A 56,421-nucleotide genomic window follows, 5' to 3' on the forward strand; every position below is an offset into this window, starting at 1 on the left:
CGACGATGTTGATCAGCAGGATGGCGATACCGGCCACCGAATCGCCGCGCACAAATTTGCTCGCACCGTCCATGGAGCCGAAGAATTCGGCTTCCTGCGCGATGGCCGTGCGGCGCTTGCGGGCTTCGTCCTCACGGATCAGGCCGGCGTTCAGGTCGGCGTCGATCGCCATCTGCTTGCCGGGCATCGCATCGAGCGTGAAGCGCGCGCTGACCTCGGCGATGCGGCCCGCGCCCTTGCTGATCACCATGAAGTTGATGATCACCAGGATGACGAACAGCACGATGCCGACGGTGTAGTTGCCGCCCACCAGGAAGTGGCCGAAGGCCTCGATCACCTTGCCGGCGGCGTCGGGGCCGGTGTGGCCTTCCATCAGCACCACACGCGTGGACGCCACGTTCAATGACAGCCGCATCAGCGTGGTAATCAGCAGGATGCTCGGGAACGACGAGAAATCCAGCGGCTTGAGCGTGTGCATGCTGATCAGCAGCACGATGATCGACAGCGCGATGTTGAAGGTGAACAGTAGATCGAGGATGAACGGCGGCAATGGCAGCACCATCATCGCCAGGATCAGGATGATGAGCACCGGGCCCGCGGCGGAGCGGTAGTCGCCCTTGCGCAGGATGTCGGTGACTCGGAGCAGTGCGGCGTTCATTGGCGGGTCGTGCAGCGGGGGGCTTTTCGATGGGTGCCATCTTGCCGTGGGGGCTGCCAAATCGAAGACGTGAGAAAGCCGCCCAAAAGGCGGCTTTTCTCTGAAATACCCTCCCACCGGGGGGGGGGCGCTTCTACCCCTTCATGCCGCCAAGGGGGTCTGGGGGTGCGTCGTACCAGACTTTCATACAGAATCGCGTACGCAAATGGGCTGTACCCATCCCGTCCCTCAACCGCACCCCTTTCGACACCCTTGCGCTGCCGCAGCGGCCTGGTCGTATGCGCCATGCCGCCAGGGATGCTGGGTATGGGACTTGCAAATCATCTTGAAACGCCGCCCACAAGACCCGGATCCAGGCACCGTCGCACGAAGGCGGTGCATTGTCCGGTGCGTGGATGCACCAACCCGATCATAGGCAACGTTCAATGAAGCACCCCACCTCTGGATTACCGGACATCCATGGTTGTTTGCCGGACCGGCCGTTCATCCGATGAGCGGCGCCATGGACCATCAGCTTCATCACGCAAGCAGCTCCGTAGCATCAAGCCCTCCCCATGCCGCCCGGCACACGATGCTCGAAGACGTCTACGGCATGGCCGTCGGCATGATGTTCATCGTGACGGGGGTGGTGCTGCTCAGCGCAGCCGGACTCGTGACCGGTGGCATTGCAGGGATCGCGTTGCTCGTGTCGTACGTGGCGCCGCTGTCGGTCGGCACCATTTTCACGTTGGTCAACGTGCCGTTTTTCGTGTTCGCCTATTTCGTCATGGGCCCGCGTTTTGCCATCAAGTCGACGCTGGCCAGTTGTGGCATCACCCTCCTGCTTGCAGTGACGCGGCAGGCGTTACACATCGATTTTGAGAGCCCGCTGTTTGCGGCGGTGGTGGGCGGAACGCTCAACGGCATGGGGGTGTTGGCGCTCGCCCGGCATGGCTCCGGCGTGGGCGGCACGGGCGTTCTGACGCTCTGGCTGCAGCGCACGCGGGGAATCAATGCGGGGATCGTGCAGGTGGCCATCGACTCGATGATTCTGCTGACATCGCTTTTGGTGATTCCGACCGGCCGTGTGGGCTGGTCGGCGCTGAGTGCAGTTGCCATGAGCGCGATGGTGATCGCGTGGCACCGCCCGGGTCGATATAACGTCGTGGTGCGATAGCGCCAGTCGGGGTCTCGGCGGCGAAAACATCACCGTTGGGGATCGCCGATCCCCTAAGCGTTGCCGGTGACGTCGTCATCGGCGCCGTCCGGGCCGGGCTGCGGCCCCGGGTCCATATCGGCGGGTACCGGCAGGTCGGTCGGGCGCACCGGCACACGGCCGCCCACCTGGTGCAGGCGGCGCAGCTGGTAGACATAGGCAAGCACTTCGGCCACGGCGGCGTACAGCGCTTCGGGAATCTGGTGGCCGATTTCGGTATGGCGGTACAGCGCACGGGCCAGCGGGGGCGCTTCCAGAATGGGAATCTTGTGCTCCGTCCCCAGCTCCCGAATCTTGGCCGCCACCATGTCGGCGCCCTTGGCCAGCACGCGCGGCGCGCCGCCTTCCTTCTCGGAATAGCGCAGCGCCACGGCGTAGTGCGTCGGGTTGGTGACGATCACATCGGCCTTGGGCACGTCGGCCATCATGCGGCGCTGCGCGGCCTGGCGCTGCAGGTTGCGGATGCGGCCCTTGACGTGCGGATCGCCTTCGGACTCGCGGTGCTCCTTGCGCACTTCTTCCTTGGTCATGCGGTGCTTGCGCGCGTATTGCCACAACGACAGCGGCACATCCACGGCCGCCACCAGCATCATCACCGCCGCCATGCAGAGGAAGGCCACGCCGGCCACGTGCAGGGTGTCGCGCATGGCCACGCCCAGGTCCTGCTGCGGCAGTTCGATCAGGTCGCCCCGGTAATACCGGACCAGCAGCCAACCCACGCCGGCAATCAGGAACAGCTTGATCAGCAGGCGGGGCAGCTCCATCAGCCCCTCCATCGAAAACATGCGCGTCAGCCCCTGCAGCTTGAACAGGCGCGAAATATCGGGGGCCAGCGGCTTGAACGAAATGGCCCCGCGCGTGAGCGCCAGCGGCGACAGCGCGGCAATCACCAGCATCAGCATCAGCCCGCCCAGCGCCAGGGCCAGCGGCATGAACTGACCCGTGACGTAGTTCCACTGGTCCTGCCCGCTCGTGTAGTTGTACCGGTGGAATTCCAGGCAGCGCGCCAGAAACGACGATGCAGCCCGCACGATCGAGTCGCCCATCACCCACAAACCGCCCGCGGACACCGCCGTGAGGGCGAACGAAGCCAGTTCCCGTGATCTGGGAACGTCGCCTTCCTCGCGCGCCTGCTCGAGGCGCCTCGGAGAGGCTGGTTCGGTTTTTTCGAGATCGCTTTCTTCGGACATGCCGGGCGTGCGAGGGGTGGATGGAACAGGCCGGCAGGTTGGCCGACCGTCGCATTATCCAAGGCACCCCCGCCCATTGAAGCGCCGAAAAAGCGGCCTCTGGGGCGGCTTATCGACAGAAAGCCTCGGGAACCACGCCAACATGGGCCCTCCGGTGCAATCAAGCCTGCTCGGCCCACCAGCCTGCGTGCGCTAGGTGTGCTGACCGGCCGGATGGGGCTGCGTGGGCTCCAACGCCCGCAGGCGTTCTGCGGTAATGCCGGCGGAACCCATGACCGATCCGCCATGGCGCGCAATGAAAGCGCGCGCATCGGTGTGATTCTGGAAGGCCGGCAGATTGCCCCTGCGCATCGGCCCGGGCACATCGGAGCCCCATACGTAGACGGCCTGCAGCGCGGCGATCCAGCGCCCGTCGCCCACCGCGCGCACATAGGCCGCGGCAATGTCAGTGGCCTGCCGGCCGGCGGCGTAGCGCGGCAGGTTGCGCAAGTAGATGAACAGGCTCAAGGGCGAGTCGAAGAAGTACGCATCGCCATCGGCAAAGATCACCTGGGCTGCCCAGTCCGGCACGCGCGACGGAAATGCGCCGCAGACCGGGCAACGTGCGTGGGGCGGGATGGCGCGCGGCGCATCGGGCGCGACGCCGGAGCGCGGGTCATAGGGCGTGGGCGCTGCGACAAAGCAGATCTCGGTGGGGATCTCGGGCTCGACGCGGCGGCTCGCATGCACGCCATACCACCAGAGCGAGGCCGCCAGCAGAACCATTGCCGTCAAGCCTGATCGACGCAGCCGCATGGCTACATGCGCCCGTCGTGCAACGCGCCGCCGCTGAGGTCCACCATGTCGGGCGTCACTTCGGCGTAGCGCAGCAGCTTGCCGCCGTCGCGTGCCATGAACGCGCGGGCATCGGCTTCCAGCCGGAAGCTGGCGACCGTCGGCCCCATCGAGCCGCGGCGCCGGCTGCCGAACACGTAATAGCCGGTCCTGGCATCAAACCAGTGGCCACGAGGATGGTCCCAGTCGGCCTGGCCCATGTCCTGCACAAGCGCCGCCCGGATCGGCCGCGCCTGCTCCGGCTTGAGCAGCGTGTTGAACATTTCCACGGTATCGCAGCACCAGTGCGGCGTTGCGTCGCCCTGGTAATAGAGCTGCGCCTTGGGCCCGGGATACTCCGCCACAAGCATGCCGTCCAGGTCGCAGGTGGTGGCCGCGTCGGCTTCAGCGGGGACAAGGGTGGCTTCGGCCTGCCGGCCACAGGCAGCCAGGCCGACGAGGGTGGCCGATCCGGCCAGGGCAGCCGCCAGCAGGCGGCGACGATCCGGGTTCATGTGCGGAATCTCCAGGCGGCCAGCGCCAGCGGCGCGGCAATCCACGCCAGCATCGCCCCGCCCATTGCCCATGGGTTGCCCAGGGCAGGCGGCACGATGCTGACGAGGCCATGCAGGCCGCGCAGCTGGTCCAGCGAAAACACGTTGAGGATGCGGAAAATGTCGGTGGGGTTGAGCAACAGCAGATACGCCAGCACCTGGCCGCCAAAGCTGCCGCCGGTGGCCACCAACAGGCCGAGCAGCAACAGGTCGAACACCAGCACGAAGCCAAACCACAGCGCGATGGCGGCGCCTGAAGCCCGCGTGCGTTCACGGCTGACGACGGAAACGCACAGCGCCAGGCTCAGAAAGACGAGCCCAAGCAGCACTGAACTCAGCACGAAGCCGGCCGCCTGATACAGCCCCGCCCCGCCGAACTGGTGCCACAGGAGCACCGCCATCAGCGCGAACCCGCCCAGCGTGGACAGCGTGAGCGCCGCGGCGAGCCCGAGGTACTTGCCCAGCAGCAGTTCCACGCGTGTGAGCGGCAGTGCCAGCAGCAGATCGAGCGAGCCGCGCTCGCGCTCGCCGACAACCGCGTCGAACCCGAGCAACAGGGCAATCAGCGGGATCAGGTAGATCACGAGGCTGACCAGGCTGGTGATGACGAACTCGATGGAGCGCGGGCCGAGCGTGCCCTGCTCGGCGCCGCCAAAGTAGCTGATCACGAGCGAGAACACCGCAAACACGACGGCCACCGCAAGCACCCACCGGTTGCGCAGACGATCGCGCAGCTCCTTGGCGGCGACGGCGGCCACCTGCCGATATTCGATGCCGATCATGCGGCCTCCGTTTGCCTGAGGCCGAAGAACACGTCTTCGAGCGACGGTTCGTGGATCTGCAGATCGAGCAGGCGCCCGCCCAGCGGCTGCAGTGCCTGAAGGGCGTCCATCTTGAGCGAGCGGCTGCAGCGCAGCAGCATCTCGTGCTCGGCCTGCCCGTCGACGATCTCTGCGCCGTGTGCGCACAAGGGCGAGAGTTGCGCCCACAGTGCGCTGCGCGCGCCGGCCTCGACCCGCACGGCCAGCGTCAGGGGCAGATCGGCGCGAGCGCGCAGTGCAGCGACACTGCCAAGTGCAAGGACGCGGCCGTCAGCCAGGATGGCAAGGCGGTCGATGCGCTGCTGCAGCTCGGCCAGGATGTGCGATGTGATCAGGATCGTGACGCCCTGCTCGCGCAATCCTTGCAGCGTGGCGTAAAAGTCGTGAATGGCCGCCGGGTCCAGACCATTCGTCGGCTCATCGAGGAAAAGAACGCGTGGCGTACCCAACAGCGCCTGCGCAAATCCGAGGCGCTGCCGCATCCCCTTGGAGTAGGCACGCACCGGTTTGTCGGCCGCACCCGCAAGCCCCACGCGGGCAAGCAGCGGCGCGCAATCGGCCGCCGGTGCGCCCTTGAGCCGGGCGAAAAACCGCAAGGTCTCCAGCCCGCTCAGGTTGTCGTACAGGACGAGGTTCTCGGGCAGGTAACCGATCTGCCGCCGGGCCGCCCGGAACGCGGCGCCGCGCACCGATGCGCCGGCCACGCGGATGCTGCCGGTGGTGGCGGGAATCAGCCCCAGCATCATCTTGAAGAGCGTGCTCTTGCCGGCACCGTTGTGCCCGATCAGGCCGAACAGCTCGCCGTAGCCGACGTCCAGGTCAACGCCGTCGACCGCGCGCACGGCGCCATAGTGTTTGCTGACGCCGCGCAGTGAAATGGCGGCAGTCTCGTCAACGTGAAAGGGATCTGTCACGCCAGGTGCTCCAATGGGGGTTCGCGGGTTGCATGCGCGGATAGGCGTCGACCACGCTCGGCACACGCAGGATCGGAAACTGCCGGCTGACGAACCTGAGTGCCTGCACCGCCGGGCTCGCCAGCAGCAGTTGCACACCGGGGTGGCGCCAGATCAGCCGGTCTACGACGTCGTTGGCCTCGTAAGGCAAATCGCCAATGCCATCGCCGTCGCGGTCCCAGCCGAGGTAGTCGCTCCAGAAGTTGCCCTGCCTGCGCTCGGCCGCCGTACGGGCACCCCATGCCTCGTCACGCGCGCCCACGTAGCGGACTTGCTCGCGGTTGCCGATGAAGTCGTTGCCTTGGACCACGTTGCGTGTGGAACCCGCCGACAGGTGCACGCCCACCTGGTTGCCGACGATGAGGTTGCCGCGCAGTTGCGTGTATTCAACGTCGTAGATGAAGAAGCCGCGATCGTTGTCGGCCACCACGTTGTTCTCCACCACCGAATCCTGCAGCGTGCGCAGCATGATCCCGTGGTCCGCATTGCCCCAGGTGCGGTTGTTGCGCACGATCTGGTCGCGCACTTCCATCAAGGCCAGGCCGCCCCGGTTGGCATAGCTGTCGTTGTCCTCCCACAGGTTGTAGTAGGAGTTCATGTAGTGCGTGCCATAGCGGCTGTGGTGAAGCCGGTTGCCTTTGAACACGGCGTGATGCGATACGTCCACGTAAAGCGCATCGCGCACGAAGCTGATGTTGTTGCCGATGATGCGTGCGCCTTGCGTGTTGTACAGCTCCACTCCGTTGCCGCGCTGCGCAGAGTTGTAGTCGCGCTTGCCGGTGATGGTGTTGGCCTCGATGCGCACGTCGTTGGCTTTCTCGATCCACAAGCCAAACAGGTTGTAGGTCAGCTCGCACTGGCGCACCACGGCCCGATGCGCACCGGGCAGGATGTTGATGCCTGCGTTCTGGTCTTTCAGGCTGTCGCCCGAATCACGAACGATCAGGCCCTCGATGACGACGTCCGGTGCGCTGATGCGGATCGTGTCGCCGCGCTGGCCGCCACTGAGCGTCGGGCGATCGAGGCCGCGCAGCGTCAGAGGCTTGTTGATGACGAGGTTGCCGGTGTACATGCCGCGCTCGATCTCGAGCACGTCGCGCGGATGTGCTGCGTCGATGGCCGCCTGCAGCGACTGCCCTGCCGCCACGCGCACCGTTGCCCCCGCGAATGCCTGGGCGCACCGAGCGCCCTGGGCAACCGCGAGCCAGCCGCAGACCACGAGCAACACCGGCAGCCATCTCATACCTGCAGCCACCCCAGCGCCTTCAGGGCCAGGAACAACGCGGCGCCGATCAGCAGGTTCTTGAAGCCGACGTAGCTCAGCATGTCCATGACGGTTGCACGCCGATAGTTGGCTTGCCACCACGGGCCGTCCTTGACGTAGCGTCGACCTGCCAGGCGGATCAGCACCTCATACACGCTCCAGCCGAACCACCATGCGATGACGGCGCCCGACGACAGCTGGCCCATCGCGGCCAGGACCCACGCCACGCTTGCCGCCAGCGCAAGCGAAGCGCCCGCGATCTGCAGGCCGCGCGCAGACGCCCAGCCCTTGCTGCTCCACGGCCACAGGTGATCGCGCACTTCCAGCATCAGCCAACGCAGGCCACGCGCGCCTTCGCGTCCGGATGGCACCATGCGATCGGTCGGCATGCGCGGGTCGGGGCCTTGTGCCACGCGCGGGCTCATCGGCACCGGCTGGATGGGAATGAAGTAGCCGTCCTTGCCGATGGGGGTGATCTCCAGCCCGTCGCGCTCGCGGCGCTTGCGCTCCTTGGCCAGCGGCGGGCATCCCTTGACGTCGGTGTACAGCACCATGCAGTCGAGGCAGTGCAGGCATTCGCGGTGGTCGATGCGGCCATCCGCGTCGATCGCCAATGAGCCGCAACCCACGGCACACGCCTTGCAACTGTTGCAGTCCTGCTTGCGGCGCAGGCCAAACCAGCGGAAGGTGCTCGGCATGGCAAGCGCGGCGCCCAGCGGGCAGATGTACTTGCAGTACGGGCGCTCCACAAACAACGAGATCCCGAGCAGCGTGCAGACAAACAGGCCGTAGGGCCACGCGCGGTGGCTGATGCCGACAAGGAATGTCGTCTTGAACGGTTCCACCTCGGCAAGCTTCTCGGCCAGCCCCATCGAGAACACCGACACCGTCAGCAGGCCGAAGAAGATGGCGTACTTGAGCCACTTCAGCTTGTCGTGCCAGGCACGCGGCAGATGACGCTGCCAGCGCTTGAGGCCGAGCCTTCCGCCGATCTTGTACAGCGCTTCCGACAGCGAGCCGAACGGGCACAGCCATCCGCAGAACAGCCCCCGCCCAAACAGGAACACCGTCAGGATGATGAAGATCCAGAAGCAGAAGATGAACGGATCGGTCAGGAACAACGACCACGTCCACTGGAACAGCAGCGAGTGGAACCAGGTCAGCACTTGCGTGATCGACGGCTGCGCCATCGCACCAAAGCCCACGAAGCCGATGCTCAGTGCCCACGCGGTGTACTTGAAGGCATTCACCGGCCATTTGTTCTTGTGCGTGGAGCGGCGCGTCAGGCGCTCGCGCAGCGCGTACACCACGCCCACCGAAACGAGCAGCGCGATGAACAGTGCGATCTGCGGCGCGCGTGTACGCCAGACCCGTCGCCAGGGTGCCTCCGGCTCGTCGATATGCGGGTGGCCGCCCTGCAGCAGCGCTTCGGGCATCCAGTACGGGGCATCGAACGTGACGAAGCTGCGCGTGCCGGTGGCCCGATCGACGCGGTTGCCCAGGAAGGAAAGCTTCCACGGATATGCCGCCGAGAACGCTGGCGAGCGCACCACGAAGATGGCCGACTCGGTGTAGGCCGGCGCGCCTGGGGCTGCCAGGCCATAGAGGTTCAGGTAGTCCGAATCGCGGAAGGTGAAGGACTCCGCGCCTTGCTTGATCTGGATGCGGTCATAGATGCCGCCGCGCACGAAGCCCGATCCTTTGAACGACGCGGCGCCCGCGGTGCGGATGACGAAGATTGCATGCTCGTTCGGCTTGAGCTGCGCGTGCAGATCGTTCCACGCGGACTGGCCGAGCAGGCTCGCACCCAGATCCGGATGATTGAGATCACCAAACCACAGTTCAATGAACGGTTCCGGCGCGCGTTCCAGACCAAGCTGCTCAGGCCGGATCAGCAAGCGCCGCACGCTGCCCTGCTTGACCAGCTCCGCCCAGGCAGCGCGCTGCCCGGTCTGCGCATAGCGCGCGGGCTCGTGGCGCGTGGGCGCAAGAATGCCGACTTGCCGCGCCACCGAAGACGTGGCTGTCGCCAGCACCTGGTTCTGCGCAATCACGGTCACGGTGGCGCCCGAGATCGCATCGACGCCCAGCACACCTTCGTCAGGCCGCGACTGGCCGACTTCGATCTTGTCCTTGACCGACTTGCCGATGTACTGCTTGTTGAAGTTCAGCAGCGCAGACTCGGGAATCCCGAGCAGCAGGATCGGCTCGGAGTGTTTCAGGACCTTGATGCCGACATAGCGGCCTTGCCGGTCCATGCCGATCAGCGTCACCACGGGCTTGCCTGAATAGGCCGGAATGTCCGTGATGTCGGTGGACAGCATCACGTAGCCCAGCAGGGGCGCCTTGCCGCCTTGCGCTGCGCCGTACGCTTCTACATACGGTGGTTGCCCCATCCGTTCGGAGAAACGCACCGCGCCGGGAAACACGTCGGCGCACGGTACAAGCGAGCACAGGTCCTTGGCCTCGGCCAGGTTGGCAGGCAACTCGGCTTCATAGGCGCCGCGGCCCGCTTGCGCCGGCTGCACGCCCATGAACAGCATCAGGAGGAACGCAGCGACCCACGCCGCGAACCCTTGTTTTGGGGATGGCATCTTGGAGTTCGTGGGGCGCGCGGGCCCGCACCCGGGCACGCGCGCCTGCCCTCGGGATCAGGCCTCAACAATCATGCGGCTGCGCATTTCAAGATGCAGTGCATGGCAGAAATGCGTGCAGTAGCACCAGAACACGCCGGGCTTATCGGCAATGAACGTGACCGATGCGGTTTCCTGCGGGTTGACGATGAAGTTGATGTTGTATTTCGGAATGGCGAAGCCGTGCGTCAAGTCCTCGACCTTGTCGAGGTTGGTGAGGATCAGCGTGACCTCGTCGCCCTTCTTCAGCTTGAACTCGCGCAGGCTGTACGCCGGTGCCTGCGACGTCAGGCGCACCGTCACCTTCTTGCCATTGCGCACCACGCCGGATTGCTTCGGATCCTTGGTGGCGAGCGGGAAATCGTCCAGCGAGTAGACCTGCTTCGGGTGCAGCAGCTCGCGCTTGAAGATGATGAAGTCGTGCGGCTCGCTGCGGATCGGGTGGTCCTGCAGCAGCACCATCTTCTCGCCCGAGATGTCGATGAACTGTTCGTTTTCCGGGTGCAGTGGGCCAACGGGCAGGAAGCGGTCCTTGGAGAACTTACAGCCCACGGCAAGGAATTTGCCATCGGCGGCCACCGTTTCGGATTGCGATGCGTTCAGGTGGCCCGGCTGGTAGTGCACGTCGAGGCGGTCGACCACGTACTTCGCGTTCTTGTCACCGTTGTGGAACTTGATCGCGGCATCGATGTTCCACTTCACGATCTGGCTGTCGAGGAACAGCGTCGTGTATGCATTGCCGCGCCCGTCGAACGCGGTATGCAACGGCCCGAGCCCAAGTTCCACCTCCGCCACGATGGCGTCGTCGATCTTGGCGAGCTTGCCGTCGAACCAGTCCAGCACGCGGGACAGCTCGATCACGGTACCGGTGGGCGAGAGCTTGCCGGCACAGACGAAGTACTTCTGGTCTGGGCTGGCATTGACGCCGTGCGGATTCTTCGGCACCGACACATAGGCGGTCAGCGCCGTCTTCGGATCCTGGTTGGCCGCGTGCGTGCCGTCCACCACCGGCACCTTGGAGTCGCCGATGGTCTTGAACTTGCCGGCCTTGACCGCCGCTTCAATGCGCGCAATGTTGAAGAACAGGCAGGCGTCGCGCTCGGCAGACATCATGTCTTCGTAGTGCACGCCCATCTCGGTGTTGTACTGGTTGGTTGCGGCCAGCTTGCCGTCGTACGACGTTGCGACGAGATCGCAATTGCCGTCGATCAGCACCTGCCAGCGCACCTCCATGCTTTCGGCATCTACGCAGGTGAACAGCGAGCGGTACTTGGACGGGTCGTCGATGCCTGCGGTGTTCGGTAGCGGGATCGCAAATTCGCCGCCGCAGAACACGCGCGTCGTGTAGTTGATCTTCGGGTCGAGCGGGTCGCGCTTGTCCGGGAAGATGCCGTGGAAGCCCTGCACGTTGGGCAGTTCGGTGATCTTGTCGCAGATGAAATAGTCGAGCCGCACACGCCCCAGGCGCGAGTTGATCTTGTCGTTGATCCACGCATAGCGGCCGTCGTAATTGCCATCCTTGTACGAGGCATGCACGTGGTGGGTATCGCCCACCGTGTACTTCAGACTGCGTCGGGCTTGGTGCCCATCACCTTCTTCGATTCGTTCGTGATGCCCCAGCCGACCAGCGCATCCGGCACGAACATCGGAATGCGGTGGATTTCGCGGCCCGAGGGCATGCCCATGACGCGCATGTCGCCGGTATGTCCGCCGCTCCACAGGCCGTAATAGGTGTCGAGTTCACCCGGCTTCGGATGCAAGCCCGCAATGACGTGTTCCCCGGCGGCCGCGGCGGCGGGCGCACTGGCAGATGCGGCGGGTGCTGCAGCGGGCGTGCCCTTGTCTGTGCATGCCACCACCGTTGCCAACCCGGCGAGCGCTGCGCTGTTCATGAAGCGACGCCGCCCCGGTACGCTCAGCGCTTCTTCCTGCTGCGTGGATGGCGATTGTTGGTGCTTGGTCATCATCGATCCCTGTATCGATTCCTCTATCGGTTTTCACAAAGCCGGGCGGAAAGATGCCGGCTCACATCTGCGCTCTGACCTTCTCGGCAAGTGGCATCTTCAGGGTGCAGGCAGCCGAAGCAATTGACTTTCGTCACAGATTCTTGAAAAACGCATTTTTTATACATCTTTATGGGAAGGGAGCGTACAGAATGCGATTCGTGTTCATTTCGGAACCCGCGCCGACTCAAGGAGATTTCCATGCGCACGAAAACCACCCTAGGCCTGATGCTGATTTGCGCTGCCGTTCTTGCAGCGTGCGGTCAGAAGGAACCCGCCGCGCCGTCGGCTTCCGCCCCTGCGGCACCCGCACCGGCGCAAACCAGTGCACCCCCTGCTGCAGCGACGGTTGCTGCAGCGGCGGAGCCCGAGAATGTGCTGGGCAAGCGCACGTTCGGCAACGTCTGTTCGATGTGCCACGCCGCAGGGGTGGCCGGGGCGCCAAAGCCCGGTGACAAGGCCGACTGGGGCCCGCGCATCGCACAAGGCAAGGACACCCTTTACAAGCACGCGCTGGAGGGGTTCAACGGCAGCAAAGGGTCCATGCCCGCCCGCGGCGGATCGACCTTGCCGGACGATGCCATCAAGGCTGCGGTTGACTACATGGTGGCGAAGTCGCAGTAATGCCATGCATCCCCTGCCTCCTTCCAACCTAGCCCGGCGGCGCTGCCTAGCCGGGGTGCCGCTGCTGGCGGTCGGCATGTTCGTACGGCCCGCGCTGGCAGACCCTTTGGTCGAGCGTGCATCCACGCGCTTGCTCGGCACGCAAGTCGATATCGTTGCGCAAGGCGCGACACCGGGCGCCGCCGCTGCCGCCATCCCCGCTGCCTTTGCGGAGATGGCGCGGCTCGAATGCTTGATGAGCCGCTACCGGCCCGACAGCCAGGTCAGCGCACTGGCACGCGCCGCGGGGCGGAACCCCGTGCCGGTGGCGCGGGAAGTCATGACGGTGCTCAAGCGCGCCAGACAGGTCTCGGAGCAAAGTGGCGGGGCCTTCGATATCACCGTCGGCGCGTACTCGGGCTGGAACTTTGAGCCCGAGCACGGCCGCATCCCGAGCCCCACGGAGTTGGCGCGTGAGCGGCGCTTCGTCAACTATCGGGACGTTGTTGTGGACGAGCACAACGGCAGCGCTTACTTGCGGCGCCAAGGCATGAAGCTGGATCTGGGTGGCATTGCCAAGCTGCCCATCCTCCAGGCAGGCATGCGCGTACTACGGGAACACGGCATACGCGACGCCATGATCAACGGTGGCGGTGATGTGGTGGCCAGCGGAAAGCTGCAAGGACATGCATGGCGCATCGGCCTGCGCGATCCACTTGCGCCGCAGCGGCTGCTGGGCGTCGTCGGCCTCAGCGACGGGGTTGTGGCGTCATCCGGAGACTACGAGCGTTACTTCATGCGCAACGGTCGGCGGTTCCATCACGTGCTCGATCCGCAAACGGGTCTGCCTGCGCATGGGCCGCATGGCGTGACCCTGATCGCTCGCGACGTAGACGACGTCAACGGCCTTGGCGCGGCGATCATGGCCGCAGGCCACGCCGCCGGGCAACGGATGCTTGCACCGGTGCTCTCGCGGGTGGATGCGCTGATCGTGGGCGCTGGAGGTCGGCCTTGGATGTCGGCCGGAATGGCAACGCGCTTGCGGCAGTTCTCTGCAAGCAGTTGACGTTGATGCCGCCCGCTCGGGGTTCGGCAGAAGACGTGCCGGCCCTCGCGGCTGCGAGGGCCAGGCAATGCGGGTTCAGAACCCGAGGCTTTCCAGCAGGTCGTCGACCTGTTCCTGGTTGGCGACCACGTCCGGATGGTCCGGATTGATCTGCGGGCCGTTGAGCAGCGTCGTCGCAACCTGCGCGGCTTCCACACGCAGGTGTTCCGGCGCGTTGTCGAGCAGGATCCCGACGAGCTGGCTTTCGATGAGCTGGACAACGTCCAGCACCTTCTTGATCACCTGGCCGGTCAGGTCCTGGAAGTCCTGGGCCATCAGGATTTCCATGAGCTGCTGGTTCGTGTCGCGCGTCTTTTCCGGGACGCTGCGCAGGAAGCCGTTGGTCTGGCCGACGAGCGCGCGAATCTCTTCGTCGCCCAGTTGGCGGTCCATCCACGACTGCCAGCGGTTGACCAGCGCCTCGGCGTCGGACTCCAGCGCGTCTTGCACGGGCCGCGCGGCGTCGATGGCGTTGAGCACGCGGGTGGCCGCCTGCTCGGTCATGTTGGCGATGTAGTTCAGGCGGTCGCGTGCGTCGGGAATGGCCGAGGCGGCCTTCTCAACGCCCTTGTCCAGGCCCAGCTCGCGCATGCTTTCACGCAGCATGCGCGTGAGATGGCCGATGCGCTGGAGCATTTCGGGCATGTCGCCGTGGTCTGCACCTTCGGCCGCCGGCGCCGGGGCGCCATCGTGCATCTCGCTCATCACGCCCCCTTTTCGAGCTTCTCGAAAATCTTGCCCAGCTTTTCGTCCAGCGTGGCAGCCGTGAAGGGCTTGACCACGTAGCCGTTGGCTCCGGCCTGGGCGGCGGCGATGATGTTTTCCTTCTTGGCCTCGGCCGTCACCATCAGCACCGGCAGCTTGCTGATGGCGGTGTTGGCGTCGGCACGGATGCTCTGCAGCATCTGCAGGCCATCCATGTTGGGCATGTTCCAGTCCGAGATCACGAAATCGAACCGGCCTTCCTTGACCTTGGCCAGGCCGGCGGCGCCGTCTTCGGCCTCGTCGACGTTGGCAAAACCGAGTTCCTTGAGCAGGTTACGCACGATCCGGCGCATCGTCGGGAAATCGTCGACGACGAGGAATCGGTACTGGCTCTTGTCCATGGACACAATCTCCGCAAACTTACTGAATTGGGGGGTTTTCGGGCTTCCTTGGCAATCTTATCGGCGCCTGTGGCCGATTCTTGAGCGCTGGAACGGTGCGGGGCGCCCGACTGCTGCGCCCCGCAACCAATGTACCCGCAAAGTGACGTGTTATACGCGCGTCACACGACCATGCGCCGACAGCTTGGCCAGCACGTGCGGGCCGATCTGCGACAACGGCAGGACTTCGTGCACGCCGCCATGGGCCACGGCCTCCTTGGGCATGCCGTAGACCACGCAGGAAGCCTCGTCCTGGGCCACGTTGTAGGCGCCGGCGTTGCGCATTTCCAGCATGCCCACCGCACCATCCTTGCCCATGCCGGTGAGGATGACGCCCAGGGCGTTGGCCCCGGCGTTGCGCGCGGCGGAGCGGAACAGCACGTCCACCGCCGGGCGATGGCGGTTGACCGGCGGTCCCTGGTCCAGCTCGGTGACGTAGTTGGCGCCGCTGCGGCCGAGCGACAGGTGCATGTCGCCCGGGGCAATGTAGGCGTGGCCGGGCAGCACACGCTCGCCGTGCACGGCTTCTTTCACACGGATGCGGCACAGGCCGTCCAGCCGCTTGGCGAACGACGTGGTGAAACCCGCCGGCATGTGCTGCACGATCAGGATGCCGGGGCAGTCGGGCGGCATTTCCAGCAAGAAATCCTTGATGGCCTCGGTGCCGCCGGTGGAAGCGCCCACGATGATGAGCTTTTCCGTCGACGAGAAATGGGTACGCGCAGGTGCCGGGGATACCGCTGCGTGGTCCGCGCGAACGTGTGCGCCGGGCGCCGCTGCCGTTGCCGAGGCGGTCGCCGCAACCGGTGTTGCAGTGCGCGGACGCAGCCGTGCCCGGGCCGCTGCCCGGATCTTGTCGGCAATCTGGTCGGCGTATTCGTTCATGCCGTCGCGCATGCCCAGCTTGGGCTTGGCGACAAAATCGACTGCACCCAGCTCCAGCGCGCGCAGCGTGGCCTCAGAGCCGCGCTCGGTCAGCGAAGAGATCATGACCACCGGCGTCGGGCGCAGGCGCATGAGTTTTTCCAGGAAGTCGAGGCCGTCCATCTTCGGCATTTCGACGTCCAGCGTGAGCACGTCCGGATTGGTCTGCTTGATGAGGTCGCGCGCGATGATCGGATCGGGCGCCACACCCACCACTTCCATGTCCGGCTGGCTGTTGATGATCTCCTTCAGGATGCTGCGGATCAGTGCGGAATCGTCGATGCACAGCACCTGAATCTTGCGTTTGTCGTTCATGTTCGGGAGCAAGTCTTCTGGAATGTTGAGACCGTTGCAAAACGAAGCGAAGCGGTTCTGATGGATCAGTGCCGACGCAGACGGTACAAGTCGCACGGCAAGGCGGCGCTGGGCCGTCAGAATCGTTTTTCAGCGGTCTCCTAGGTAAAGAGTTGGAGGCGCGAGGCAGGCTTGGTCGTGATGGACTTCGACAGCTTGCTGGCGTATTGCGCCTCGCTGTCCAGGTCGGCCGCCGAGTTCTGCGAGCGCAGCTTGCGCACCATGATCTGACCGGTGGACGGGACGAAATACACCTTGCGCGGGTGCACGTCAAAGAGGTCCTTGGCGGCGACCGTCAGGCCTTCGTTGCGCAGGAATTCGAGTACGAACTTGCCGTTGCGCTCGCCCACGTCGAGCGTGCTCATGCCGGCCAGCACGGCGGCGCCGCCAAACACCTTGATCTCGAGGCGCTCGCGCTTGGCGCCGGCCTTGTAGAGCTGGTTGAGCAGCACCTCCATGGCGTGCGTGCCATAGCGCATGGACGGCGACAGGATCGATTCCCCTTCATTGCGCGAGGCAGCATGAAATGGTTCATGCCGCCAATGCCGAGGGTCTTGTCGCGCACGCAGGCGGAGACGCACGAGCCGAGCACCGTGACGAGCATCAGGTCTTCGGTGGTGACGGAATACTCGCCGGGCAGCACTTTCATGGCGCGCCGGCCGAAGGTGGTGTCGTAGTACGCGTGCGTGCTGGCGGACGATTGCGCAAGCGTGGCCATGGCGCCCGCGCTCATGCCGCTGCTCATGCCGCTATCGCTGCGCACGGGCTCGGCCGCCGATTGCGGGGTCGCGCGTTTGCCGAATTCGATCATCGTGCCCCCATCTTGGCGCGCAGCTCGGGCGCGACCTCATACACGGTCTTGCCGCGCAGCGTCCACGCCTTGGTGACCTGCAGGAAGCTCTCCGAATGGCCGGCAAACAGCAGGCCGTCGGGTTTCATCACGTCGATGAAATGCTCAAGAATCTTGGCCTGCGTGGGCTTGTCGAAATAGATCATCACGTTGCGGCAGAAGATCACGTCGAACTTCTGCTGCAGCGGCCAATCGCGGTCGAGCAGGTTGATCTGCCGGAAGTCGATCATGGCCTGCAGCTCGGGCCGCACGCGGGCATAGCCCTCCTGCTTGCCGGTGCCGCGCAGGAAATATTTCTTCAGGCGCTCGGGCGACAGGGCCGCGACACGCTCCATCGGGTAGATGCCGGCGCGGGCGCGCGCCAGCGCGTTGGTATCCACATCGGAGGCGATCACGCTCACCTGGCTGGGCGACATCGAGCCAAAGGCCTCGGCCAGCGTGATGGCGATCGAGTACGGCTCTTCGCCGTCGAAGACGCCGAGCACCACACGCTAAACGGCGTGCGCTTGGCCTTGGCGTGCTCGTGCAGGATCGGGAAGTGGTGCTGCTCGCGAAAGAACGCGGTCAGGTTGGTGGTCAGCGCGTTGGTGAAGGCCTCCCACTCGTCGGGCAGGTGGCCTTTTTCCAGCGCGTCCAGGTAGTCGCGGAACGAGCCGAGGTTCACGACACGCAGGCGTCGCGCCAGGCGGCTGTAGACCATTTCGCTCTTGCGGTCGGACAGTGAAATGCGACGCGGCGGTAGATCAGGTCGCGGATGCGGCCGAAATCTTCGGCGGTGAAGGAAAACTCACGCGACGCGAGCGTCGGCGAAACTGGCGCCAAATTTTGTGCTGCCATGGATAACTAACCCCGTGTTTGGCGAGTCTTGATGCCCGCTCTCAGTCGTTGGCGGGTACCGTTTCCGCGGGCCGCGCCAAGTTTGCTGTTGGCGGGGCTGGCGTCAGAAGGTGCTCCAGTCATCTTCATCGGCAGAACCGGCGCTCAGCTTGAGGGCCGGGGCCACGGCGGCCTCGGAAACGGCAGCCGCGGCGACCGCGGCAACCACCGGTGCAACCGTTAAATGTGCTTCGTGATGCGCTTTTTTAGCTTGCGCGGCGGCGGGCGCCTGCTCCGGGGCCGTCTCCGGGGACACGGCGGCTTGGCCGCCTTTCGCGAAGCCAGGGCGCGCGCCACGGCGGGCACCATTTCGGTCTTTGCAGGGCGGACCTCGCTGCGTGCGGCCGGCGCCGAAACCACGGCCGGCGCCCCGACGGCCAACTCGGCCGAAGCATCGGTGCGGAACGTCGCCACCGCATTGCGCAGCAGTTGGGCCTGCTCTTCCAGCGACAGGGCCGCGGCGGCGGCTTGCTCGACCAGCGCGGCGTTCTGCTGCGTGACCTCGTCCATCTGATTCACCGCCTGATTGACCTGCTCGATGCCGGCGCTTTGCTCGTCCGACGCAGCGGAAATCTCGCCCATGATGTCGGTCACGCGGCGCACGGCCACCACGACCTCCTCAATGACCGTACCGGCTTCGGCCACCAGGGCCGACCCGTTGCGCACACGGCCGACGGAATCGCCGATCAGCTCCTTGATCTCCTTGGCCGCCGTCGCCGAGCGCTGCGCCAGGCTGCGGACCTCGCCCGCCACCACCGCAAACCCGCGGCCCTGCTCGCCCGCCCGCGCGGCTTCCACGGCGGCATTCAGGGCGAGGATGTTGGTCTGGAAGGCAATGCCTTCGATCACGCCGATGATGTCGGCGATCTTCTTGCTGCTGTCGTTGATGCCGGCCATGGTTTCGACCACGCGGCCCACCACTTCACCGCCCTTGACGGCGATGTCCGACGCGCTGCCGGCCAGCTGGCTGGCCTGGCGCGCGTTGTCGGCGTTCTGCTTCACGATGCTGGTGAGTTCTTCCATGCTGGAAGCGGTTTCCTCCAGCGAGGATGCCTGCTCTTCCGTGCGCTGCGAGAGGTCGGCATTGCCGGCGGCAATCTGCTTGGTGGCGCTGGCAATGGAATCGGCGGAACGCTTGATGTTGGTGATCGTGCCGGTCAGTTGCTGCTGCATCTGCGCCATGGCGAAGAGCATGCTGTCGTGGTCGCCGGGGCGGGTCTGCACGTGCACGGCCAGATCGCCGGCGGCAATGCGGCGGGCAATCTCGGCCGCGTACGACGGTTCGCCACCCAGCTGGCGAGACAGCCGGCGCGCAATGACCAGGCCGAGCACGATGCCGAGCAACGCGCCCGCACAGGCCATCACCATCATCACCAGGCGCGAGCGGTGTGCGTCGTCGTGAGCCTTGACGGTGGACGCGGCGGAGACCTCCTCCACACGCTTGACCATCTTGTCGAGCGTCTTTTCAAACGCGGCAGTGTCATCGAGCAAGCCGACGTTCTCTGCGGTGACGCGGCTGTCGAACTGGGTCGGGTCCAGGCCCTGCTTGTCCATCAGTGCCACGAAGTCGGTCATGCGCTTGCCCCAGACGGGGTAGATGGCATCGACCTCGCGGATCATCTTCTTGCCTTCGTCCGAGGTAAACAGCGGGCGCACGTTCTCCACACCGTCTTTCAGGTGCTGCATGCTGTCGGCAATCTGCCCGCTGAGCGTCTTGCGCTCGCTGAGCGTGGTGGCAATCAGCAGCGCCGTCTGCGCACGGCTGGCATGCGCCAGGCTGTTGGCCGCAGTGCCCATCTGCGTGATAGCGCGCATCTGCTTTTGTGCCAGTTCTTCACTGGCTTTGGTCAGCTGCGTGATCGTGTAGATGCCCAACCCGCCGATGGCTGCGCCCATGGCCGCCACAATCAGGAATCCGCCTGTCAGCATCGTGGACACCGGCAAGCGCTTGATCCAACCCGTCATCTGTCTACCCCTCGTTTCTTATATGCCCCTCTAACCGCTATCGGTTCCGAGAGGACGGCTCTTTAGAACCGCCATGGGGTCATGCCACTTCAGTGGGGGGTCACCCCGGCTTCAGCGGGCACTAGCCCAGGCAAAAAAAAACCTGCCCCAGAGGGCAGGCTGCACACCACAAACACACACGAGAGAGCTTTCGCGAGCAGCGAAGATCCCGTGCATACATGGTCAAAAGGTCTCCCAGTCGCTATCGTCGCCGCCCGCGGCAACGAGCTTGGGTACGGGCAACTTGGGCGCTGACGCAGCCGCTTTGGTGACGGCAGCGGCGGCGGTGCGCTCGCGTTGTTGTTCTTTGGCGCCGGCCGGTGCTGCGGATGCAGCGGCGGTCTGCGCGACGGGTTCAGCGGTATTGCGTGCCGGGGCCTTCGGCTTGGCGGCACGGCGCGGTGCGGCCTTGGCCTTCGGCGCCGGCTTGGCAGCCGCGCGAGCAGCCACGGGCACGGCCGGGACCGCCTTTGCCTGCGTGCCGGCTTGCACACGGAACGCCGCCACAGCCTGGCGCAGGCCGCTTGCCTGCTCCTGCAGCGACATCGCAGCGGCGGCGGCTTGCTCCACCAGCGCGGCGTTCTGCTGCGTGCCTTCGTCCATCTGCGTGACGGCCTGGTTGATCTGCTCGATGCCGGCGCTTTGTTCGTCCGATGCAGAGCTGATCTCGCCCATGATGTCGGTCACGCGCTTGACGGCAACGACCACCTCGTCGATGACGCTGCCCGCCTCTGCCACCAGCGTGGTGCCGTTTTCAACGCGGCCGACCGAATCGCTGATCAGCTCCTTGATTTCCTTGGCTGCCGTGGCCGAGCGCTGCGCCAGGCTGCGCACCTCGCCCGCCACCACGGCAAAGCCCCGGCCCTGCTCGCCCGCGCGGCCGCTTCCACCGCAGCGTTCAGCGCCAGGATGTTCGTCTGGAAGGCAATGCCTTCGATCACGCCGATGATGTCGGCGATCTTCTTGCTGCTGTCGTTGATGCCGGCCATGGTGTCCACCACCCGGCCGACGACTTCACCGCCCTTGACGGCGATGTCCGATGCGTTGCCGGCCAGCGTGCTGGCCTGGCGCGCGTTGTCTGCGTTCTGACGCACGATGCTCGTCAGTTCTTCCATGCTCGACGCGGTTTCTTCCAGCGCCGAAGCCTGCTGCTCCGTGCGCTGCGAGAGATCTGCGTTGCCGGCCGCGATCTGCTGCGTGGCACTGGCAATGGAGTCGGAGCCCGAGCGCACCTGCCCCACCATCTTCTGCAGGCTGTCCTGCATGCGTTGCAGCGCATGCAGCAGGCGGCCGGTTTCGTCGGCGCGGTCTACCTGGATGGTGTGTGTAAGGTCGCCCTGCGTAATGTGTTCGGCCTGTTCGATGGCGCGCAGCAGCGGTACCGTGATCGACCGGCGCAGCGCCCACGTCAGCAGCCCGCCCACCAGAATGCCGCCCAGCAGCAGGCCCGTGGTGAGGGCGCTGAGATTGTGATGCTCGGTCTGGCTGGCTTCGTAGCTGGCTTTGGCCGTGTCCATCTGCAGGCGGTTAAGCGCCGTGACCTTGTCGCCAAGGGGGCGGTACAGCGCCGGCATGACGTCCATGACCGTCTTGTTGATGCGCGCCTCGTCGTGTGCCTGCACGGCTTGCATCAACACCTGTGCGCCGTCACGCACGAAGGCATCGCGCAGGCCCTGGGCCTCGTCGGCCAGCTTGCGCTCGTCTGCCGTGGTGGGCAGCGCGCGGTAGCGCTTCCAGGCGGCGTCGGACTTGTCGAGGAACATCTTGGCGCGCTCGATCGTCTTTTCCATGCCGGGCGCGTTGGGCGCCATGGCTGCACGATCGAGCACGATGCGGAAGCTCAGGAGGTTGGAATCGGATTCGGCCAATGCCACGGTGCCCGCCAGCTGCACGGCATAGCCGTCCTGCACGCGGATGTTGGCGTGTCGCATGCCGATCAGGCCCGTCACGCCTACGATGACGGCGAGCACACCAATGCCCGCCATCATCAGCCCCAAGCGGAGCCGGATGGTCATTTTGCTGAACATGCTTCCCTCCCCTAACGGCGCCGCACCTGTTGTTTCGGTGTCTTGTCGCCCACCGGGCCCCTTCGGCCCGGCCTCAATCGCTGTGGGCACGTGCGCCGCGCCCCAGCTGGATTCATGTCGCGATCAGGCAGCTTCCGCTTCGTCGCACAGTGCCATGTCGGCCGACATCAGCAGACGCTCGATGTCCACCAGGATCAGCATGCGCTCGTCGATCGAACCCAGGCCGCGGATGTACTCCGTGTCCAGCGCGCCCGAGAACTCCGGCGCCGGCTTGATCTGCTGGCTTTGCAGCGTCAGCACGTCCGACACGCCATCCACGACGATGCCGACCACGCGGTCCATCAGGTTCAGGATGATCACGACGGTGTACTGGTTGTACTCGACGCGATCGAGCTGGAACTTGATGCGCAGATCAACGATCGGCACGATGATGCCGCGCAGGTTGATCACACCCTTGATGAAATCGGGCGCATTGGCAATGCGCGTGACGGTCTCGTAGCCGCGGATCTCCTGCACCTTCAGGATGTCGATGCCGTATTCCTCGCGGCCCAGCGTGAAGGCCAGGTATTCCTCCCCGCCGGTGTCTTCGCCGATCGCGTGTTCCTTGACTTCCATTGCGGCTCCCCTCGGCCCATCGGGCCACTAGATTGAATTCGTTGCGGTGGCGGATTCCACCTTGCAGGCGTGAACGCTTATGCCGCGGCCATCGCCTCGGTCGAGAAACGACCGCCCTGTGCTTCGCCCATCTCGTGCTTTTCGGCAGTAACGGCACGCATCGCGTTTTCTGAATGTCCGGCGCGGGTCTCGCGCATCAGTGCCGATACGTCGACGATCAGTGCAACGCTGCCGTCGCCCAGGATGGTCGCGCCCGAGATGCCGGGCACGCGGCGGTAGTTGGTCTCGAGGTTCTTGACCACCACCTGCTGCTGGCCGACCAGTTCGTCCACCTGCAGCGCGATCTTCTTGCCTTCCGAATCCAGAATCACAACGATGCCTTCCGACGGATCGGGCAGCGACGGCGTGATGCGGAAACGTTCGTACATCGGCACCAGCGTCAGGTATTCGTTGCGCACCTTCAGCAGGCGGCCGCCGCCCGGCACGGCCTTGATGTCTTCCGGACGCGGCTGCAGCGATTCGGCCACGCACGACAGCGGGAGGATGAACACTTCGTCGCCGGTCTTGACGGACATGCCGTCCAGGATCGCCAGCGTAAGCGGCAGCACGATGCGGATCGTCGTGCCCTTGCCCTTCTGCGACTGGATTTCGACGTAGCCGCCCATCGACTGGATGTTCTGCTTGACCACGTCCATGCCGACGCCGCGGCCGGACACGTCCGTCACCTGGTCGGCCGTGGAGAAGCCCGGCGCGAAGATGAGCTGGTTGATCTCGTCGTCGGTCATGTTGTCCGACACGGGCAGACCGCGCTCGCGGGCCTTCTTGAGGATCTTGTCGCGATTCAGGCCCTGGCCGTCGTCGCTGACTTCGATAACGATGTTGCCGCCCTGGTGGGCCGCAGACAGCAGCAGCTGGCCGGTGGCGTCCTTGCCGGCGGCCACGCGGGCTTCGGGCAGTTCGATGCCGTGGTCCAGGCTGTTGCGCACCAGGTGCGTAAGCGGATCGATGATGCGTTCGATCAGGCCCTTGTCCAGTTCGGTCGACTTGCCAAACGTCGACAGCTCGACCTGCTTGCCCAGCTTGTGCGCCAGGTCGCGCACCAGGCGCGGGAAGCGGTTGAACACGTAGTCCATCGGCATCATGCGGATGGACATGGCGGCTTCCTGCAGGTCGCGCGCGTTGCGCGTGAGCTGCGACAGACCGGCAAAGAGGCGTTCGTTGAGCACCGGGTCGAAGGCCTGCGCGGTTTGCGCCAGCATGGCCTGCGTGATGACGAGTTCGCCCACCAGGTTGATGAGCTGATCGACCTTTTCCACGCCCACGCGGATCGACGTTTCGGCGGCCACGGCCGGCTTGTGGTCGGCAGCAGCCGGGCGGGTCGGCATCGGGGCGGCAACGGCCGCAACCGCTGCGACCGGCTGTGCCGGCGCAGCTTCGTTGGCGGCCGGGGCGTGTACTTCCGTCTGTGCGGCAGCGGGAGTCGGTGCCGCCACCACCGGCGCAGCGGCTTCAGCAGCCGGCGCCGCGCCACCGACGTGCGGCGTGATGACGATCTGGTCGGCATCGATGATGAAGCAGCTCACCGCGATGATGTCGTCGGCGGTGCAGGTGCTCTGCAGCACGATGTCGCTGTTGCGGCCGGTGCGCACGTGGCGCAGCACGGTGCCCAGGTGCTTGAGTTCGGTGACGATCAGCTCGCAGTCTTCGTTCGAGACGTTGATGAGCTTGATGTCCAGCCCGCCTTCGATGTCGCCCACGGCGTCGGCCGCAGGCGCTTCGACGACCACCGGCTCGGGTTCAGGCGCAGCCACCGGTTCGGGTGTCGCCACCACGGGCGCCGCAGCCGCCGGTGCGGCGGCAACAGGGGCGCCTTCCTCGGCGGTCAGGCTGTTGAGCTTGGCCACCATGTATTCGAGCGTGGCCGTATCGATGGGGTGCTCTTGCCGGTAGGCATCAAGTTGGCTTTTCAACACGTCTTTCGTTTCCAGGAAGGCATCCACCATGTTTTCGCGCAGCTGCAAGGTACCGGTGCGAGCGCGGTCCAGAATCGATTCGGCCACATGCGTGAGTTCCGTCATGTGTGTGAAACCGAACGTCGCAGCACCACCCTTGATGGAGTGCGCGCAGCGGAAGATGGCGTTCAGATCATCAGAAGAAGGATTGGCGACATCGAGGTTGAGCAGCAGCCGCTCCATGTCGACGAGCAGCTCTTCCGCCTCTTCGAAGAAGGCGCCGAAAAACTGGCTAAGGTCGAGGTTCATATCTGTCGTCTCGGTCGTTTAATGCGTCGATGCAGACCCGTGGGTCTGCGCATGCCATTCGAGCAACTGCATCACCGAATCCGTCAGCCCATCCGGGTCGAACGGCTTGGGCAGGAAGCCCGTCGCGCCGGCCGCGCGTGCCTGGTCGCGGATGGTGCTGTCTGCCTCGGTGGTCAGCATGAGGATCGGGGTGTCGGCGTAGGCCGGCAGCGTGCGCAGCGCACGGATGAGGGTCAGGCCGTCCATCGACGGCATCACCTGATCGGTGATCACAAGGTGGTGGCTGCCCTGGGCCGCGGTGCGCGCGGCTTCCAGCGCGGCGGTGCCGTCACCGGCTTCCGTCACGGCAAAGCCGCACTCGCGCAGGCACGCGGCAATCATGCGGCGGATCGATGTGGAATCGTCCACCACCAGGATGTGTTTCTCGCTCATTGACTGTTTCTCCCCTCGGCGCTCTTTATGGCTTGGCCGCAGTCACCGCGTCGGCCACGCCCGTGGCACGTGCGGCGGCGTCGGTCAGCGTGTCTTTGCCGTCATTGCGCAGGTCGGCCACCGGCTCGACCCCGCCCGAGCGCACGGCTTCTGCGGCGCGTGCGTTGAGCACGACGATGCTGATGCGGCGGTTGATCGGGTTGTAGATGTTGGCCTTGTCCAGCGGCACCGATGCCTCCAGGCCCACCACGCGGCTGACCTTCTCGGGCTTCATGCCGCCGGCCACCAGCTCGCGCCGCGATGCGTTGGCACGGTCGGCCGACAGTTCCCAGTTGCTGTAGCCGTGCTGCGTGGCGTACTGCGTGGCGTCGGTGTGGCCCGACAGGCTGATTGGGTTGGGCACGTCGTTCAGCGCCGAGCCCAGCTCGCGCAGGATCGTGCGCATGTAGGGCTGCACTTCGGCACTGGCGTTGGCAAACATCGGGCGGTTCTGCTGGTCGACGATCTGGATGCGCAGGCCTTCGGTGGTCATGTCGATCAGCAACTGGTGCTTGAACTGGCTCATCACCGGGTTCGTCTCGACCATCTCGGCAATCTTCTGCTTGAGCTTGTTGAGCGCCGCATCGTCCGATTCGTCGCGGATGTTGCGCTGGCGCTGCACGGTCGGGCTGGGGCTTGGGTTCGGCTGCGGCATGTTCTGCTTGAGCGCGGGGCTGCCCTGCAGGATGCTCGATTGGTCGCCCGAACCGGCGCCACCGAACAGCGCCACCTTCAGCGGCGTGCGGAAATACGTTTCGACCGACGACAGCTCGGCCTTGGTCACCGAGCTGAGCAGCCACATCAGCAGGAAGAACGCCATCATGGCGGTCACGAAGTCGGCGTAGGCGATCTTCCACGCGCCACCGTGGTGGCCGTGTCCGCCTTTCTTGTTGCGCCGAATGACAATGAAGGTCGGCGTGCTGGACTTGCTCATGGTCCGTTCCCGTCGGTGTGTGCTGCGTCGTTAATGGCTTGGCTCGTTGGCCACGCTCTGTGTCATATGGGGTTCAGCGCTACGCTGTCTTGGCGCCACGGACGTGGTCTTCCAGCTCGGCAAAGGACGGACGCTCGGTCGAGAACAGCACCTTGCGGCCGAACTCCACGGCAATGGCCGGGGCGTAGCCGTTCATGCTGGCCAGCAGCGTCACCTTGATGCACTGGAACAACTTGGTCGATTCTTCGGCGCGCTGCTCCAGCAGCGAACCCAGCGGCCCGATGAAGCCGTACGCCAGCAAGATCCCGAGGAACGTACCGACCAGCGCGGACGCGATCAGCTTGCCCAGCTCTGCCGGCGGCAGGCCGACCGAGCCCATGGTGTGCACCACGCCCATCACGGCGGCCACGATGCCGAAGGCCGGCATGGCGTCGCCCACTTTGGTGATGATGCGGGCCGGTTGCTCGGCTTCGTGGTGGTGGGTGTCGATTTCCTGATCCATCAGCGCTTCGATCTGGAACGGATTCAGGTTGCCGCCGACCATCAGGCGGAGGTAATCGCAGATGAAATCCAGCGCGTGGTGATCAGCCTGGATGGCGGGGTAATTGGCGAACAGCGCGCTTTCGTGCGGCGCTTCGATGTCGGCTTCGATCGACATCATCCCTTCGCGGCGGATCTTGGACAGCACCACGTACAGCAGCGCCATCACTTCCATATAGAGGGCCTTGGTGTACTTCGAGCCTTTGAACAGGCCCGGCAGCGCCTTGACGGTGGCGTTGATGGCCTTTTTGTCGTTGCCGACCACGAAGGCGCCAATGCCGGCGCCGAAGATGATCAGCAGTTCGGTCGGCTGGAACAAGGGCCCGAGGTGTCCTCCGGCCAGCATGTAGCCGCCGAACACCGACGCGAGAATCACGATGTAACCGATGGCAACTAACACGGGGCGAACTCCTGAATGGGCGATCCTTCGATCAATACAAAGGGGAATATCGGCATTCCCCCGGTTAACTGAAGGCCGGAGCCCCTGGTTTTGCTGCTGCGCGAACCTTGCGAAACCCCGCCGCCGCGCCCTTCTTCCCCAAGAACGGCAACAAAACGGGCGGCTTGAGCACCACCTGGCTGAAAGAAGACGTTCCCCTGGGGGAATCCAAAGAAAAAGGGACGGAAATCGCTTTCCGTCCCGACTTTTTCGTCCGTTTTCTGCGCCCAGCGGCAAAAAAATGCCGGTCCGCAGTTTCCTGCGACCGGCCTACCCCCTTCCCCTTTTGTCCTGCCTGAGCCCCTGTGCTTTCCTGCTCTGTGTTCCTGCTCTTTGTTCTTTGTATTGTTATGTGCCGATCTGGCCGGCTATTCCCGTATTTCCCGTACTGCTACCCGTATTTCCCGTCCGCCCTTTTTTTGTCCATCCCCCGGCGGTCCTGCAACTTCCGTGCTCCCGTCTTTTCCTGTATTCCCGTCTTCTTGCAAATGCCGTGATCAGGCGTCGACCGTCTTTTCTGCGATCGCATCAACCGGAGCAGCGACGCGCTTTTTCTTGCCTGCGCGTGACGGCGGCTGGCACACACCGCACACGAAATCGTGGTGCAGGTCGTCTGCGTGGGCCACGAAATGGCCGGTGCAGCGCTTGCACTTCACGGTGTGCAGCATCTTCCCCTCGAAGAATTTCAGCATCATCCACGCGCGGGTGATCGAAAGCACCTCTTCCTGTTCGTGGACGTGAATATGTTCCTGGTACAGCTTGTAGGCCGAGATCAAGCGGCGCACACCCGTGCTGCGGCTGTTCTCGCCCAGAAAACGGTAGATGTTCAGGAAGATCGACGAATGGATGTTCGGCGACCACGTCAGGAACCAGTCTGCCGAGAAAGGCAGCATGCCCTTGGGCGGCGATTCCCCACGGATTTCCTTGTACAGCTTGACCAGACGCTCACGGCTGAGCGTGGTTTCCTGTTCCAGCAATTGCAGGCGCGCACCGAGCGAAATCAATTCCGCTGCGAGGTGGATCTGCTGAACTTCGTTCATGACGCTGGTGTGACGCATGGCACTGCTCCCGCTTTCGCTTACTACCCATCCAAAGTGCAATCTCTGAACCCGGCGGAAAAACCCGCCGCAAATGGCTCAGCTGATCTGCTCAACCGCCTGACGTGCCAGCAGAATCGACATTTGCGATTGCTGCAGGCCCTTGTCACGGTGCGGCTGGGTCACCAGACCCAGGATGGCGTGATCGTCGAAGCGGAAGCGGCACAGCATCATGTTCGTGCTGGCCAGCTTGACGATCTGCGCGGGCGACATCGTCAACAGGATGTCTGCCAATTCTTCAGAGATGCCCAGGCGAAAGAGCGCGGCATCGCGATCCTTGGCCAGCATCTGCTGGGCAAGCATCAAGTAGGTGAGATTCAGTTCGCTGATCTCGGAAACAATGTCTTGCGTGTCCATGTATGTCCCGTCGTGTGCAGTAAAAGTACAACTTGCATCCGATCTCGCATGGTGACGTCCGGTGGCGCTCTCTTTTTGCGCCTACCCTCGCCGGGCTGTTCACCAATCCCCACAGATCGGATGTTCCTGCAGTCGGCGCCGTTGTCGGCACTTCCTGCTCCTTCTTACTCACGTCGCTAAAGACATGGCGAAGTTGTTTTCTGTTGAACACATTGTGGGTTTACGTCCGGGCTAAGTAAAGAAGGGGGGACCCCTACGTCGGAGGGGTGAGGTAGTCCGATCTCTTGTAGGCGATTTTCCTACAAATCTGTTAATAAACGTTGCAAATGAAGCCTTTGCCGACGCAACAGCCCTGGGTGGACGATGCGCTAAAGCGGGTGTTTGACACGTATTTACCCCAATGAACGGCCAAAGATAGCAATTAAATTGCCTAAAGTTGCCGAAAATCAACAAAGAAGGCGTCGCACTTCTGCGACTGTGAGCATCGGATGCCGGGTTAACCGCTTGTAGGACACTTCTGACCCACTCCTACACGCCGTGTAGGACAGTTCCGACCCGTTTTTGGCCAATTTTGTAGGAGCGGTCCTACAGTCAAATGGCGATTTTGTAGGACGACTCCTACCTTTCTGTCTATCTAAACCAGACACGTCTACTTAAACGATACAAAAAACCGCCGAGCGATGAGCTTGCCGAGGCGCGAAAGGACGGTACCGTCACTTCCCGTGCTGCAGCACAGCAAAAAGTGCGGCTTGACCGCCTTCATGAGGACAAATTGGGGAAATTTTGACGATCTGACGGCCGCCCTTCTTGTAGGACAGCTGTAGGACAACGTGAGCCGCAGCAACCGCTCACGTGTGCCGTCAATCTTGGAGCGGCGAGATCCAGCGGGCGCGCAATACGGTGCCCGTGGCGGATTCGGTGATGACGAGCGATTGCCCGTCGGGCGTGAGTGCAACGTTGGTGGTGGTGCGCCCCCGGCATGACGCGATGCGCGCCAGCGGTTCGCCATGCGGCGAGACGACGAACACCGCGCCCAGCGATGCATGCGCGACGAAGAGGTGGCCGGCTGCGTCCATCGCCATGCCGTCCGGGCCGCTGGTGCCGTAGAACTGTGCGAAGCGGCCGACCTTGCTCGTGCTGCCGTCGGCGAGCAGCGGCAAACGCCAGACGGCGTTGTCGCGCGTCATGGCAACGAACAGCGCGGATTCGTCGGGCGTCAGCACCAGACCGTTGGGGCTCGGGCCATTGGCGAGCAGACAGTCGAGCCGGCCATCCGCGCGCAGGCGATACACACGGCCGGTCGGGTCATGCAGGCCGGTCTGGCCTTGATCGGTGAAATACACATCGCCGTTGCGGGCGACGATCAGATCGTTGGGGCCTTTGAAGCGCTCGCTGTTGCGACGGGTGAGGAACGGCGTGACCGCGCCCGTCTTGGGGTCGAGCGACAGCAACCCATTCTTGTAGTCGGCAATCAGAAGCGTGCCGTCATGGCGCAGCGCCAGGCCATTCGGTTCGCCGTCGTACTCCGCCACCACATCCCAATCGCCCTGCGCAGAGACGCGCAGGATGCGGCCATGCGGAATGTCGACCAGCCAGAGATTGCCGTGTGCATCCCAGCACGGGCCTTCCAGAAAGCAATCGACCGGCGCGCCGCCTTTGTTGGCGCGCGACCATTCGGTCGGCATCGGGCGACGCAAGGCGCCCGGCATCTCCGCAAAGACGGTCGTTTCGACGATGGGCCAGTTGAAATACGTCATGGCGCGGTGGCGGGTTCAGGGTGAGCCAGATGCCGCGTGGCATGCCCGGTATAGCGGTACGGCAACTGGCGCGGCATCGGGCCCTTGTTGCGCTCGCCGCGGCCGCTTTGCTCCCAGGCGTGCGCCAGGATGCCAACGGCACGCGACAGGCAGAACACGCCGCGCGCCAACGGCGCAGCAAAACCCAGTTCCGCATAGATGACGGCCGTGGCGCCATCGATGTTCATCGGAATCGGCTTGCCCTTGCGGCTGGAGAGCAGTGCTTCGATGGCGCGGCCGATAGCGGCATAGCGCCCGCCGACCACGCCGTCCTGCGCCGCCTCGTCCACGAGCGCGAGCAGGCGCCCCGCGCGCGGGTCGACGGGGTGAAAACGATGCCCGAAGCCCGGCAGGTATTTGCCATGCGCAGCGATGAACGCGTCGACACCCGCCGCCGTGGCCGCCTCCAGCGAGGCGCCGTCGAAGATGCGCGCCTCGATATCGTGGAACAGCTCGACCGCCTGCTGCCCCGCTCCGCCGTGCACGTCGTCCAGCGCATTCAACGCAGACGCCATCGCGCCGTTGAGCGGCAAGCCGCAGCTCGTCGCCATCTTCGCGATCGCAATGGATGGCGCATGCGGGCCGTGATCGACCGATGCCACCAGCGCCGCTTCCAGCAAAGCCGCCTGCCGCTTGGCCGGCAATTCGCCACGCAGCATCAGCCAAATCATTTCGGCAAAGCCGATCTGGCCGATCAGCTCCTGGATCGGGTAGCCGCGTACGTGGATGCGGCCCGGTTCGATGTCAATGATGTCGGTGCGCCAGTAATCGGCAGCGAGGCCGGCGGCGTCCTGTGTCGGTGCGGTCGTCATGATCAGATGGCGCCTTCGGCGCGCAAGGCTTCGATTTGGTCGTGGCGGTAACCGAGCCTGGCGAGCCAGTCGTCGGTATGGGCGGAGAGCGACGGCGCTGGTGTCTGCGGGCACGGGTCTTCGCCCGAGAGGCGGAAACCCGCGCGCGTCACGTGCTGCCCGGCTTCCGGGAACGAGGTGACGAAGCCGCGGCCCGTCACCTGTTCGTGCGCCAGCACGCCAGGCACGTCGAGCACCAGCCCGGCCGGCACGCCGGCTTCGATCAGCAGCGGCTCCCATTCAGCAGCGGGACGCGCGGCCAACGCCGCTTCCAGCGCATCGTTGAGCTGCTGGCGATGTTCCTTGCGTGCATGGCGCTCGGCAAAGCGCACGTCGGTGGCCAGTTCCGGATGCCCCACCACGCGGCACAGCGCGGCAAATTGCTTGTCTTCGTTGGCGGCGATGTTGATCAGTCCATCGCCCGTGGTGAATGTGCCCGACGGCGCGGCGGTGAAGTTCTGGTTGCCCATCGGCTGCGGCGTCACACCGGCGTTCAGGTAATTGGAGACGACCCAGCCCATGGTGGCAAGCGTCGATTCCAGCATCGACACGTCCACCATGCAGCCCTGCCCCGTACGCTGCGCGCCGAGCAGGCATGCGGTGACGGCCAGCGCCGCCGTGATCCCGCCCACCGTGTCGCTGATCGGGTAACCGACACGCAGCGGCGCCGATGCATCGTCGCCGGTGACGCTCATCACGCCGGAAATGCCCTGGATGATCTGGTCGTATGCGGGTCTGCCGCTGAGCGGGCCGTCCTTGCCGAAGCCCGAGATGGCGCAGTAGACGAGACGCGGATTGACCTCGCGCAGCACGTCGTAGCCGAGTTCCAGGCGGTCCATCACGCCGGGGCGGTAGTTCTCGATCAGCGCGTCGGCCTGCGCCGCCAGCTTGAGCAGGATCGCGCGCCCTTCCGGGTGCTTCAGGTTGACGGTGACGGACTGCTTGCCCGCATTGACGGCGACGAACGAGGCGCCCATCTTGCGGCGCGCCTGCTCCGGATCGGCGCCCAGACGGCGGGCGAGATCGCCATTGCCGGGCACCTCGATCTTGATGACTTCAGCGCCGAGCAAACCCAGCTGATAGCCGCAGAACGGCCCGGCCAGCACGTTCGACAAGTCGAGCACGCGCAAACCCACGAGAGGCAAAGCCATGAAAACAACTCCTGCTACACAGTCGGCTCGCCCCTCGCCCGTTCAGGAAGTTGGGCGTCTTGGCGGAGCCTAGGTTTTAGAGATCAGTTGGGCAGCGAGACGCAGCGGCGCGGGGTCGCCACCCAGCGTGGACGTGATTTGCGCGGCGTGCTCCAGCACCGGCACGCGCCACGATTGGAGCAGCGCCCCGTCGATGCGCGACGCCGGACCGGCAAGGCACAGCGCACCCCGCAGCGCCTGCTGCACGCCAAACACCGGCACCGACAGGCCCACCGTTTCCCGATCGCGCTCGCCGATCGAGACGTAATAGTGATCGCGCCGGATCGCGTCGTACGTGGCACCCTGCATGCCCGAGAACGCGCACAGCACGCGCCCGCCCGAACCGCGCTCCAGCGGCAGCACGTCGCCCTCGCGCACGTGATCGCGAATCGAATGGTTCGAATCGACGCGGTGCAGGCAGACACGCACATCGCGCTCACGGATGTAGAGCGACACCGCCTCGCCCGTGGCCTCAGCCAGCGCGCGCATGTGCGGCAGCACCACGTCGCCCAGGCGCATGCTGCGCTGGTAGAGCGCGCCGAGCATCAACGGGGCGGCGCCGATCTGGTAGCGGCCGTCTTCCAGGCGGAACAGCATGCGGTGCTGGATGAGCGAGCCGGCAAGCCGCAGGATCGTGCTCTTGTAGAGCCCGGTGCGCGCGGCCAGCTCGGCCAGCGTCAGCGCGTAATCGCCGGGGCGGAACGCAAACAGGATCGAGAACGCGCGGTCCAGCGCAGCCACGCCCGACTGCCCCGGCGTGGCGGCATCGCCCTCGTTGGCGGCGGGCGTGATCTCGTTCTGGGTGGTTTGGCGCTCTGCGGTCATGGCGGGTTGGGCGAGACGGTTCACTTGACCGTCTTCAGGGCTTGGTCGACGAAGCGGTTAGTGTACGTTTTCGCCAGGTCGATCTTGGCGTTGCGGATCTTTTCGTCGTAGCTCGAGAGCACCGTCAGCGCCACCTTGGCATCGGCATCGGTCATCAGGCCGTCCTTGGAGAAAATCGGCTTGGAGTGGCGCAGCGCATCGACAAACACGTCGCGCCCGCCCACCTGCTGCTCCTTGGGCATCTTGTCGGCAATGGCCTCGGGCGTGCTGGCGTCGATCCATTTGAGCGTGCGGATGAAGGCGTTCACCAGGCGCTGCACCGTCTCCGGATTCTTCGTCATGAAGTCGCGCGTCACGTACAGCGTGGCGGTCGGGTAGCGGCCGCCGAACACGGCGTTGGAGCCGGCATCGGTGCGCGTATCGACGAGGAACTTGGCGGCGCGGCGCTTCTCCAGCAGGCTCGCCACGGGGTCGAAATTGACGAGTGCATCGATCTCCTTGCGATCCAGCGCCACCATGCCCGGCGCGCCGGAACCCACGGCGATGTACGACACGTCGTTCACCTGCAGCCCGCTTTTGATGGCGTAATAGCGCGCAAACAGATCGGTGGACGAGCCTGGCGCGGTGATGCCGATCTTCTTGCCCTTCAAGTCCTTGCCGCTCTTGATATCGAGGTCGGGCCGCACGGCCAGCACGATGCCGGGCGTGGTGTTGAGCAGCGCGACCGACACAATGTCCTTGCCCTGCGCCTGAATGTGGATGGTGTGGTCATAGAAACCGACCACCGCATCGGTCGATCCGGCAATCAGCGCCTGCAGCGCCTTGCTGCCGCCGGCCTGGAAGTTCTCCACCTTCACGTTGAGCCCTTCCTTCTGGAAGTTGCCCAGCGATTGCGTGAGCGGCACCGGCATGTAGTTCAGGATCATCGAGCCGACCGACAGGCTCACGTCCTTCTTCTCCGGCTCGGCGGCGTTGGCTGCCGTGCAGACGGCCGCACACAGCAGGGCCGAAATCCATCGCTTCATGGTTGTCTCCATCATTGTGATTGGGGCTCAGGCGCCCGTTTCGGGGTCGACCTTCGGGCGCCACACCAGCAACTTGCCTTCGAGCGCATCGACGCTGCGGTCCAGCGCAATCACGAAGGCCGACAGCACGACGATCCCCGAAAACACGCCGGTGGCATCGAACACGCCTTCGGCCTGCGCAATCAGGTGGCCCAGGCCGGCAGACGAGCCGAGGTATTCCGCCACGATCGCGCCCATGACGGCCATGCCGACGGAAGCGCGCAGGCTCGAGAGAATCCAGCTGGTGGCCGACGGCACATACACGTGGCGCAGCAGGCTGATGCGGCTGGCCTTGAGCAGCCGCGCGTTGGCCAGGATGACGGGGTTCACCTCGCGCACGCCCTGGTACGTATTGAAGAACGTGATGAACAGCACCATCGTCGCGCCCAGCGCCACCTTGGAGGTCAGCCCCAGCCCGAACCACATCACGAAGATGGGCGCGAGCAGGATGCGCGGGATCGCATTGAAGACCTTGATGAACGGGTCCAGCACCTCGGCCGCGAGCTTGGACAAGCCGAGCCACAGCCCCAGGCTGATGCCGAGCAGCGTGCCGATGCCAAACGAGAGAATCGTCTCGGCCAGCGTGATGGCCAGGTGCGTATAGATGTCGCCGCCGGAGAACCACTCCCAGATACGCGCGACAATCGACGACGGCATCGAGAAATAGAACGGATCGACCACGCCCACGCGGCCGAGGCCCTCCCACGAGCCGAACATCAACACCACCACGGCCAACTGGAACAGGCGGATCTTCGTCTTGTGCGCCAGACCGGCGCGCTGCGTGCCCACGGCAGACATCGTGTTAGTGCTGGACGGCATGGCTCTTCTCCACTTCGGTGCCGAGGATCGACCAGATCTCGCGATACAGGCGGATGAACGCGTCGGACATGTTGATTTCAGACACGTTGCGCGGGCGCGGCAGCGTGATTTCGACATCGCCGACCGGGCGGCTGGCGGGCCCGGCGGACATGACGACCACGCGGTCGGCCAGGGCAATGGCCTCTTCCAGGTCGTGCGTGATGAACAGCAGCGATTTGCGGTCTTCCTGCCAGAGGCGCAGCAACTCGCTCTGCATGAGGTGGCGCGTGTGCACGTCGAGCGCCGAGAACGGCTCGTCCATCAGCACGATCTTGGGCGAGAGGATCAGCGTCTGCGCCATGCTGATGCGCTTCTTCTGCCCGCCCGAGAGCTGATGCGGATAGCGCGCCTCGAAGCCGGCCAGGCCGACCTTCTTCATCCACGGACGGGCGCGCTCGCGGGCTTCATCCACCGGCATGCCCTGGAACACCAGGCCCAGCGCGACGTTGTCGAGCGCCGTCTTCCAGGGCAGCAGCGAGTCCTGCTGCATCATGAAACCGGCATTGCCGTTCAGCCCCGTCAGCGGCTCACCAAACACCGTGACGCTGCCGCCAGCGGGCTTCAGCAGCCCGGTCACGGCGTTCAGCAGCGTGCTCTTGCCGCAGCCCGTCGGCCCGACCACGGCGACGAATTCGCCTTCACCAATCGACAGGTCAACGCCCTGCACGGCCGTGAAGCTGCCGAACCGCACCGAAACCTGATTGAGCTGGACCGCCGGCAACCCGGCGTGGAGTCGGCCGCTCGGGGCCGGAGGGGAAGGAAGCATGGGCGTCTCCGTGAACGCGCCTTTCTCGATGCGTTCTGTTCTATGGAATTTTGTTCTATTTTATAGACCATAAACGACCGGGTTAACGGGCGTAAACCCGTAAACGTCCCCGATCATGGAGATAATTGACGTCCACCGACCAAAAAATCGCCGAATTTGTTCTTTACAACAAACCTTCGTTCTTTTCAACAGAACGTCAGCGATAAAGACTCATGAGATTTGTTGGGCCGAACCCTAAAGTTTTCCGCCCGCCATCCGTTGACAGGCGTACTGATCAGCGAGATGGCCATGCAACTTTCCTCCCCTTCCGTTTCTACTGCGACCGCCGGCGCATCGGGCAGCGGAAGCAGCTCGGGCGCCGACATCGAGCGCCTGCAGCGCCAGCTCAAGAACCTGCAGAAGTCGATGCAGGATCTTCCCGCGCAGAATCTGCCGCCCGATCAAGCACGCGAGCAGGCCCAGTTGCTGAGCCAGCAGATCCAGATCGTGCAGGCGCAGATCGCGCGCCTTCAGGCGCAGAACGGCCTCGAGCAAGCCGAGACCCGGCTGGAGAACCGCCACAACGCATCCAAGAACGCTTCGGGCACAAGCAATACCGATGCGGCCGCCAAGGCCCGCACGACCGACAAGGTCACCGGTTCGTCCACCGTAAGCGACACCCGGCAGCACACTCGCGAGGCAGCGCAGGCGCAGGCGGCACAGGCTGCCCACCCCGCCAGCGCGGAGGCCATCACGCCGGCCAAGCCACCGCTGGTTTCCGTCAGGGCCTGACGGGCGCAGCGCGGCGGCGGCTCTTTGTGGATGACGCCGTTGCCCACGCCTGACCGCCCTGCTCATCACCCCCTCCCATCGGGGGGACGCCAGCTTGCGGCGCCGACAGCGACAATCGCCGCGCCGCCATCCGATGTGCGGCATCGAGAACACGCATGACCTCCGCTGCCAGCGACGCCGCCCTGCCCCCGACCGCTCCTTCCGATCCGCATCGGGAGCGCACGCCCTCGCGCAATTTCTTTGCACGCCACTGGCGCGGCGATTACAGCCTCGCCCGGTCGTACTGGCTGCATACGGCGCTGATGCAGTTTGGTGTGGTGGCGCTCAGCGCCGGTGTCACGCACGCGCTCGCGCATAACGCCCCGGCGCGCGCGGCATCTGCCGCGCTGCTCGTGATTTACGTGATGGGATTGGCGCTGTGGATCTGGGCGGTGGTCGGCACCTGGCGCTCCGCGGATCGCGAACAGGCGCGCAACCGGCTTGCCGGCATGTCGAATCTGTGGCCGCTGATCGCCAAGGTGATGATCGTGGTTGGCGCCGTGGGCACCACCTCGCGCCTCATCAACGATGGGCCGCGCCTGGGCGCGCATCTGCGTACCGCGCTCGGTGAGCAGGCGGCCTCGCCATTTACCGTGATGCCGCAACGCGATGGACGCGCCATCCTGTTCAGCGGCGGCATCAACGACGGCGCCGCCGATGCACTGGAAGCCGCGCTGCGCAAGGCGCCGAACGCCACGGCCGTCGTGCTCCGCTCCGAGGGCGGCTGGCTGCGCGAAGGCACGCTGGTGGCAGACGTCATCCGCCGCCGCCATCTGCGCACGTATGTTGAGCGCAGCTGCGCTTCCGCTTGCACGATCGCCTTCCTCGCAGGGGCGGACCGCGCCGCAGCACCAGGCGCGCGCATCGGCTTCCACCGCCCACGTGCGGTCGGCGCCGAGCACGACCAAACCCCGGGCGCGATCGACAGCGAACTCTGGCGAGCATATTCGGATGCCGGTCTACCCGACGCCTTCGTGCGCCGCGTGCAGGACACGCCGTTCGACCAGATGTGGTTTCCCACCGCGCAGGAATTGCTCGCCGACCACGTCGTCACGCGCACATCGCCCGGTGGCGAATACGCGACGATGGCCACGCAGCTGAATACGCGCGAAGCGCTGGCGGCGGAATTGCGCAGCGCCCCGCTGTACGCCGCACTGGAACGCAAGTACCCCGCGCACTTCAGCCGGCTGATCGACACGCTGTGGCCGGAGCTGCAGCGCAACGTTACCGATGCGCAGATCGTGGCGCTGCTGCGCGAGCAAACGGGCAAGCTGTACCGTGCGCTGATTCCGACTGCGCCCGACGCGCTGCTCTTCGCCAACGCGCAACTCACGCTGGAACAGGCCCAGGCCTTGCAGCGCGTGAGCCCTGAAGCCTGCGTGGCCTATCTGGACGGCACGTCCGGCGCGAGCGCCGCTGCCGCGCGATTGCCGCGCGCCCTCGTGACGCGCGAGCAGGCTCTGTTTTCAGACCTGATGCAGGCCGCCGACCCAGACCACGCGCCGGTTGTCACGCGCGCTCAGACCCTGCCGGTGCTGCAACTCGCCGTGGCCGCGCTTCCCATGGCCGAGCAGCGCGTACTGACCGTCCCGGCGCTGCGCCACACCGCCCCGCCCGCCGAGCGCTGCCAGGCGCTGATCGGTTTCTCCCGCTCCATCCTGGCCCTGCCGGAAGCCGAACGCGCGCTGGCGCTGCGGGGCATGTACGCCGATATCTCTGCCCCCGATGCGTGAAGCGGTACGTCAGCTCGAACGCAGCGTAGCCAGCGACGCGCGCTGACGACCCGCCTCATCAAAGTTGTCGGGCGACAGCCATTGCTCGAATGCGGCCCGCACCTGCGGCCAATCGGCATCGATGATGGAGAACCACGCGGTATCGCGGCTGCGCCCCTTGTAGACAACGGCCTGGCGGAAGATGCCCTCGAACTGGAAGCCCAGCCGCTGCGCGGTCTGCCGCGACGGTGCGTTCAGGCTGTCGCACTTCCATTCGTAGCGCCGGTAGCCGAGGTTTTCAAAGACGTGCTTCATCAGCAGGAACTGCGCTTCCGTCGATGCCGGCGTTCGCTGCAGCAACGGTGAAAACGTCACCGCCCCCACCTCCACCACGCCGTGGTCTGGCGTGATGCGCATCAGCGCCAGCGTGCCCACTGGGCGTTCAGTGCGCATGTCGACGACTGCGTACTGCAGCGGATCGCGCTTCGCCGCAATGCGCTCGATATAGGCGCGGTGTGCCGCTGCATCGGCAAAGGGCCCTTCCACCATGTAGGTCCAGACGCGGTCGTCCGGTGCCTGGCTGAACGCCTGGAACAACGCGTCGGCATGGCGTGCCGCATCAAGCGGCTCGAGCCGGCAGTAGCGGCCGGCGAGCGGCGTGTGCGGCGGCAGCGGACGGGCCGTCCAGTCGGGCAGCGGCGCGCCAATGGGTTGCTGATAAGCGTTGAGGGTGGCCATGCGTGGAGCCTGAATCGAGAGCGACAAGGAGCCTTCACCCTACCGGACACTCTGGCTCCACGGAAAGAGCCATGGAGGCCCACAACGATAGAGCCACATCCAGCACCCCACGCGCGGATTAATCCGTTCGATGCCCCGCCACACACCGATAGCGCACGTGCATGCAAATCGATATGTTGGCGGCGGGGGAGACGGCGCCACGAATAGGCGCGGGCATAGGCATTGCTGTGCAGGGGTATGCACGCGCCCTCGGAATCGTCCGCCATCTTTTCTGCCAGGAGCCCGCGAGTGGCGCCGTTCATTACAGAGTGGTATCGCCGCGGGGGCCGCCACGTCCGTTACGCCTGCGCGGCCGCATGGATGGCCCTCGCCGGCATGGCACCCGGCAGCCCAGCGTGGGGGGCGCCGAAATTCGCCTACCCCGTCACGCAGCGCATCGACGCCGGTGCGAGCATCGCCGTGCCGCGCACGTGGGGCCCATTGCGGCTGAACGGCGACACACCCATCCCGTCGGTTGCGGCGACCATCAACTCGCCTTTCGGTCCATCACGTCTGGTGTTTGCGCAGCAAACGGTCGCGCCGGAGAGCTTCGCGCTGGTCACGGTGCGTAAATCGGATTTCGACAAAGGCACGCCTGATTACCTGGAGACGTTGCGCCCGCGGGATCTGGCGATCCTGCTCACGCACATGGAGTCGCGCGTGCATGGCGATCGCCCGGCCTGGGCCTCCCGCCTCGTGCGTGGCCGGGCTCCGACGCAGCAGGTCGTCGGCGGGCGCCGGGTCATTTACTGGGAAGGCGAATGGAACACGTCGGCGGCCCGGACAGTCGTCGTTCGGGGGTATGCATTCTTTGGCAATGGCGCCGTCTATCTGCTGCGCATATTCGGCACCGCGGGGCACAGCGAACCAGCCGAATTTGCCGAAGAAGCGCGCTTTGCCGACATGGTTGCCGCCACCTTCCGCACGAAATAGCCACCGCGCCTTCGCCCTGATTGTTGCAACGCAACAACAAGCGTCCCACGCCTAACAGCCCCGGTTCCCAAGCGCAGGCCCGTCCACGCAAGGGCTGAAATCTGTTGTTACTCTTGGAACAGTCTGTTCACCCGGCGCCGTATTGTTCTTCCGCATTGCAACACCTACACTTCGTGACAGTTGTTCAGACATCGATTGCCTGAACAAGCAATGCAAGTGTTGTAAGGAGAACAATGATGAAATGGTTGGATATTGGCGCCGTCATGGCCGCCTGGATTGCGAGCTGCGTGGCAGCCGGCTGGCTCATCAGCGCCGCCGCTTTCCTGGCTTAACGCCCCTGCCCTAAAGGCAAAACGGCCGAGCGGGAACCCCTTCCCCGCCCGGCCCTGAACACCCCGGTTGATCGATTCGTCAGGCTGGCTTCTGACCCGCCCACTCGACGAATCGGTCGACAAACCCCTGCAAGAACTGGCGCGTCCGCGCATCCGTCACCCCGCCCTGGGCATCAAAGGGCTCCCCCGCAAAGTGGAAGAACACCTCCGGCAAGGGCAAGACCTTCACGCCGACCGCCGCGAGCACATTACGCAATTGCGCCTGCGACAACGCCGTGCCGATTGCGCCCGGCGAAGCCCCCGCAATGCCGGCCGGTTTACCGCCCCACACGCTCTGGCCGTACGGCCGAGACCCCCAGTCAATCGCATTCTTCAGTACGCCCGGTATGCCGCGGTTGTATTCCGGCGTCACGAATAACAGCGCATCCACGCCCGCCACCGCCGCCTTGAAGCGCTGTACCGGCTCGGGCAGGCTCGCGTCGAGGTCCTGGTTGTAGAGCGGCAGCTCGCCAATTTCGATGAACTGCGCGGTCGCCCCCGACGGCAGCAAGCCTGCCAGCGCTTGCGCCAGCTGGCGGTTGAACGACGCCTTGCGCAGGCTGCCGACGATCACTCCGATAGTCAGATTGCTCATGAATGCTCCTTGCGTGCAAAACAGTTCGGGATGGCGCTGACGCTCAATCCGCCGTCGCCGGTTCGGGGGCCACCTCCCGCTTGAGGCGGTTGATCAGGGCAAACATCAGCGGGTTCAGCAGAATCGACAGAATCGCTGCCGACAACAGCAGCCCCCGCGCACGGTCGGGCAGGATTTGCAGACTGATCCCGAGCCCAATCAGGATGAACGAAAACTCGCCGATCTGCGCGAGGCTGGCGGAAATCGTGAGCGCCGTGCGGTTGCCGTGGCCAAACGCGCGCACCACCGCAAACGCCGCCAGCGACTTGCCCACCACCACGATCAGCACCGTGCCCAGCACCGCCCAGGGGTCTTCGATCAACACCCTCGGATCGAACAGCATGCCCACCGACACGAAAAACAGCACCGCAAATGCGTCGCGCAGCGGCAGCGATTCTTCCGCCGCGCGCTGGCTGAATTCGGACTCGGCCAGCACCATGCCCGCAAAGAACGCGCCGAGCGCGAACGACACGCCAAACAGCACCGTGGCGCCATAGGCGACACCCAGCGCCGTGGCGAGCACGCCCAGGCGGAACAGCTCGCGGCTGCCCGTCATGACGATGCGCTCGAGCATCCACGGGATCACGCGGCGGCCCACCACCAGCATCAGCGCGGCAAACGCCACCACCTTGGAGAGCGTGACCGCAAGCACCTTGACGATGTCCCACGCGCTGACCGCCGTGCTGCCGGCGCCGCCCAGCGCACCCGCCAAGGCAGGCAGCAGCACGAGCGTCACCACCATCACCAAGTCTTCCACGATCAACCAGCCGACGGCGATGTGGCCTTCGTGCGAGTTGTCGATACCGCGATCTTCCAGCGCCTTGAGCAGCACCACCGTGCTCGCCACCGAGAGCGCCAGGCCGAATACCAGCCCCGGCCCCCAATCCCACCCGAGCAGCCACGCCAGCCCCATGCCCATGAGCGTGGCAAGCGCAATCTGGCCGATGGCGCCCGGAATGGCGATGGCCTTCACCGCCAGCAGCTCCTTCATCGAGAAGTGCAGCCCCACGCCGAACATCAGGAGGATCACGCCCAGCTCGGCCAGCTGCGGCGCGAGGCTTTGGTCGGCCACGAAACCGGGCGTGAACGGTCCGGCCACCACACCCGCCATCAGGTAGCCCACCAATGGCGGCAGCCGCAGGCGCTGCGCGATGGTGCCGAAGATGAAGGCCAGCACGATGCCACCGATGATGGTGGAGATGAGCGGGGTGTCTACGTGCATGCGGTCCTGGAATGGAAATGGGGCGGGTTCAGAGACAGGAGGAGCGGAAATGCTGGGAAAGGGCCGATCGGCCCTGGTGCGACAACTGCGGCGCGGATTTGTTCTTGGTGCGTCACAACTATAAGGATTGCCCTTTGCGAAACCTTACGAAGCAAATGTCATGCAGAAGACATCGCGGCAAAAACACCGCTCCTACACTGCGCCGCAGACCGCTCGCCCAGGACGGCGAGGGCGACCCTCAGGAGACAACCCATGCGCTACGCCAACAAAGTCCTTCCCGTGGACGAGGCCATCGCCCACGTCCGCAGCGGCAGCCGCCTGATGCTGGGCGAATTCGTGGGCGCCGGCGAGCCGGCCTGCTGCATCGAGGCGCTGCTTGCCAGCGGCATCGGGCAACTCACGCTGATCACCAACACGCCGGGGCTGCGCGGCGGCTTTCTCAAAGCCCGGCTGTTCAGCTCGGGCCAACTGGCCGAGTTCATCGGGACGCACGTCGGCACGACGGACGAATCGACGCAGGCTTACCTGACCGACTCCGTGCGCGTAGCTGAGTTCTTTCCGATGGGCACCTGGGCGGAAAAAGTGCGCGCGGGTGCGCTGGGCCTGGGCGGCGCCCTCGTGCCGGTGGGCGTGGGCATCCTCGACCAGCCCGGAATGTTTCCCAAGCGCGGCGCCCCCAAGCAGACGCTCACCGTCGACGGCACGACGTGCTTCGTCGAGCCGCCCCTGCGCGCCGACGTGTCGATCATCAAGGGCTGGCGCGCCGATACCTTCGGCAACGTGGAGTTTCGCGGCACGGCGCTGCAGAACCAGCGCGACATCGCCATGGCCGGCGACTACACCATCGTCGAGGTGAACGAGATCGTCGAAGTGGGCACGATTCCGCCCGAGCGCGTCGGCTGCCCGGGCGTGTTCGTCAATGCGGTGGTGCAAGGGCTGTCGCTGCAAGACCAGCATGCGCTCTACAAGCACCACTGGACGAAGCTCGGCCGCCTGCCCGCTGCCGAAGCGTGATCGTCAGACCCACAACAAGGAGACCGCCATGCAAGCCCTGCCCGAAACGCCCAAGCAACGCATTGCCGCCCGCTGCGCGCTGGAACTGCGCGCCGGCGAAGTCGTCAACCTTGGCTTGGGAATCCCCACGCTCACGGCCAACTACCTGGACGCCAATGCCGGCGTCATCTTCCATACCGAAAACGGCGCCTTCGGCTTTGGCGGACGCCCGCCGCTGGACGCCATCGACAGCGACTTCACCAACGCCGGCTGCGAGCCCATCACGCTGATGCCAGGCGCGGCGCTCATGGACCTCGCCACCTCGCTCGGTGCAATGCGCAACGGCTACATCGACGTGACGATCCTCGGCGCGTTGCAAGTGGACGCGCTGGGCAACCTCGCCAACTGGGCGTGCGATCGCAACGGCAAATGGTGGCCGGGCATTGGCGGGGCAATGGACCTCTGCTACGGCACGCGCAAGGTGATTGCCGCGCTGGCGCACACCGACAAGCACGGCAATTCCAAGATCCTGCCGCGCTGCACGCTGCCGCTCACGGGCCGGGGATGCGTGAAGGTCATCGTCACCGAGCACGCCGTGTTCGACGTGACCGACGCGGGGCTGGTGCTGCGGGAAATCCTCTCGCATGCGACACTCGACGACATTCGCGCCATGACGGCAGCGCCCTTCACGCTGGCGCCGCTGCTGCAGATGCGCGCCGCCTGAGGAGACGCCATGCCCACCACCGTCGATTGGTTCTTCGATGTCATCTCGCCGTTTGCCTATCTGCAGCTCGAACAGTTCGATGCGCTGCAGCAGGCGAACGACATCGTCATCCGCCCGCGCCCACTGGTGCTGGGTGCGATCCTCCATCACTGGGGGCAGAAGGGCCCGGCGGAGATCACCTCCAAACGCGTGTTCACGTATCGGCATGCGCTGTTTCGCGCGCAGCAGCTCGGCATTCCGTTTCGCATGCGCCCGCGCACCCGTTCAACCCGATCAAGGCATTGCGGCTGACGATTGCGATGGGCGGCTCGCTCGACGCCGTCCGGGCGGTGTTCCGGCATATCTGGCGCGACGGCAACGATGTGGCGTCGCCGGAGGGCTTTGCCGCGCTGTGCGAGGCGGTCGGCTTTGCAGAAGGCGCCACCGCTGTCGAACAACCGGCCGTGAAAGACGCGCTGCGTGCGCACACCGATGCGGCCATCGCGCTCGGCGTGTTCGGGGTGCCCACGCTGGTGCACGACGGCGAGCTGTTCTGGGGAGAAGACGCGACCGACATGTTCCTGCAGAGCCTGCGCGCTGGCTGGCTCTCCACGCCCGAAGCGCAGCGCGTGAGCACGCTGCCGGTGGGCATTCAACGTGGCTGAGCACGACACCAGCTCGCGCCCCGGCATCAGCCGCGCACGGCTGGCGCATATCGCGGCGTGGTCCATCGATCTGCCCGCGGAAGAAGCCGACCGCGCCTGTGCCGGCATCGTTGAGAAAACCTACGCGCGGGGCGCCTGCATTTGCCCGAAAAACACGTTGCTGGAGAGCTGGACGGGCGTGGTGACGGGCCTCATCAAGATCGGCACGGTGTCGCCCGAAGGGCGCAGCGTCACGTTTACGGGCGTGCCGGCCGGCGGCTGGTTTGGCGAAGGCACGGTGCTCAAGAACGAGCCGCGCCGCTACGACATCGTTGCGCTGCGCGACACGCGCATGGCCTTCATGGACCGCACCACCTTCATGTGGCTCGTTGAAAACAGCGTCGCGTTCAACCGCTTCCTGGTGAAGCAGCTCAACGAGCGGCTCGGGCACTTCATGGCGCTGCTGGAATACGACCGGCTGCTCGATGTCACGCCGCGCCTGGCGCGTTGCATTGCATCGCTGTTCAACCCGGTGCTCTACCCGGGCGCGGGCGACCACCTGGAGATCACGCAGGAAGAACTCGGCCTGCTTTCCGGCATGACGCGGCAGGTGGCCAACCAGTCGCTCAAGGCCCTGGAGAAGGACGGCGTGGTGCGGCTCGAATACGGCGGCGTGACGGTCGTCGACCTCGATCGGCTGCGCAGCTACGGCGCCTGAAGACGCCGCTTTTATTAACGAATCTTCATCCGGCAGAGCAAGCCGCACCCGCTAGAATCGCGGCACAACAAGACAAGATCATTACGCTGCGGCATGCGCCCCGCGCCGCCCGCAGCCGGAAGAGGGAACAGGGCATCGCACCATGTGCGTGCCTGCATCTATGCTGCCGATTCATCTGCTTTCCACCGGCAAGGCGCTGCCGGAGCAACAAGTCACGTCCGCTGAACTGGATGCCCGCCTCGGCCATCGGGCTGGGTACGTGCGCAAGAAGTCCGGCATCGACGTCCGCCACCATGCCACGCTGACCGAGCATCAGTCGGAACTCGCCGGCGCCGCCGTGCGCGATGCACTGCGCCGCGCCGATGTTCCGGCCGCGTCCATCGACCTGTTGATCTCCGCCTCGGGCGTGCAGGAACAGGCGCTGCCCAACACGGCCGCGCGCGTCCTGGAGCCCGCCGGGCTGCCAGCCGGCACGCCCGCGTTTGACGTCAACGCCAGTTGCCTGAGCTTTCTCACGGCGCTGCATGTGGCAAGCAGCCTCCTGACCACGGGAGCGTACAAGCGCATCGCCGTGGTGGCGTCCGACCTCGCCTCGCGCGGCATCGATTGGGACGACGCCGAGACCGCATTGATCTTTGGCGACGGGGCAGCGGCGGTCATCGTTGAAGCGGCACCGTCGATATCCGGCGCGGGCATCCACGCCTACCGCATGGAGACCTACCCCGCCGGCAAAACCTATTGCGAAATCCGCGCGGGCGGCACGCGCCGCAACCCGCGCACCGGCGCGCAACCGACCGATTACCTGTTCCACATGGACGGCAAGCGCGTATTCAAGCTCGCCTCGCAACTGATGGACGGTTTCCTCGATCGGCTGTTCACCGGCAGCCAATACACGCTGAGCGACATGCATGTCGTCGTGCCGCACCAGGCGAGCCACCTGGGGATGCAGCATCTGCGCAAGCGGTTGGGCGTGCCGGAAGCCAGCGTGGTCGATATCTACGCGCAGCACGGCAACCAGGTAGCCGCGTCGATTCCCACCGCGCTGCATGAAGCCGTGACGACCCAACGCATCGAGCCCGGCAAACCGGTTCTGCTGGTCGGCACGGCGGCCGGCCTGACGCTCGGCGGCATGGTGCTGACGCTATGACGACGCTGGTGACGGGCGCCACCGGTGGGCTCGGCCGCAACGCGGTCGACGCACTGCTCGCGCAAGGCGCCCGCGTGCGCGCGACGGGGCGCGATGCCACGCAACGCGACGCCTTTGCCGCCCGTGGCGCAGACTATGTGCCGGCCGACCTGGCACAGCCGACAGCGGCCACGCTGGATGCGCTGCTCGACGGTGTCGACACGGTCTGGCATTGCGCGGCGCTGTCATCGCCCTGGGGCGCGTATGCGGACTTCTACGCGGCCAATGTGCGCGCCACGGCGGCGCTTGCCGAAGGTGCCGTCAAGCATGGCGTCCGCCGCTTCGTGCATATCTCCACGCCGTCGATCTATTTCGACTACCAGCATCACGCCGATCTGCCCGAGAACTATCGTCCTGCGCGCTTCGCCAATCATTACGCGGCGACGAAGATGCTGGCAGAGGCGGCCATCCAGCAGCAGGTCGCCACGCAGCACCGCACGCACTTTGTCATCCTGCGGCCGCGCGGGCTGTTCGGCCCGCATGATCGCGTGGTACTGCCGCGCATCCTGCACTTGCTGGAGCTGCGCGGCGGCGTGCTGCCCCTGCCCCGTGGCGGCGCGGCGCGCATGGACCTGACGTATCTGGAAAACGTGGTGCACGCCATGCAGTGCGCCACCAGGGCGAGCGTGCCTTCCGGCGCCGCTTACAACATCACCAACCATGCGCCGGCCACGCTGCGCGATCTGCTCGATCAACTGCTGGCGCAGCAGCTCGGCCTGCGTTATCGCGTTCGCGCAGTGCCGTATCCCGCGATGGCATTGGCCGCACGCGCCATGGAAGCCGGCAGCGCCGTCACGCGTCGCGAGCCGCTGCTCACGCGCTACAGTGCCGCCGCGCTGCACTACGACATGACGCTCGCCAACGACCGCGCGCGCATCGAACTCGGCTACGTGCCGCCCATCGACATGGCCGAAGGCATCCGCCGCACGGCTCACTGGTTACGTGAACATGGCAACGTTGTCCGTTTTTGAAGCCGGGTACTGCACGCATACCGCGTGTGTGGCGCTGCGCGGCGCGGGCCTGCGCACCTGCGCGTTTCCCGCACGCGCCTGGCTGATCGAAGCCGCCGGGCGGCGCTGGCTGTGGGACACGGGCTATGCCTCGCATTTTCATGACCACACGCGCAGCGGCTTGTTTGCGATCTACCGCAAGGTCACTCCGGTGTATTTTGATGCGTCGGAATCCATGGCGGCGCAGCTCGCGCAACAGGGCGTGCGCCCAGCTGATCTGGACGGATTGATCGTCTCGCATTTCCACGGGGACCACGTTGCCGGCCTGCGCGACTTTCCGGGCGTGCCGTCATCTGCTCCGGCGAAGGATGGATGCACCTGCGCGCGCTGCGCGGTGTTTCCGCGTTGCGGCGCGCTTTCGTGCCCGGGCTGATTCCCGAAGATTTTGAAACGCGCACGCGCTTTGTCGAACAGTTCGAGCAAGTCGCGCTGCCGCCGGAGTTGGCGCCATTCACATCCGCCTGGGCCGTGCCCGACAGCAACGGCGACGTGCTGCTCGTGCCGCTGCCCGGCCACGCCGCCGGACACCTCGGCGCGTTCGTGCGCACGCAGGAAGGCTGGGTGCTGCTGGCCGCCGACGCCGCCTGGTCGCCGCTGAGCTATCGCGAACTGCGCGGGCCATCGGTATTGGCGTATTCGATCATGGAAGACCGCCATGCCTACTTCGACACGCTGCGCAAGCTGCACGCGCTCGATGCGGGCGGCCACGTGCGCATCCTGCTCACACACGAGGGGGCGTTGTGACGGCGTTGCACCGCCTGCTGTGGTCGTACTGGCAAACGCGCCGGCTGCGGCTGCCTGATCGCGCCGCGCTGGAAGCGCACCAGCAGCGGCAGATCTCGCGCTTCACGCAACGCGTGCTGACTCGCAGCCCGTATTTCCGCCCGTTCGCATCGAAGCCGATGCACGAATGGCCGTTGATGGACAAGGCCACGATGATGGCCAATTTCGACGCCATGAACACCGCCGGCCTGCGCCTGCACGACGTGCTGGCCTGCGCGCAACAGGCCGAGCAGTCACGCGATTTCCGGCCGACGGTCGGGGCGTATTCGGTGGGCTTGTCATCTGGCACCTCCGGCGGACGCGGCGTATTCGTTGTAAGCCCGACCGAGCGCGCGCAGTGGGCCGGCATCCTGCTCGCCAAGCTGCTGCCGCGCGGGCTGTTGCACGGCGAGCGCGTCGCCCTGTTCCTGCGCGCCAACAGCAATCTGTACACGGCCGTGCGCAACCCGTGGCTGACGTTTTCATTCTTTGATCTGTTTGCGCCGTTCGAATCGCACCGCGCGCCGCTGGAAGCATTGCAGCCGACCATCATCGTGGGGCCGGCGCAGGTGCTGCGTGCGCTTGCCATGGAGAAGCTTGCCGGCCGGCTCGGCATCGCGCCCGTGCAGGTGTTGTCCGGCGCCGAAGTGCTGGAGCCGATGGACCGCGCACTGCTTGCACAGGCTTTTGGCAACGTCGGCGAGGTCTACCAGGCCACCGAAGGCTTTCTGGGCGCGACCTGCGCGCACGGCACGCTGCACTTGAACGAGGCGCACGTGCACATCGAGCCGCAATGGCTGGACGCGCACCGCTTCGTCCCCGTCATTACCGATTTCACGCGCAGTACGCAGCCCATCGTGCGCTACCGGCTGGATGACATCCTCATCCGCCGCGACCCGGCGCTGGGCGCTTGCCCCTGCGGCAACCCGGCGATGGCCATCGAGCGCATCGAAGGCCGCTGCGACGATACGCTCGTCCTGCCCGCGCTGGGCGGCGGCACTGTCACGCTGTTTGCCGACGTGTGTTCGCGGGCGCTGGCACAGGCGCTGCCGCTGCATGCGGATTACCGCCTGGTGCAGACCGATGCGAACACGCTGGCGTTGTCCATTCACCCGGCCGACGCCGACATTGCGCGCGCGTGCCGGGCGCACCTGGCCGATGTCTTCGCCTGCCAGGGCGTCGATGCATCGCGCGTGACGTGGCACGCCACACCCGAGCGCATCGCCACCGATTTCACCACCAAGCGCCGCCGCATCGTCCGGCTCGCGGCGCCGGGAGCGGCACGATGAGCCCGCTTGCCACGCGCCTGCGCCATATGGCCTTGGGCTGGTGTTCGGTGGGCCTCGTCTATGGTCTCTGCGGAGCGCTGCAAGGCGTTGGCACGATCGTGCCCGAGACTGCACTGGACCGCGCCATTCCGTTCAGCACGTCGGGCATCTGGCTGTACCTGTCGTTCTTCGTGCTGATTCCGCTGGCGTATCTGCGGGCCGACATGTCGCGCCTGCCTTGGCTGGAACGCGCCATGCAGATGAGCGCGCTCGTGAGCGGTGCGGTGTTCATGCTGTGGCCGACCACGCTGCACTACCCGCCGTTGGCGGATGCATCGTTGCCCGGCAGCGTGCAACGCATGCTGATCGCCATGGATTCGAGCCAGAACTGCCTGCCCTCGCTGCATGGGGCGCTTACGCTGCTCTCGGTATGGGCGCTGGCGGATTCGCGCAGGCCGATGCGCACAGCGCTCGCCGCAGCCTGGGGGCTCGGCATCCTGTACGCCACGATCCAGACGCGCCGGCACGTCGCACTTGACCTGTCGGCAGGCGTGGCCGTGGGCGTGCTGTGCGGCGCGGCTGTCCGTCTATGGTTGGCGCGGCGCGCGTCAACGCTCTCCATCGAACCGGTGTCCACATGAATGCCTTCGCCTTGCCGCTTGCATTGATGCTCGGCTGCGTGCTGCTGGAACTGGCTGCGCTCAAGTGGTGGCGCGGCCAACCGCTGCCGTGGCGCGACGTCATCCTCAACCTCAACTCCGGCCACGTGCTGATGTGGCTGTGCCGCGGCGTGGAAGTCGCGGGCTTCACGTGGCTATATGCCCATGCCAGCTTGCATTGGGTAGATGGCTGGCACCCGGTTGCGGGCTGGGCCTTCGCGTTTGTCGCGTGGGATCTCGGTTTCTACTGGCTGCACCGCATGCACCACAAGCTGGGCTTTCTGTGGGCGATCCATGCCGTGCATCACGAAGGCGAGCATTTCAACCTGTCGCTGGGCGTGCGCAACGCTTGGCTGTCGTCGCTCACATCGCTGCCGTTCTTCGTGCCGCTGGCGCTGTTGGGGGTCACGCCGGAAATGTTCGTGGCGGTGTCAGGCCTGCATTACTCGGTGCAGTTCTACAACCACTGCGGACTGGTCGGCCGCTCGGGCGTGCTCGACCGCTTCATGGTCACGCCCGCCAACCACCGCGTGCATCATGGCTGCAACCCGGAATACATCGATCGCAACTTCGGCGGCACGCTGCTGCTGTGGGACAAGCTGTTCGGCACCTATCAGCGCGCGCTGGCCGACGTGCCGATCCGCTACGGCGTGCACAAGCCCACCCACAGCGACAACCCGTTCTGGGCCAACGTGGTGCCGGCATTGCAGTGGCTGGGGCTGCGCACGCCGCATTTGCAACGCGATACGCGCACCACGCCCGCCGGCTGGATCGCCACCGGCGGTGTGCTGCTGTTTGGCGTGGTGATCGACTATGTGCGCACCGACGGCCTGTGGCCCGGGCACTGGCAAGCGGCCTGGTTCGCGCTCATCCTGCTGCTCACGCTGGCGCTGGGCGGTTTGTCGGATGGGCGCGGCTGGGGACGCTGGCTTTGGCCGTTGCTGGCGCTTGCGCTGCCCGTGCTGATGATCGGCATATGCGGCGCGGGCGATGCAATGTCCGACACGTTGGCCGTTGCGCTCGGGTTGCATGGTCTTGCTTGCGGACTGTGGCACGCGCTGCGGACCGAATCGCCGCTCTCTTCGTCGCCGCATGCCGAATCTCGCTAAGCTCCGCTACGCTTCACCGCGCTCCTCGTCGCTGGCCGAGGATTTGCGCCGTACCGCGCACGACCACCTGCAGGCGCACGGCGACCATCGCTTTGCCGATGTGCAGTTCATTGCCAAGGGCACCCTGCTCGTTGTGGTATCCGCGCTGCTGTATGGCGTCATGATGACGGCCACGGGTGCGACGACATTCGTGCTCGCCTACATGGCCTTTCCGTTCATCGCGATGCTGCTGGCCATGAACGTGCTGCACGACGGCGCGCATCGGGCGCTCTCCCCCTGGGCATGGCTGGACCGCCTCATGACGCGTGTGACCGCCATCCCGCTCGGCGTCGAACCGGCCTACTGGACGGTGCGCCACGTGCACTATCACCATGCGCATGCCAACGTGGAGCACTACGACCTCGACACCGCTGCAAACCGCTTCCTGCGGCAGACGCCCTTTCAGCCGTGGTATCCGCAGTTTCGCTATCAGCACCGCTACTGGCCACTGATTGCCGCACTGTCGCTGCCGTACATCAACTGGATCTACGACTGGTCGGATCGCCTTGGCCTCACGCCGCTGGCGGCGGATCGCGTGTTGCCCGGCCTGCGCGGCTGGGCGACGTTCCTGCTGGCGAAGGCGTTGCACTTGCTCATTGCGGTAGCGGTGCCCGCGTGGGTGGCACATCGGCTCGGCCTCGGCTGGGGCTGGGTGGTGTTCAGCTACTTCGCAGGGCAGATGCTGGCGTCATGCGTGCTGGTCGCGTTGATCCTGGGCACACATTGGGCAGACGTGACGTTCTATCTGCCACCCGAATCGGGCCAGCTGCCGCACACGTGGCACGAGCATGCATTCCACACCGCGTGCGACTGGCAACCGCAACCGGCGTGGATCGGCTACTGGCTTGGCGGCTTGAACTGGCACCTGACGCATCACCTTTTCCCGACGTATAGCCACCGGCACTATCCGGCGCTGGCAGCGCGTGTGGCCGAGGTGGCGCGCGCCCATGCGCTCGACTACCGCGCACTCACCTACCGCGAGTTGCTGACCGCGCAGCAGACCTTCCTGCGCGCCATGGGCCAACGCCCGAACTAACGCGCGGGCAACATGCGCAGCCTCAGTTGCGCGCCTCGACCGCGTGCACCGCGTCGAGAATCACCTTTGCCACATCCTGCGGCCGCGACTGCTGCGGCACGTGGCTCGTCGGCAGTGTCGTCACCTTGGCGCCAATCTTCCTGGCCATGGCGCGTTCCAGATCCGGCTGGATCATGCGGTCGTGCGCGCTGACGATGAACCACGACGGCTTGCTGTGCCATGCCGCCACCGTGGTGCGCTCCCCAAATGCCGTGGCCTTGATGGGACCTTGCGTCGCGGCCATCACGCGTGCCTGCGCGGCGGGCACATCCTGCGCAAAGTCGCTCGCCAGCGCCGCAGCGGGCAGTGACAGATAGCCGTTGGCGTCAGCGACGAGCTTGCCGATGCCCGGCGCGGGCGCGTAGTCCTTGCCCACCTCTTCCGTCGACTGGCCAGCGTCCGGCGCAAACGCCGCCACATACACGAGGCCGGCAACCTTGCTGTCCGCGCCGGCTTCGGTGATGACCGTGCCGCCCCACGAGTGCCCCACCAGCATGACCTTGCCCGGCTGGTTGCCGATGGCGCGGCGCGTGGCGGCCACGTCGTCGGCCAGCGAGTTCAGACCGTTCTGCACCGCCTGCACCTTCACGCCCTTGGCCTGCAGCAGCGGGATCACCTTGGCCCAGTCGGATCCATCGGCAAAGGCGCCGTGCACGATCACGACGGAAGGTTGATCGGCGTCGGCTGCCGTGGCGGCCAACAGGGGCGCACTGGCGGCCATGCCAAGTGCCAGCACTGCGATGGAGACGGCTTTGCGGTTGAACATGTCGGGTCCTTGTTGTCTGTTCGGTTCTCAGTGGGATGGGGATGCGTGGTGCCGCCGCGTCAGGCGTGCGCGCCGTCGTAGTACGGGTTCGCGCTGCGGGCACCGTCGGTGTAGATGTCGGTGGAGCGCGCACCGTCCGTATAGACGTCGGACGAACGCGCGCCCTCGGTGTAGGCATCCACCGCGCTCTGCACGGCGCGGGCGCCTTCGGTGTACGGGTCGCGTGCGCCGACGGATGAAGCGGCTTGCGCGCCGGCAGCGGCCACAGCGAGAGCAACAACAGCAAGGGTCTTGGCGAGATTGCGGGTCATGATCGTTTTCCTTTTGAACGGTTGGGTTAGGAGTGCGGCCTGCCGGTGCTTTGCGTTAGTCCGGCGTCGTGGCCACGGAATGCATTTAAGTCGCCCGACGTATCCGCCACGTAGCGATGTGCTGCCCGTTTTGTCTGGACGTGTACCGGAGCCGGCACCGGATACAAACGCATACAAAACCCCGTCTATCGATGCCCGTTGCTACAAAGCAATACAAATCGGCGGCATCGTGAAACCGACCGGATACATCGCGGGCGCCCAATGCTGGAAACGAGGGGAGCAAGACCCCGCCTCGTCATCCATCCTTGATCACTGGAGCCCTCATGCAACCGAAACGATTGACCGCAACCTTGCTCGTCCTCGCAAGCGCGCTGGGTGCGCACAGCGCATTTGCGCAAGCTGCAGGCGTGCATCGGACCGACCTCGTCCATCACGACCTGAGCGTGCCCGGCCGCGAAACCCTGCAAGTGCGCGTGGATTTTGATGAGCGTGCGTTTGCCCCCGCGCATGTCCACCCTGGCGAGGAAATCGCCCACGTCCTGCAGGGCACGATCGAATACCGGCTGGATGGCCAGCCGTCCGTGACGCTGCACGCCGGCGATTCGCTGTTCATTCCGGCTGGCGTTGCGCACTCCGCGCGAAACGTCGGCAGCGGCAATGCCTCGGAACTGGCCACGTATGTCGTGAAGTCCGGTGAGCCGCTGGTCACGCTCGTTCACTAAACCTGTCGCCCTTCCCCCCTCAAAGAGAGAACATCCATGTCGAACCCCGTCAACCTCCGCCGTCGCCGCCTTCTGGGCACCACCATCGCCAGCATTGGTGTGCTGGATCTCGGGCTGGCCGAACTTGTGCATGCGCAACCGGCACCGTCCTCCAGCGCAAGCACGCTGCTGAGCGGGCAGGCCAACCCGTTCGGCGCGCTGCAACAGATCGATGCCGGCGTGCTCAACATCGGCTATGCAGATCTGGGCCCCAAGAACGGCCCCGTGATGATCCTGCTGCATGGCTGGCCGTATGACATCTACAGCTATGCAGAGGTGGCACCGGCGCTGGCGGCGGCGGGCTATCGCGTGCTGGTGCCGTACCTGCGCGGCTATGGCACGACGCGCATCCGCTCAGCAGACACCCCGCGCAACGGGCAGCAGGCTGCGCTGGCCGCCGACATCATCGCGTTCATGGACGCGCTGAAGATCAAGCAGGCGCACTTTGGCGGATACGACTGGGGCGCGCGCACGGCGGACATCATCGCGGCGCTGTGGCCGGAACGCTGCAAGACGCTGGTGTCTGTGAGCGGCTACCTGATCGGCAGCCAGGAGGCGAACCGCAAACCGCTGCCGCCGGCCGCGGAATTCGCGTGGTGGTACCAGTTCTATTTCACGACGGAGCGCGGCGCGCAGGGCTACGCCGCCAACTGCAAGGAATTCAACCGCCTGATCTGGAAGCTCGCCTCGCCCACGTGGAAGTTTGACGACGCCACGTACGACCGCAGCGCCACCGCCTTCGACAACCCCGACCACGTCGACATCGTCATCCACAACTACCGCTGGCGCCTGGGATTGGCACAGGGCGAATCGAAGTACGACGCGCTGGAACAACGCCTGGCCGCGGGCCCGGCCATCACCGTGCCGACCATCACCATGGAAGGCGACGCCAACGGCGCACCGCACCCCGAGCCGTCGGCTTACGCGAAAAAGTTCACGGGCCAGTACCAGCACCGCAACATCGGTGGCGGCATCGGGCACAACCTGCCCCAGGAAGCACCGAAGGCGTTTGTGCAAGCCATGCTGGATGTGGTGAAGCTGTAGCGCATCGAGGCGACCGGCGCATGCGGCTCACAGCGCCGAGAGCAACCCTTGGGGCAATCCGCGTGTGAGCGCCAGCAGCATCATCACGCCGGCATGGCCGCCGCGGCCATCACCGTCTGCGCGGCGGTGATGCCGGCCATGAGCGGCGCGTCACCGCCCAGCTGGCGCGCCATGATGTACGACGAAGACGCCGTGGGCAGCGCCTGGAACAGCAGCGCCACGATCAATGCGGCATCGGTCAAGCCCAGCGCGTGGCCAAGAGCCAGCGTCAGCACGGGCATGGCCAGGAACTTGATGATCGACGACACGAGCACCGGCTGCGCCCAAGACCTCACACCGCTGAAGTTCAGCGCGGCCCCCACACACAACAGCCCCAGCGGCATCGAAGCCAGGCCGAGCGCGCGCACCGCCGGCTCGATGGCCGCAGGCATCTGCAGCCCCAGCAGCTGCATGGCAATCCCGAGCGAGCAGGCGACCACCGGCGGGTTCGTCACGATCTGACGCACCAGCGCGCGGCCGGTGAGCCGCACCGACCCGTAGCGCGCAAAACGAGCACGCACAGCAGGTTGACGGTCGGCACGATCGCCGCGTTGCATACCGCGGCCAGCGCAATCCCCTTGGCGCCGAAGAGGCCCGTGGCGAGCGACACGCCGACGTAGTTGTTGAACCGCACGGCCCCTTGGAACACCGAGGTGAAGGCCGCCCCGTCCACCTGCATCCAGGGCCGCGCCAGCATCAGCGCGACGGCCACCAGCAATGTCGCGCCGATCAACGTCAGCACCAGCGGCAGCACGGGCAAGGCCTGCATGTGCGCCGTGGCCAGCCCATGCATGAATAGCGACGGCAGCAGGACGTAGTAGCAGAGCCGCTCAGCCTGC

Annotated in this window: 51 protein-coding genes and 6 pseudogenes (1 of these 57 only partly in view); 21 read left to right on the forward strand and 36 right to left on the reverse strand. The window is 65.3% G+C overall.

All coding sequences use genetic code 11. The features are described from left to right. Window positions 1-658, reverse strand: a 658-nt coding sequence (locus FUT88_RS06850; protein WP_186829253.1) for an FHIPEP family type III secretion protein, incomplete at its 3' end; no start/stop codon positions are given. Window positions 659-1,148: 490 nt separating this feature from the next. Here FUT88_RS06850 and FUT88_RS06855 point away from each other — a divergent pair. After that, the gene (locus FUT88_RS06855) at window positions 1,149-1,814 is read left to right on the forward strand and encodes a YitT family protein (RefSeq protein ID WP_261797060.1); all 666 of its coding nucleotides are present in this window, start codon (window positions 1,149-1,151) and stop codon (window positions 1,812-1,814) included. A 53-nt stretch (window positions 1,815-1,867) separates the two neighbouring features. Here the strand turns inward: FUT88_RS06855 and flhB are convergent, their stop codons facing one another. The 8 genes and pseudogenes from flhB to nosZ all read right to left on the reverse strand — a co-directional run bounded on the left by flhB (window position 1,868) and on the right by nosZ (window position 12,048). Next, window positions 1,868-3,043: a flagellar biosynthesis protein FlhB gene (gene flhB, locus FUT88_RS06860; protein ID WP_147214352.1), complete on the reverse strand. Its 1,176-nt coding sequence runs from the start codon at window positions 3,041-3,043 to the stop codon at window positions 1,868-1,870. Window positions 3,044-3,235: 192 nt separating this feature from the next. Continuing rightward, the gene (locus FUT88_RS06865; protein ID WP_147214353.1) at window positions 3,236-3,838 is read right to left on the reverse strand and encodes a nitrous oxide reductase accessory protein NosL; all 603 of its coding nucleotides are present in this window, start codon (window positions 3,836-3,838) and stop codon (window positions 3,236-3,238) included. 2 nt (window positions 3,839-3,840) lie between these two features. Further along, window positions 3,841-4,371 carry a nitrous oxide reductase accessory protein NosL gene (locus FUT88_RS06870; RefSeq protein WP_147214354.1) on the reverse strand — a complete coding sequence of 177 codons (531 nt, stop codon included), beginning with the start codon at window positions 4,369-4,371 and terminating at the stop codon, window positions 3,841-3,843. Then, the gene (locus FUT88_RS06875) at window positions 4,368-5,192 is read right to left on the reverse strand and encodes an ABC transporter permease (protein ID WP_147214355.1); all 825 of its coding nucleotides are present in this window, start codon (window positions 5,190-5,192) and stop codon (window positions 4,368-4,370) included. Before FUT88_RS06875 ends, FUT88_RS06870 begins: the two co-directional genes overlap by 4 nt. Further along, complete coding sequence (locus FUT88_RS06880; RefSeq protein WP_147214356.1) at window positions 5,189-6,145, reverse strand: ABC transporter ATP-binding protein; 957 nt, start codon at window positions 6,143-6,145, stop codon at window positions 5,189-5,191. Before FUT88_RS06880 ends, FUT88_RS06875 begins: the two co-directional genes overlap by 4 nt. Further along, window positions 6,123-7,427: a nitrous oxide reductase family maturation protein NosD gene (locus tag FUT88_RS06885; RefSeq protein WP_147214357.1), complete on the reverse strand. Its 1,305-nt coding sequence runs from the start codon at window positions 7,425-7,427 to the stop codon at window positions 6,123-6,125. The genes FUT88_RS06880 and FUT88_RS06885 overlap by 23 nt, the downstream gene beginning before the upstream one ends. Continuing rightward, window positions 7,424-10,042, reverse strand: coding sequence for a NosR/NirI family protein (locus tag FUT88_RS06890; protein WP_186829254.1), 2,619 nt, complete (start codon window positions 10,040-10,042; stop codon window positions 7,424-7,426). The genes FUT88_RS06885 and FUT88_RS06890 overlap by 4 nt, the downstream gene beginning before the upstream one ends. Window positions 10,043-10,099: 57 nt before the next feature. Continuing rightward, window positions 10,100-12,048 (reverse strand): annotated as a pseudogene (gene nosZ / locus FUT88_RS06895) (TAT-dependent nitrous-oxide reductase). Between the two features lie 237 nt (window positions 12,049-12,285). Between nosZ and FUT88_RS06900 the strand changes: the two are divergent. Together FUT88_RS06900 and FUT88_RS06905 are read left to right on the forward strand one after the other, a co-directional pair. Then, complete coding sequence (locus FUT88_RS06900; protein WP_147214359.1) at window positions 12,286-12,708, forward strand: c-type cytochrome; 423 nt, start codon at window positions 12,286-12,288, stop codon at window positions 12,706-12,708. 4 nt (window positions 12,709-12,712) lie between these two features. Beyond that, window positions 12,713-13,753, forward strand: coding sequence for an FAD:protein FMN transferase (locus FUT88_RS06905; RefSeq protein WP_147214360.1), 1,041 nt, complete (start codon window positions 12,713-12,715; stop codon window positions 13,751-13,753). Window positions 13,754-13,828: 75 nt separating this feature from the next. Here the strand turns inward: FUT88_RS06905 and cheZ are convergent, their stop codons facing one another. The 21 genes and pseudogenes from cheZ to FUT88_RS07010 form a co-directional block, all read right to left on the reverse strand. Continuing rightward, on the reverse strand, window positions 13,829-14,497 hold the full coding sequence (cheZ, locus tag FUT88_RS06910) for a protein phosphatase CheZ (protein WP_147214361.1): 669 nt from the start codon (window positions 14,495-14,497) through the stop codon (window positions 13,829-13,831). Next, window positions 14,497-14,898, reverse strand: a complete 402-nt coding sequence (cheY, locus tag FUT88_RS06915; RefSeq protein WP_004627759.1) for a chemotaxis response regulator CheY — start codon at window positions 14,896-14,898, stop codon at window positions 14,497-14,499. The genes cheZ and cheY overlap by 1 nt, the downstream gene beginning before the upstream one ends. Before the next feature lie 150 nt (window positions 14,899-15,048). Further along, window positions 15,049-16,176: a chemotaxis response regulator protein-glutamate methylesterase gene (locus tag FUT88_RS06920; protein ID WP_147214362.1), complete on the reverse strand. Its 1,128-nt coding sequence runs from the start codon at window positions 16,174-16,176 to the stop codon at window positions 15,049-15,051. A gap of 140 nt (window positions 16,177-16,316) precedes the next feature. Then, window positions 16,317-16,933, reverse strand: a pseudogene (gene cheD, locus FUT88_RS06925) (chemoreceptor glutamine deamidase CheD). Window positions 16,934-17,022: 89 nt separating this feature from the next. After that, window positions 17,023-17,902, reverse strand: a pseudogene (locus FUT88_RS06930) (CheR family methyltransferase). A gap of 219 nt (window positions 17,903-18,121) precedes the next feature. Next, entirely contained in the window at window positions 18,122-19,906 is a 1,785-nt protein-coding gene (locus tag FUT88_RS06935; protein WP_325205663.1) for a methyl-accepting chemotaxis protein, read from the reverse strand. Window positions 19,907-20,128: 222 nt separating this feature from the next. After that, a pseudogene (locus tag FUT88_RS06940) lies at window positions 20,129-21,972 on the reverse strand (Tar ligand binding domain-containing protein). 123 nt (window positions 21,973-22,095) lie between these two features. Beyond that, a complete protein-coding gene (locus FUT88_RS06945) occupies window positions 22,096-22,587 on the reverse strand; it encodes a chemotaxis protein CheW (RefSeq protein WP_147214363.1) in 492 nt (163 codons plus the stop codon). 77 nt (window positions 22,588-22,664) lie between these two features. After that, entirely contained in the window at window positions 22,665-24,848 is a 2,184-nt protein-coding gene (cheA, locus tag FUT88_RS06950; RefSeq protein WP_147214364.1) for a chemotaxis protein CheA, read from the reverse strand. Between the two features lie 18 nt (window positions 24,849-24,866). Beyond that, the gene (locus FUT88_RS06955; RefSeq protein WP_027679316.1) at window positions 24,867-25,280 is read right to left on the reverse strand and encodes a response regulator; all 414 of its coding nucleotides are present in this window, start codon (window positions 25,278-25,280) and stop codon (window positions 24,867-24,869) included. A 25-nt stretch (window positions 25,281-25,305) separates the two neighbouring features. Then, window positions 25,306-26,253: a flagellar motor protein MotB gene (motB, locus tag FUT88_RS06960; protein WP_147214365.1), complete on the reverse strand. Its 948-nt coding sequence runs from the start codon at window positions 26,251-26,253 to the stop codon at window positions 25,306-25,308. A 79-nt stretch (window positions 26,254-26,332) separates the two neighbouring features. Beyond that, window positions 26,333-27,193 (reverse strand): flagellar motor stator protein MotA, encoded by an 861-nt coding sequence (gene motA / locus FUT88_RS06965; RefSeq protein ID WP_027679318.1) that lies wholly within the window; start codon window positions 27,191-27,193, stop codon window positions 26,333-26,335. Between the two features lie 536 nt (window positions 27,194-27,729). Then, window positions 27,730-28,290, reverse strand: a complete 561-nt coding sequence (gene flhC / locus FUT88_RS06970; RefSeq protein ID WP_092972206.1) for a flagellar transcriptional regulator FlhC — start codon at window positions 28,288-28,290, stop codon at window positions 27,730-27,732. 78 nt (window positions 28,291-28,368) lie between these two features. Further along, window positions 28,369-28,686: a flagellar transcriptional regulator FlhD gene (gene flhD / locus FUT88_RS06975; RefSeq protein ID WP_004627783.1), complete on the reverse strand. Its 318-nt coding sequence runs from the start codon at window positions 28,684-28,686 to the stop codon at window positions 28,369-28,371. 860 nt (window positions 28,687-29,546) lie between these two features. Next, window positions 29,547-30,443 carry an SMP-30/gluconolactonase/LRE family protein gene (locus tag FUT88_RS06980; RefSeq protein WP_147214366.1) on the reverse strand — a complete coding sequence of 299 codons (897 nt, stop codon included), beginning with the start codon at window positions 30,441-30,443 and terminating at the stop codon, window positions 29,547-29,549. After that, the gene (locus FUT88_RS06985; protein WP_147214367.1) at window positions 30,440-31,294 is read right to left on the reverse strand and encodes a citryl-CoA lyase; all 855 of its coding nucleotides are present in this window, start codon (window positions 31,292-31,294) and stop codon (window positions 30,440-30,442) included. The genes FUT88_RS06980 and FUT88_RS06985 overlap by 4 nt, the downstream gene beginning before the upstream one ends. A 2-nt stretch (window positions 31,295-31,296) precedes the next feature. Beyond that, on the reverse strand, window positions 31,297-32,484 hold the full coding sequence (locus FUT88_RS06990; RefSeq protein ID WP_147214368.1) for a CaiB/BaiF CoA transferase family protein: 1,188 nt from the start codon (window positions 32,482-32,484) through the stop codon (window positions 31,297-31,299). 69 nt (window positions 32,485-32,553) lie between these two features. Then, window positions 32,554-33,348 carry an IclR family transcriptional regulator gene (locus FUT88_RS06995; RefSeq protein ID WP_009240454.1) on the reverse strand — a complete coding sequence of 265 codons (795 nt, stop codon included), beginning with the start codon at window positions 33,346-33,348 and terminating at the stop codon, window positions 32,554-32,556. 20 nt (window positions 33,349-33,368) lie between these two features. Continuing rightward, entirely contained in the window at window positions 33,369-34,373 is a 1,005-nt protein-coding gene (locus tag FUT88_RS07000; RefSeq protein ID WP_147214369.1) for an ABC transporter substrate-binding protein, read from the reverse strand. A gap of 27 nt (window positions 34,374-34,400) precedes the next feature. Then, window positions 34,401-35,231 carry an ABC transporter permease gene (locus FUT88_RS07005; RefSeq protein ID WP_147214370.1) on the reverse strand — a complete coding sequence of 277 codons (831 nt, stop codon included), beginning with the start codon at window positions 35,229-35,231 and terminating at the stop codon, window positions 34,401-34,403. Then, window positions 35,215-36,036 carry an ABC transporter ATP-binding protein gene (locus FUT88_RS07010; RefSeq protein ID WP_147214371.1) on the reverse strand — a complete coding sequence of 274 codons (822 nt, stop codon included), beginning with the start codon at window positions 36,034-36,036 and terminating at the stop codon, window positions 35,215-35,217. Before FUT88_RS07010 ends, FUT88_RS07005 begins: the two co-directional genes overlap by 17 nt. A 258-nt stretch (window positions 36,037-36,294) precedes the next feature. Here FUT88_RS07010 and FUT88_RS07015 point away from each other — a divergent pair, with 258 nt between their 5' ends. Both FUT88_RS07015 and FUT88_RS07020 read left to right on the forward strand, forming a co-directional pair. Next, window positions 36,295-36,807, forward strand: a complete 513-nt coding sequence (locus FUT88_RS07015; protein WP_147214372.1) for a FlxA-like family protein — start codon at window positions 36,295-36,297, stop codon at window positions 36,805-36,807. Window positions 36,808-36,962: 155 nt separating this feature from the next. Further along, window positions 36,963-38,579: a hypothetical protein gene (locus tag FUT88_RS07020; protein WP_147214373.1), complete on the forward strand. Its 1,617-nt coding sequence runs from the start codon at window positions 36,963-36,965 to the stop codon at window positions 38,577-38,579. Window positions 38,580-38,588: 9 nt separating this feature from the next. Here FUT88_RS07020 and FUT88_RS07025 read toward each other — a convergent pair whose 3' ends face one another. Next, window positions 38,589-39,296 carry a GNAT family N-acetyltransferase gene (locus tag FUT88_RS07025; protein WP_147214374.1) on the reverse strand — a complete coding sequence of 236 codons (708 nt, stop codon included), beginning with the start codon at window positions 39,294-39,296 and terminating at the stop codon, window positions 38,589-38,591. Window positions 39,297-39,584: 288 nt separating this feature from the next. On the opposite strand from FUT88_RS07025, the gene FUT88_RS07030 reads away from it, so the two are divergent. Continuing rightward, on the forward strand, window positions 39,585-40,268 hold the full coding sequence (locus tag FUT88_RS07030) for a hypothetical protein (protein ID WP_147214375.1): 684 nt from the start codon (window positions 39,585-39,587) through the stop codon (window positions 40,266-40,268). Between the two features lie 411 nt (window positions 40,269-40,679). Here FUT88_RS07030 and FUT88_RS07035 read toward each other — a convergent pair whose 3' ends face one another. Further along, window positions 40,680-41,234, reverse strand: coding sequence for an NADPH-dependent FMN reductase (locus FUT88_RS07035; protein WP_027679330.1), 555 nt, complete (start codon window positions 41,232-41,234; stop codon window positions 40,680-40,682). A 43-nt stretch (window positions 41,235-41,277) separates the two neighbouring features. Beyond that, window positions 41,278-42,495: a cation:proton antiporter gene (locus tag FUT88_RS07040; protein WP_147214376.1), complete on the reverse strand. Its 1,218-nt coding sequence runs from the start codon at window positions 42,493-42,495 to the stop codon at window positions 41,278-41,280. Between the two features lie 252 nt (window positions 42,496-42,747). On the opposite strand from FUT88_RS07040, the gene FUT88_RS07045 reads away from it, so the two are divergent. The 13 genes and pseudogenes from FUT88_RS07045 to FUT88_RS07095 all read left to right on the forward strand — a co-directional run bounded on the left by FUT88_RS07045 (window position 42,748) and on the right by FUT88_RS07095 (window position 52,622). After that, on the forward strand, window positions 42,748-43,509 hold the full coding sequence (locus FUT88_RS07045) for a CoA transferase subunit A (protein WP_147214377.1): 762 nt from the start codon (window positions 42,748-42,750) through the stop codon (window positions 43,507-43,509). Window positions 43,510-43,537: 28 nt separating this feature from the next. Next, window positions 43,538-44,212, forward strand: coding sequence for a 3-oxoacid CoA-transferase subunit B (locus tag FUT88_RS07050; RefSeq protein ID WP_147214378.1), 675 nt, complete (start codon window positions 43,538-43,540; stop codon window positions 44,210-44,212). Between the two features lie 9 nt (window positions 44,213-44,221). Next, window positions 44,222-44,323, forward strand: a pseudogene (locus FUT88_RS27150) (2-hydroxychromene-2-carboxylate isomerase); the annotation flags it as partial. A gap of 38 nt (window positions 44,324-44,361) precedes the next feature. After that, window positions 44,362-44,856: a DsbA family protein gene (locus FUT88_RS07055; RefSeq protein ID WP_410003871.1), complete on the forward strand. Its 495-nt coding sequence runs from the start codon at window positions 44,362-44,364 to the stop codon at window positions 44,854-44,856. Then, entirely contained in the window at window positions 44,849-45,553 is a 705-nt protein-coding gene (locus FUT88_RS07060; RefSeq protein WP_147214379.1) for a Crp/Fnr family transcriptional regulator, read from the forward strand. The genes FUT88_RS07055 and FUT88_RS07060 overlap by 8 nt, the downstream gene beginning before the upstream one ends. A 160-nt stretch (window positions 45,554-45,713) precedes the next feature. Continuing rightward, window positions 45,714-46,700, forward strand: coding sequence for a 3-oxoacyl-[acyl-carrier-protein] synthase III C-terminal domain-containing protein (locus FUT88_RS07065; RefSeq protein WP_147214380.1), 987 nt, complete (start codon window positions 45,714-45,716; stop codon window positions 46,698-46,700). After that, window positions 46,697-47,710: an NAD-dependent epimerase/dehydratase family protein gene (locus tag FUT88_RS07070; protein ID WP_147214381.1), complete on the forward strand. Its 1,014-nt coding sequence runs from the start codon at window positions 46,697-46,699 to the stop codon at window positions 47,708-47,710. Before FUT88_RS07065 ends, FUT88_RS07070 begins: the two co-directional genes overlap by 4 nt. Beyond that, on the forward strand, window positions 47,688-48,122 hold the full coding sequence (locus tag FUT88_RS26585) for an MBL fold metallo-hydrolase (RefSeq protein ID WP_261797062.1): 435 nt from the start codon (window positions 47,688-47,690) through the stop codon (window positions 48,120-48,122). The genes FUT88_RS07070 and FUT88_RS26585 overlap by 23 nt, the downstream gene beginning before the upstream one ends. After that, the gene (locus tag FUT88_RS26590; RefSeq protein WP_261797063.1) at window positions 48,110-48,493 is read left to right on the forward strand and encodes a hypothetical protein; all 384 of its coding nucleotides are present in this window, start codon (window positions 48,110-48,112) and stop codon (window positions 48,491-48,493) included. Before FUT88_RS26585 ends, FUT88_RS26590 begins: the two co-directional genes overlap by 13 nt. Further along, a complete protein-coding gene (locus FUT88_RS07080) occupies window positions 48,490-49,800 on the forward strand; it encodes a F390 synthetase-related protein (protein WP_147214382.1) in 1,311 nt (436 codons plus the stop codon). Before FUT88_RS26590 ends, FUT88_RS07080 begins: the two co-directional genes overlap by 4 nt. Then, window positions 49,797-50,420, forward strand: a complete 624-nt coding sequence (locus FUT88_RS07085; RefSeq protein ID WP_261797064.1) for a phosphatase PAP2 family protein — start codon at window positions 49,797-49,799, stop codon at window positions 50,418-50,420. The genes FUT88_RS07080 and FUT88_RS07085 overlap by 4 nt, the downstream gene beginning before the upstream one ends. Next, complete coding sequence (locus tag FUT88_RS07090) at window positions 50,417-51,547, forward strand: sterol desaturase family protein (RefSeq protein ID WP_147214383.1); 1,131 nt, start codon at window positions 50,417-50,419, stop codon at window positions 51,545-51,547. The genes FUT88_RS07085 and FUT88_RS07090 overlap by 4 nt, the downstream gene beginning before the upstream one ends. Beyond that, complete coding sequence (locus FUT88_RS07095) at window positions 51,531-52,622, forward strand: acyl-CoA desaturase (RefSeq protein WP_147214384.1); 1,092 nt, start codon at window positions 51,531-51,533, stop codon at window positions 52,620-52,622. Before FUT88_RS07090 ends, FUT88_RS07095 begins: the two co-directional genes overlap by 17 nt. A gap of 22 nt (window positions 52,623-52,644) precedes the next feature. On the opposite strand, the gene FUT88_RS07100 is transcribed toward FUT88_RS07095, so the two are convergent. Together FUT88_RS07100 and FUT88_RS07105 are read right to left on the reverse strand one after the other, a co-directional pair. Next, window positions 52,645-53,427 (reverse strand): alpha/beta fold hydrolase, encoded by a 783-nt coding sequence (locus tag FUT88_RS07100; RefSeq protein WP_147214385.1) that lies wholly within the window; start codon window positions 53,425-53,427, stop codon window positions 52,645-52,647. 59 nt (window positions 53,428-53,486) lie between these two features. Next, window positions 53,487-53,738, reverse strand: coding sequence for a hypothetical protein (locus tag FUT88_RS07105; protein ID WP_027679343.1), 252 nt, complete (start codon window positions 53,736-53,738; stop codon window positions 53,487-53,489). A gap of 323 nt (window positions 53,739-54,061) precedes the next feature. On the opposite strand from FUT88_RS07105, the gene FUT88_RS07110 reads away from it, so the two are divergent. After that, the gene (locus tag FUT88_RS07110; protein WP_147214386.1) at window positions 54,062-54,460 is read left to right on the forward strand and encodes a cupin domain-containing protein; all 399 of its coding nucleotides are present in this window, start codon (window positions 54,062-54,064) and stop codon (window positions 54,458-54,460) included. A 36-nt stretch (window positions 54,461-54,496) separates the two neighbouring features. Further along, window positions 54,497-55,543 carry an alpha/beta fold hydrolase gene (locus tag FUT88_RS07115; RefSeq protein WP_147214387.1) on the forward strand — a complete coding sequence of 349 codons (1,047 nt, stop codon included), beginning with the start codon at window positions 54,497-54,499 and terminating at the stop codon, window positions 55,541-55,543. A gap of 83 nt (window positions 55,544-55,626) precedes the next feature. Here FUT88_RS07115 and FUT88_RS07120 read toward each other — a convergent pair. Further along, a pseudogene (locus tag FUT88_RS07120) lies at window positions 55,627-56,421 on the reverse strand (AEC family transporter) (it continues 101 nt past the right edge of the window).

This window comes from Ralstonia sp. TCR112, from assembly GCF_007997035.1.
Classification (GTDB): Bacteria; Pseudomonadota; Gammaproteobacteria; order Burkholderiales; family Burkholderiaceae; genus Ralstonia; species Ralstonia edaphi.

What these genes read in the sequence shown, in the direction of transcription:
- flhC (WP_092972206.1), bottom strand. Translation starts at nt 28,290, where the DNA reads ATGCGTCACACCAGCGTCATGAACGAAGTTCAGCAGATCCACCTCGCA.
- FUT88_RS06870 (WP_147214354.1), bottom strand. Translation starts at nt 4,371, where the DNA reads ATGAACCCGGATCGTCGCCGCCTGCTGGCGGCTGCCCTGGCCGGATCG.
- FUT88_RS07090 (WP_147214383.1), top strand. Translation starts at nt 50,417, where the DNA reads ATGAATGCCTTCGCCTTGCCGCTTGCATTGATGCTCGGCTGCGTGCTG.
- FUT88_RS06990 (WP_147214368.1), bottom strand. Translation starts at nt 32,484, where the DNA reads ATGGCTTTGCCTCTCGTGGGTTTGCGCGTGCTCGACTTGTCGAACGTG.
- FUT88_RS07070 (WP_147214381.1), top strand. Translation starts at nt 46,697, where the DNA reads ATGACGACGCTGGTGACGGGCGCCACCGGTGGGCTCGGCCGCAACGCG.
- FUT88_RS07050 (WP_147214378.1), top strand. Translation starts at nt 43,538, where the DNA reads ATGCAAGCCCTGCCCGAAACGCCCAAGCAACGCATTGCCGCCCGCTGC.
- FUT88_RS06935 (WP_325205663.1), bottom strand. Translation starts at nt 19,906, where the DNA reads ATGACGGGTTGGATCAAGCGCTTGCCGGTGTCCACGATGCTGACAGGC.
- FUT88_RS07010 (WP_147214371.1), bottom strand. Translation starts at nt 36,036, where the DNA reads ATGCTTCCTTCCCCTCCGGCCCCGAGCGGCCGACTCCACGCCGGGTTG.
- FUT88_RS07045 (WP_147214377.1), top strand. Translation starts at nt 42,748, where the DNA reads ATGCGCTACGCCAACAAAGTCCTTCCCGTGGACGAGGCCATCGCCCAC.
- FUT88_RS06905 (WP_147214360.1), top strand. Translation starts at nt 12,713, where the DNA reads ATGCATCCCCTGCCTCCTTCCAACCTAGCCCGGCGGCGCTGCCTAGCC.
- FUT88_RS06865 (WP_147214353.1), bottom strand. Translation starts at nt 3,838, where the DNA reads ATGCGGCTGCGTCGATCAGGCTTGACGGCAATGGTTCTGCTGGCGGCC.
- FUT88_RS07005 (WP_147214370.1), bottom strand. Translation starts at nt 35,231, where the DNA reads ATGCCGTCCAGCACTAACACGATGTCTGCCGTGGGCACGCAGCGCGCC.
- flhD (WP_004627783.1), bottom strand. Translation starts at nt 28,686, where the DNA reads ATGGACACGCAAGACATTGTTTCCGAGATCAGCGAACTGAATCTCACC.
- FUT88_RS07085 (WP_261797064.1), top strand. Translation starts at nt 49,797, where the DNA reads ATGAGCCCGCTTGCCACGCGCCTGCGCCATATGGCCTTGGGCTGGTGT.
- FUT88_RS07020 (WP_147214373.1), top strand. Translation starts at nt 36,963, where the DNA reads ATGACCTCCGCTGCCAGCGACGCCGCCCTGCCCCCGACCGCTCCTTCC.
- FUT88_RS07035 (WP_027679330.1), bottom strand. Translation starts at nt 41,234, where the DNA reads ATGAGCAATCTGACTATCGGAGTGATCGTCGGCAGCCTGCGCAAGGCG.
- cheZ (WP_147214361.1), bottom strand. Translation starts at nt 14,497, where the DNA reads ATGAGCGAGATGCACGATGGCGCCCCGGCGCCGGCGGCCGAAGGTGCA.
- FUT88_RS06885 (WP_147214357.1), bottom strand. Translation starts at nt 7,427, where the DNA reads ATGAGATGGCTGCCGGTGTTGCTCGTGGTCTGCGGCTGGCTCGCGGTT.
- FUT88_RS26585 (WP_261797062.1), top strand. Translation starts at nt 47,688, where the DNA reads ATGGCAACGTTGTCCGTTTTTGAAGCCGGGTACTGCACGCATACCGCG.
- cheA (WP_147214364.1), bottom strand. Translation starts at nt 24,848, where the DNA reads ATGAACCTCGACCTTAGCCAGTTTTTCGGCGCCTTCTTCGAAGAGGCG.
- FUT88_RS07000 (WP_147214369.1), bottom strand. Translation starts at nt 34,373, where the DNA reads ATGAAGCGATGGATTTCGGCCCTGCTGTGTGCGGCCGTCTGCACGGCA.
- FUT88_RS07065 (WP_147214380.1), top strand. Translation starts at nt 45,714, where the DNA reads ATGCTGCCGATTCATCTGCTTTCCACCGGCAAGGCGCTGCCGGAGCAA.
- FUT88_RS06955 (WP_027679316.1), bottom strand. Translation starts at nt 25,280, where the DNA reads ATGAGCGAGAAACACATCCTGGTGGTGGACGATTCCACATCGATCCGC.
- FUT88_RS06920 (WP_147214362.1), bottom strand. Translation starts at nt 16,176, where the DNA reads ATGAACGACAAACGCAAGATTCAGGTGCTGTGCATCGACGATTCCGCA.
- FUT88_RS07100 (WP_147214385.1), bottom strand. Translation starts at nt 53,427, where the DNA reads ATGTTCAACCGCAAAGCCGTCTCCATCGCAGTGCTGGCACTTGGCATG.
- FUT88_RS07040 (WP_147214376.1), bottom strand. Translation starts at nt 42,495, where the DNA reads ATGCACGTAGACACCCCGCTCATCTCCACCATCATCGGTGGCATCGTG.
- FUT88_RS06945 (WP_147214363.1), bottom strand. Translation starts at nt 22,587, where the DNA reads ATGGAAGTCAAGGAACACGCGATCGGCGAAGACACCGGCGGGGAGGAA.
- FUT88_RS07115 (WP_147214387.1), top strand. Translation starts at nt 54,497, where the DNA reads ATGTCGAACCCCGTCAACCTCCGCCGTCGCCGCCTTCTGGGCACCACC.
- FUT88_RS06890 (WP_186829254.1), bottom strand. Translation starts at nt 10,042, where the DNA reads ATGCCATCCCCAAAACAAGGGTTCGCGGCGTGGGTCGCTGCGTTCCTC.
- FUT88_RS06875 (WP_147214355.1), bottom strand. Translation starts at nt 5,192, where the DNA reads ATGATCGGCATCGAATATCGGCAGGTGGCCGCCGTCGCCGCCAAGGAG.
- cheY (WP_004627759.1), bottom strand. Translation starts at nt 14,898, where the DNA reads ATGGACAAGAGCCAGTACCGATTCCTCGTCGTCGACGATTTCCCGACG.
- FUT88_RS06995 (WP_009240454.1), bottom strand. Translation starts at nt 33,348, where the DNA reads ATGACCGCAGAGCGCCAAACCACCCAGAACGAGATCACGCCCGCCGCC.
- FUT88_RS06900 (WP_147214359.1), top strand. Translation starts at nt 12,286, where the DNA reads ATGCGCACGAAAACCACCCTAGGCCTGATGCTGATTTGCGCTGCCGTT.
- FUT88_RS06980 (WP_147214366.1), bottom strand. Translation starts at nt 30,443, where the DNA reads ATGACGTATTTCAACTGGCCCATCGTCGAAACGACCGTCTTTGCGGAG.
- FUT88_RS07025 (WP_147214374.1), bottom strand. Translation starts at nt 39,296, where the DNA reads ATGGCCACCCTCAACGCTTATCAGCAACCCATTGGCGCGCCGCTGCCC.
- FUT88_RS07105 (WP_027679343.1), bottom strand. Translation starts at nt 53,738, where the DNA reads ATGACCCGCAATCTCGCCAAGACCCTTGCTGTTGTTGCTCTCGCTGTG.
- flhB (WP_147214352.1), bottom strand. Translation starts at nt 3,043, where the DNA reads ATGTCCGAAGAAAGCGATCTCGAAAAAACCGAACCAGCCTCTCCGAGG.
- motB (WP_147214365.1), bottom strand. Translation starts at nt 26,253, where the DNA reads ATGAGCAAGTCCAGCACGCCGACCTTCATTGTCATTCGGCGCAACAAG.
- FUT88_RS07095 (WP_147214384.1), top strand. Translation starts at nt 51,531, where the DNA reads ATGCCGAATCTCGCTAAGCTCCGCTACGCTTCACCGCGCTCCTCGTCG.
- FUT88_RS06855 (WP_261797060.1), top strand. Translation starts at nt 1,149, where the DNA reads ATGAGCGGCGCCATGGACCATCAGCTTCATCACGCAAGCAGCTCCGTA.
- FUT88_RS06985 (WP_147214367.1), bottom strand. Translation starts at nt 31,294, where the DNA reads ATGACGACCGCACCGACACAGGACGCCGCCGGCCTCGCTGCCGATTAC.
- FUT88_RS07110 (WP_147214386.1), top strand. Translation starts at nt 54,062, where the DNA reads ATGCAACCGAAACGATTGACCGCAACCTTGCTCGTCCTCGCAAGCGCG.